We start from the raw sequence: 52,278 nt of genomic DNA on the forward strand, positions 1-52,278 counted from the left end.
AGACCCAAAGCGAAGTCATCGCCCTGCTCGACAACCTGCCGGAACCCCAACAGCGGCAACTCACCGACGCCATGAAGCGCATTCAGGCCCTGCTGCAAGGCACGACGCCCAGCTATCTGCTACGCGACCCACAGCCAGGCGACATGGGCGTGGTGGTGCAACAACAGACCGCATTGTATGCCCGTGAATATGGTTGGAACTGGGAGTTCGAAGCATTGGTGGCGGAGACGGTCGCCAAGTACCTGAGGGCGTTTGATCCAACCTGCGAGCGTTGCTGGATCGCGGAAAAGGACGGCGAAGTGGTGGGCTCGGTGTTCGTCATCCGCCACGGCGAAACCACAGCCCAGCTGCGCATGCTCTACGTGGACGCCAGTGCGCGCGGCATGGGCATCGGCCAACGGCTGGTGGATGAGTGTGTGCGCTTTGCCCGGCAGGTCGGCTACCAACGCATGCAACTGTGGACGGTGGACATCCTCAGCGATGCACGCAAGCTCTATCAGAAGGCCGGGTTCGCGTTGGTCGAGGAAGAAACGATAGACAGCTTCGGCAAATCCTTGGTCAGCCAGACCTGGGCGCTCACGCTTTAAAGCGGCCCCGCGCCGTTGCGGCGCGGGACATAAGACCTTACAGGTCAGTGATTTCCTTGTGACGCGGCACCAGCGTCTTCATCACGCTCCAGGCCACCAGGTAGGCCAGTGCGCAGATCGCGAACATGATCATGTAGCCGGTATGGATGTCGCCGACGGACTTGTAGTAGTCGAACACCCAACCGCCGATCTTGGTCATTACCACGCCACCCAGGCCGCCGGCCATGCCGCCGATACCGACCACCGAGGCCACGGTTTTCTGCGGGAACATGTCCGACACCGTGGTGAAGATATTGCATGACCACGCCTGGTGCGCCGAGGCGCCCACGCCAATCAGCAATACCGGCACCCAGAAGCTGATATAGCCCAATGGCTGCGCCAGCAACACCACCAGCGGGAACAGCGCGATCACCAACATGGCTTTCATACGGCCATCGTAGGGCGCATCGCCGCGTGCCATGAAGTAGCTGGGGAACCAGCCGCCGCCGATACTGCCGACCATGGTCATGCTGTACAGCACCGCCAGCGGCATGACGATATCAGCGCCTTTCATGCCGTACTGCGCCGACAGGTAGGTGGGCAACCAGAACAGGAAGAACCACCACACGCCATCGGTCATGAACTTGCCGAAGGCAAAGGCCCAGGTCTGGCGATAAGTGAGCAGCTTGAACCACGAAACTTTCTTCTCCACAGCGCCGGCCGGTGCCGGGGTGAAGGGTTGCACGGTCTGGTCGCTGCGGATGTAAGCCAGCTCCGCCGCCGACAGGCGCTTCTGTTCATCCGGCTTTTGGTAGAGCGCGATCCACACCGCCACCCACACGAAACCCAACGCGCCAATCACGATGAACGCGGCTTCCCAGCCCCAGAGACCGGCGATCAACGGTACGCAAATCGGCGCCAGGATCGCGCCCACGTTGGCGCCGGAGTTGAAGATGCCAGTGGCCAGCGAGCGTTCTTTCTTGGGGAAGTACTCGGCGGTGGCCTTGATCGCAATCGGGAAGTTGCCCGCCTCGCCAATCGCCAGCACCGCACGGGACAACATGAAGCCCGCAATGGACACCGGGATCACCGCCAGGCCGATCGCCCCGCTGATGGCCGCAATGCCCTCGCCCATCGGCACCGAGAATGCATGCATGATGGCGCCCGTGGACCAGATGCCGATCGCAACCACATACGCCGTCTTGGTGCCGATCTTGTCGACGAAGCGCCCGGCGAACAGCATGGAGATCGCGTAGACAAACTGGAACACCGCCGCAATGTTCGCGTAGTCGGTATTGCTCCAGCCAAATTGCGTGGACAACTGAGGGGCCAAGAGACTGAGCACCTGGCGGTCGAGGTAGTTGACGGTAGTCGCGAAGAACAGCATCGCGCAGATGGTCCAGCGATAGTTGCCTACAGCTTGGCCAACGCGGTGAGCGTTGATGGGCTCGTTCAAGTTCATGGCATCACTTTTTATTTTTGTTAGGTAGGACACATGTAACGTCATATGTCGTCGTACAACTGCGACTTTTATATCGGGCCGCCTGAACGCTGTCAATCTGAAAGATTGCCGTTTATCGAGGTATTGCGCGGGTATGTGAAATGTCAGGCAAAAGCAGTTGTAGGATGACGAACGCGTAGTACCAGGCTGGGTGCCTTGCCCGGCACATCATCGAGCGTACCGAAAGGCTGCATGCCGATCTTTTCCAGCACGCGAATGGATGCCGCGTGATCCGGCCGTACCAACCCGAACACTTCGGGCAAGCCAAGTGTTTCGAAGGCCAGCTTCAATGCGTCACGGCCCAACTCGGTGGCGTAGCCCTGCCCCCAGGCTTGCACCGCAAACCGGTAACCCAGGTTGATGCGTCTTTCGGTCAGGTAGTCCACCGGCGCGATTCCACCAAAGCCGATGATGTGATCCGGCGCTTCGACGCGTGCAATCGCCCACCAGCCGTAGCCTTGGGTAGCCCACTGTTCGAGCCAGTGATCGAGCAGGCGTTGTGCAACCTCCAGGCTGGCCATGGGGCCGGCGGGGTTGAACAGGTTGGTCTGCGGATCGCCGTAGATCGCGAACAATCGCTGCACGTCACCGGGTTGTGGGCGACGGTAGGTCAGGCGCGAGGCGGCAGCGGGCATTCGGTTTTCTCCTGGGCAAACCTGTGAAGTTCAATGCATGTGCAAAAAAACGCAAAAAGTGGTGAATTATTTCATGTCCGCTTGTATCTGAACTGACAGAGCGGTGCCATCGCAACGATGGCACCTCCCCTGTTCTGCTTTAGAGTGTCCCGCATGAAATTACGTAAGAAAAGCGTCAAGCCCATCGGATTGAAAGACATCACCATCGTCGACGACACCAAGGTGCGCAAGGCAATCACCGCCGCTGCCCTGGGTAACGCCATGGAATGGTTCGACTTTGGCGTCTACGGTTTCGTCGCCTATGTGCTCGGCAAGGTGTTCTTCCCCGACGCCTCGCCCAGCGTACAAATGATCGCTGCACTCGGCACGTTCTCGGTGCCGTTCCTGATCCGTCCCCTGGGTGGCCTGTTCTTCGGCGCCCTGGGCGATAAATACGGACGGCAAAAGGTCCTCGCCGCAACCATCGTGATCATGTCCCTGAGCACCTTTGCCATCGGCCTGATCCCCTCCTACGCCTCCATCGGTATCTGGGCGCCGATTTTGCTGTTGCTGTGCAAAATGGCCCAGGGTTTCTCGGTGGGCGGTGAGTACACCGGCGCCTCGATCTTCGTCGCCGAGTATGCCCCGGACCGCAAGCGCGGCTTCCTCGGCAGTTGGCTGGACTTCGGATCCATCGCCGGTTTCGTGCTGGGCGCGGGCGTTGTCGTGCTGATCTCAAGCATATTGGGCGAAGCTGACTTTGAGTCATGGGGCTGGCGCCTGCCGTTCTTCCTTGCCCTGCCCCTGGGTATTATCGGCCTGTACCTGCGTCATGCGCTGGAAGAGACCCCAGCCTTCCAGCAGCACATGGACAAAATGGAGCAAGGCGACCGCGAAGGCCTGACCCACGGCCCCAAAGTCTCGTTCAAGGAAGTGGCGACCAAGCACTGGCGCAGCCTGCTGACCTGCATCGGCATCGTGGCGGCGACCAACGTGACCTACTACATGTTGCTCACCTACATGCCGAGCTACCTGTCGCACAACCTGCACTACAAAGAAAACAGCGGCGTGCTGATCATCATCGCGATCATGGTCGGCATGCTGTTCGTGCAGCCGTTCATTGGTTTCATCAGCGACAAGATCGGCCGCAAGCCCTTCATCATCGCCGGCAGTATCGGCCTGTTGTTCCTGTCCATCCCGGCGTTCATGCTGATCACCAGCGGCAAGATCGGCCTGATCTTCGCGGGCTTGCTGATCCTCGCCGTGATCCTCAACTTCTTCATCGGCGTGATGGCTTCGACGCTGCCCGCAATGTTCCCGACTCACCTGCGCTACAGCGCGTTGGCCAGTGCGTTCAACGTGTCGGTGCTGATCGCTGGCGTGACCCCGACCGCCGTAGCCTGGTTGGTGGAAAGCACCAACGATCTGTTTATGCCTGCTTACTACCTGATGGTGTTTGCCGTGGTCGGCCTGATCACCGGCCTGACCATGAAGGAAACCGCGAACAAGCCGCTGCGTGGCGCAGCGCCGGCCGCTTCGGACATGGAAGAAGCCAAGGAACTGCTGCAGGAGCATCACGACAATATCGAGCAGAAGATCGAAGACATCGATGCCGAAATTGCCGAACTGGAGGCCAAGCGCAAGAACCTGGTCGAGCAACATCCGCGTATCAACTAACACCTGAAAGCGCGTGGCGGCTCGGGCCGCCCCGCAACTGGAGTGTCCCCATGGTTCCAAGCGTCACCGCACCACAGTCCCTGCTCAGCGCCGATGAGCGTGCTGCCATCGCCGAAATAGAAGCCACCACCAGCATCCTGCAACTGGTCACCCGCCTGACGGGGATGCGCTTTGCCGGCATCGCCAAATTCACCGACCTGGAATGGGTAGTCTGCTCGGTGCACGACACCGTGGACATGGGCATCCATGTCGACGATGTGCTCGATCTGGAAACCACCCTGTGCAGCGAATTTTGCATCAACCCGCAAACCCTGTTCATCCCGCAGATCAGCCAGAACGGCCGCTTCGCCGCCCGCCCGGTGGTCAAGCAATTCGCCATTGAGAGCTATGCCGGCGCGCCGATTTTCCTGCCCGACGGCCGCCTGTTTGGCGCTCTGTGCGCGCTCGATTCAAGAGCAATGCTGTTTGAGGACCCCAACCTGCCGGAAACCCTGAACCTGTTTGCGCGGCTGATCGGGTGCATATTCTTTGCTAATTTGACGTCCGATCATTGACCTCGGTCCTGCCACGCAGCGCCGCGATATCACGTTTGGGTGGCACCCCAAACAAGCGGCCGTATTCGCGACTGAACTGAGAGGGGCTTTCATAGCCCACCTTGAACGCCGCGCTGGACACGTCCTGATGCTCGTTCAACATCAAGCGCCGCGCCTCGTTAAGGCGCAGCCACTTCTGATACTGCAACGGGCTCATTGCCGTCAGTTGGCGAAAGTGATGGTGAAACGTCGCTGCGCTCATTTGCGCGCGCGCGGCCAACTCCTCCACGCGCAAGGCCGCGGTGTAATTGAGCTTCAGCCAATCGATGGCCTTGGCAATCCGATACCCCTGCCCGTCGACGGAGCAGATCTGGCGCAATCGGTTCGCCTGGTCGCTTTTCAGTAGCCGGTAATGGATTTCACGCTGAATCAAAGGCGCTAGCACCGGGATGGCTTCAGGCTCATCGAGCAGCGCCACCAGGCGCGCAAACGATGCCAGCATGCCCTCGGTCACCGTGCCGATACCCACGCCCTTCAACACTGCCCGCTCCCGCGTTGGCGGTAGCTCACTCTGGGCGATCAGCTCGGCCAATATGCGCAAGTCCAGCTTGAAAGTGAGCCCCAGGCACGGATGCTCTGGGCTGGCCGCCAGCACTTCGGAGTTGGCGGGAATGTCCAGGGAGGTCACCAGGAAGCATGACGTGTCATACGGGTAGCCCTCGCCACCGACCCACAACTGCTTTTCACCCTGGGCGACCAGCACGATGCACGGTTCCACCATGCACACGACGGGTGTTGCAGGCTGATCACGGTGATAAAAACCCAGGCCCGGAATCGGCATGGGGTAGTCACCGGGCGCGTGCACGCGCGAGCCGATGGCCTGGATCAGCGCATTCAAGGATGTTTGATGAGTGGTCATTACAGGCTCTTTCCTCTCTTCATCGGACTTTACCCCGTCGCGCCCATGGCCGTCCCCGGCAAACTACAAGACTCAGAGGATCAGGCAAGTATTCCAGTCAAACGCACTACAGAACCCTGCTCTCACTCGGGAAAATGCGCGAACCAACCTTCTCGAGGAACCCCCGATGAAAAGCCTCTTGCTCACCCTGGGTTTGCTGGTGACCTCTATGTCGACACTGGGAGCCGATATGTCCAATGGTGCTAACAACTTCTACCAAAGCGAGCAGGTGACCGTCGAAAAAGTCACCTTCAACAATCAATATGGCATGACGGTCGCAGGCAATTTGTTTGTGCCCAAGCACCTTGCCCCCTCTTCAAAAAATGCGGCAATCATCGTCGGCCACCCGATGGGCGCCGTCAAAGAACAGAGCGCGAATCTGTACGCCACCAAAATGGCCGAGCAGGGCTTTGTCACCCTTTCCTTGGACTTGTCGTTCTGGGGCGCAAGCGCTGGCGAGCCGCGCAATGCCGTGTTGCCCGATCTTTACAGTGAAGCGTTCAGCGCCGCCGTGGATTACCTCGGCACCCGCCCGATGGTCGACCGCGAGCGCATCGGCGTGATTGGCATCTGCGGCAGCGGCAGCTTTGCCATCGCAGCGGCAAAGATCGACCCGCGCCTCAAAGCCATCGCTACGGTGAGCATGTACGACATGGGCGCAGCCAACCGTAACGGCCTTAAACACGGCGTGACCTTGGCGCAGCGCCAGCAAGTACTGCTGCAAGCCGCCAACCAGCGTTATGTGGAGTTCCAGGGTGGCAACACCGTCTACATCGGCGGCACGCCTCAGACGCTGACCGGCGATGCAGTGGGCGATGAGTTCTACGACTTCTATCGCACGCCGCGTGGTGCGTTCACCCCGGCGGGTGCCTCGCCGCAAAACACCACGCGGCCGACGCTGACCAGCAACGTTAAGTTCATGAATTTCTACCCGTTCAACGACATCGAGACGCTTTCCCCACGACCACTGCTGCTGATTGCCGGTGCCAATGCCCATTCCCTTGAGTTCAGCGAGGACGCCTACCAGCGTGCTGCCGAGCCCAAGGAACTGGTGATCATCCCGGATGCCGGCCATGTGGACCTGTACGACCGGGTCGGCCTGATCCCGTTCGACAAGCTGGCCAGCTTTTTCAGGAGCAACTTGAAGTGATCTCCGACACCCCGAAAAACTGGGGCGCTGTGCTCGCGATGTCCCTGGCCGCCTTTGCCCTGGTGGCGTCCGAGTTCATGCCCGTAAGCCTGCTCACGCCCCTGGCGGCCGACTTGCAGATTACCGAGGGGCAAGCCGGCCAGGGCATTTCGGTGTCTGGTCTGTTTGCGTTGCTTACCAGCCTGCTGATCGCAGGCGTAGCGGCGCGGGTCGAGCGCAAGCGCCTCTTGCTGGCCTTGACCGTGCTGATGATCGTTTCTGGCACCGTGGTGGCGCTGGCACCGAATTACCCGGTGTTCATGCTTGGCCGTGCGTTAATCGGCGTGGCCATCGGCGGCTTTTGGTCGTTGTCGGCCGCCACGGCTATGCGCCTGGTGCCTGAGCCCCAGGTGCCGCGTGCGCTGGCGATCGTCAATGGTGGCAACGCTTTGGCGACGGTGATCGCCGCGCCATTGGGCAGTTTTGTCGGCGGCTTGATCGGCTGGCGCGGGGCATTCTTTTGCGTCGTCCCCGTCGCGACGTTGGCAGCGGCCTGGTTGATGATCAGCCTGCCTTCAATCAAGGCTCAAGGCGTCGCCAAAAACAGCAGCCTGCTGCACTTGATGAAACGCACGCCGGTGGCCTTGGGCATGCTGGCGGTGAGTGTGTTTTTCATGGGCCAGTTTATGTTGTTCACCTACCTGCGGCCGTTTCTGGAGGCCGTCACCCAGGTAAGTGCGTCCGGGCTGTCGTTGATCTTGCTGGTGCTGGGATTGGCGGGTTTTGCGGGGACGTTTGTGATTGAGCGTTTCCTGAAAAAAAACCTGTTCCTGACGCTGGGCATTATTCCCTTGGTGATGGCCGGGATTGCGCTGGCGCTGGTCATGTTTGGCAGTTCCACAGCGATAACCACGCTATTACTGGGGCTCTGGGGCCTGGTCGCCACCGCCGCCCCCGTGGGTTGGTGGACCTGGCTGTCAAAAACCCTGCCCGACGACGCCGAGACAGGGGGTGGCTTGATGGTGGCGATCATCCAACTGGCGATCGCTTCCGGCGCTATCGTGGGCGGCCTGATGTTCGACCTGAGCGGGTATCAGGCGACATTCGAGTTGAGTGCTGCGGTACTGAGCGTCGCGGCCCTATTGACGTGGTTGGCAACGCGCGCCAGCGGCCACCCTACCCGGCGGTCTAAATGTTTTGCCTGAGCTGCCGATAGCAAGGGACACCCCTGACAAGCAGCGACGCCCTGCGGGAAACTATGCCGAACGCTCTCGCCCCTATCGTCCGCTCGCTTTCCGATCGCACCAGTCTGTCGCTGGCGCGCACCTCACTCTTCAGGTTCATGGCCTTGCTGGCCGTGGTGTTTACCGCCGCGGCCTACTCGTTGGTCTATCTGGCCCATGAACTGGACCGCTCCGAGCAGGCTGAAAGTGCGTTCTATACCCGCAAAGCCGTGCAGTCGCTGGAAAAGTCCCTGCGGGTGACGGTCAAGGACTACGCCTTCTGGAGTGACGCCTACAAGCATTTGCATATGACGGTAGACGCTGATTGGGCCTTTGTCCGTGGCAACATCGGCGCCACGCTGTTCGATGATTTCGGCTTTCAAGGCCTGTTCGTGGTCGACGACGCCAACCGCACGGTGTATGCCGTCGTTGACGGCCAGTTACAGACCGTCGAACTCAACCAGTGGCTCGGTGGGCCCATCACCGAGATTCTTGAGCAGGCTCGCGGGGGCGCAGACAATGAGACACCCGCCACGGCTTTTATCAGCGTGCGTGGCAGCCCTGCACTGGTAGCTGCCGCCGCCATCACCCCCGGTACCGACCCCACGGTGTTGCCCGACGGCCGGACAGCGTCGGTGCTGATCTTTATCGATATCCTCGACAGCGCCAAACTGGCGGTGATCGGCGATGAATTCGGCGTGGACAAACTGCACGTCGCCACCGCCGATGAAATCGGCAAGACCTTGCTCTTCCCCCTCGGCGACAACGGCTCGGCCGGCAGTCTCCACTGGGAGCCGGCTCGTCCCGGCTTGCGCCTGATGGGCGTAGGCCTGCCGCTGCTGGGCCTGGCTGCGTTGCTGGTGTGCGTGATGACCTGGGTCATTTCGCGGCGCACCACCGCCGCCGCACTCGCCCTGGACGCCAGCCATTCATCGCTGCAGAACAGTCAGAACGCCCTGGCCACCAGCGAAGCCCGCTTTCGCGATGTGGTGGAAGCCAGTTCCGATTGGGTATGGGAAATCGACGCCGGCTGGCGCTTTACCTACCTGTCGGAACGCTTTGAAGGCGTGACCGGGCTGGTGCGCAACGCTTGGATCGGCGCCACAATGAACGATTTACTGGAGACCGAAAGCGGCCTGCTCTCCCAGTGGCTCAGCGCCCCCGAACGTCGCCCGGATATCAGCGTGCAGTGTCGTTACGTCGATGCATTGGGGCTGGAACGCAGCACTCGACTGTCCGCACGGCAGATGCCGTGTGGCGGGTTTCGCGGAACGGCCACCGATGTAACGGAAGAAGTCGAGGCCCGTCGACGCATCGAGTTCCTGTCCCAGCATGACGCCCTCACCGGGCTGCCCAATCGCACGCGCCTGCAGGCGTTTCTGGAGGGCAAGTTCAAGGCCTTGTCCTCCTTGGAGCAGCCGTTGGTCATGCTCAGCCTGGACCTCGACCGGTTCAAACCGGTCAACGACTTGCTTGGGCACGCTGCCGGTGATCGGGTGCTCAACGAAGTGTCGGCCCGTCTGGCGGACTGCGTTCGCCATGGGGATCTGGTCGCGCGAATCGGCGGTGATGAATTTGTACTGATCCTGACCGATGCTGGCACTCAAGACGAAGTCGAAGCACTGTGCAAGCGCTTGATCGAATCCATCGAGCGTACGATCAGAATCGACGAGCAGGAGGTGTTTGTCAGCGCCAGCATCGGAATCGCTATCGCCCCCACCGATACCCGTGAAGCCACGGAACTTCTGCGCTACGCCGACATTGCCTTGTACGAAGCAAAGGCTGCGGGGCGCAATACCTGGCGGTTCTACTCCGGCGACATGAACGCGCGGATTATCGAACGTCGCCGCTTGGAGAGCGACCTGCGCTATGCGATCAAACACGGCGAGCTGCGCCTGCATTTCCAGCCGCGCTATCGCATCGCCGACGGGCAAATGGTCGGCGCCGAAGCCCTGGTGCGCTGGCAACATCCCGTGCGTGGGCTGATCGCGCCTGACACCTTCATTCCGATTGCCGAGGAGTCCGGGCTGATCCTGGCGTTGAGCGACTGGGTACTCGAAACCGCCTGCGCGCGTGCCGCCCAATGGCCAGAGCATCTGTTTGTGTCGGTGAACCTGTCACCCACCGAATTCAAGCGCGGCAACCTGGTCGAGCGCGCACGCCAGGCATTGGCGACGTCGGGTATCGACCCGGCACGGGTGGAACTGGAAATCACCGAAAGCGTCATGCTCGATGATACCGACGGTGCACTTGAGGTCATGCATACGCTAAAGCACTTGGGCCTGCGTATCGCCATGGATGACTTCGGCACCGGTTACTCATCCCTGAGCTACCTGCGGGCGTTCCCATTCGATGGTTTGAAGATCGACCGCAGCTTCCTGACCCGCCTGGAAGACAGCGACGATGACAAGGCGATCATCCAGGCGATTGTCGGCCTGGGCCGGGCCCTGGCACTGACGGTGACAGCCGAGGGCATCGAAACCGCCGAGCACTTGGCATTACTCAAGAGCGTGGCCTGTGAGGAGGGCCAAGGCTATTTCCTCAGCCGACCGCTGGACATTGATGCGTTCAACGGTCTGTTGGACCTGCACGCCAACCTCACGCAGGCGCCTACCTGAAGAAATGACTCGGCGTCTTGCCGAACTGTTTCTTGAACATGCTGGTAAAGGCGCTCGGACTTTCGTAACCCAGCTCCAGGGCGATATCGATCACCTTCTCCCCCACCGCAATCCTCTCCAATGCCAGCAGCAGCCGCGCCTGCTGGCGCCACTGGCCGAAGGTCATGCCGGTTTCCTTGCGGAACAGGCGCTGGATGGTTTTCTGGTCCAGGTTCAGGCGCTCGCTCCAGTGGGCGACCGTGGAGGCGTCGCCGGGCTCTTCCTGCAACGCGAGGCAAATGCGCTGCAGGCGCGGGTCGGCAGGCTGCGGCAAGGACAGTGGCAAGGCCGGCAGGATGGCGAGCTCGTCGAGGATCAGGTGCATGATCCGCGCATCCCGCGAGTCCTCGGCATACGGCGGTTTCAGGCTCACCGAGGCCTTGATCAATTCGCTCAGCAGCGGCGAGATACTCACCGTCTTCGGCTCGCCGGGCATGTTCGGGAAGCGATCCGGGCGCACAAACACGCTGCGCATTTTCAGGGTGCCCACGCAACGCAGGGAATGCACCTGCCCGGCGGGCATCCAGATCCCGCGATTGGGCGGCACCGTCCATTGGTTGAGCGCCGAGTACACCACCATCACGCCTTCGATGGCGTAGAGCAGTTGATGCTTCTCGTGGCTGTGGTCGGGGATCACCCAGTTTTCCGGATAATCCGTGGCGGAACTGATGACCGCCCAGGCACCTTCGTTGATTTCCTGGAGGAATTCGTTCAATGGTTTGATGATTTCGCCCTTTTTGCGATGGTTGTCGCCCGAATTACGCGAGACAGGCATTCCTGACGAATCTAGCATAAACGCCGAATCATTTTGTAATGGATGGCGACCTTAAGAAGTTGCCGCCTCTGATTAGCTGCCTTGTATGGAATGCCTGCATGTCGACCCTCACCGCGTCACCCGCCGCTGCAACCACCACACCCCAAGCCAGCCCTTTGGTCATGCGTGTGCTCGGCGCCTGCGCCCTGGCGCATTTGATCAATGACCTGATCCAGGCTGTGCTGCCGTCGATCTACCCAATGCTCAAGGCCAACTACGGCCTGTCGTTTACCCAGGTGGGCCTGATCACCCTGACGTTCCAGCTGACCGCATCCCTGCTGCAGCCGTGGATCGGCTACCACACCGATCGCCACCCGAAACCCTGGCTGCTGCCGGCGGGCATGGTCTGCACCTTGATCGGCATTCTGATGCTGGCGTTTGTCGGCACGTTCCCGGCGATTCTGCTCGCAGCAGGCCTGGTGGGCGTCGGCTCGTCGACCTTCCACCCGGAAACCTCCCGCGTTGCGCGCCTGGCGTCCGGCGGTCGCTACGGCCTGGCGCAGTCGACGTTCCAGGTCGGTGGCAACACCGGCAGTGCTTTCGGCCCGTTGCTGGCGGCCGCGATCATCATTCCTTACGGCCAGGGCAATATCGCCTGGTTCGGGTTGTTTGCGGTGTTCGCCATCTTGGTGCTCTACGGTTTGAGCCGCTGGTACCGCAACCACCTCAACCTGTTCAAGCTCAAGCAAGGCGGCAAAGCGACCCACGGCTTGTCCAAGGGCCGCGTGACCTTCGCCCTGGTGGTGCTGGCCGTGCTGGTGTTCTCCAAATACTGGTACATGACCAGCCTGACCAGCTACTTCACGTTCTACCTGATCGAAAAATTCCAGCTGTCGGTCGCGAGCTCCCAGATGTACCTGTTCCTGTTCCTCGGCGCCGTGGCCGTCGGCACCTTCGCGGGCGGCCCGATCGGCGACAAGATCGGGCGCAAGAAAGTCATCTGGTTCTCCATCCTCGGCGCCGCGCCGTTCACCCTGGCCCTGCCCTACGTCGACCTGTTCTGGACGGCGGTGTTGAGCGTGGTGATCGGGTTCATCATCGCGTCGGCCTTCTCGGCCATCGTGGTGTATGCCCAGGAACTGGTGCCGGGTAACGTGGGCATGATCGCCGGAATCTTCTTCGGCCTGATGTTCGGGTTCAGCGGGATTGGCGCAGCCTTGCTCGGTTTGCTCGCTGATACCCACGGTATCGAGTACGTCTACAAGCTGTGTTCGTTCCTGCCGCTGGTGGGCATTCTGACCGTCTTGTTACCCTCCACCAAAGGCATTTGATCGCGCCTACGCCCACGACTGACGCAGGCAAGGACGCCTGCGTGTAGCCATTCCGTGCTTAAATCCTTGTTTGGCAGCTTCCCGTGCGTTTCTGCCCATCCAAGGACCTCCCGTATGCGCCTGCCTGACTTCATTCTTGCGAACCTCGAGCCGATCCTTCAGGCGTGGGAAGACTTTGCCCGCACCATCCAGACACCTGGGGCCGACCTCGACCGTGAAGGCTTGCGCGATCATGCCGAGCAGATGCTTCGCGCCATCGTGAGTGACCTGCGCACCACCCAGACCGTGCAGGAGCAAACTGACAAGGCGCAAGGGCTGGCGCCGCGGAATGACGAAGAAAGCCCTGCTGAAACCCACGCGGTGACACGCTTGATGGCGGGTTTCTCCATCGACCAGATGGTGTCTGAATACCGCGCGTTGCGCACCAGCGTGCTCAGCCAGTGGCTTGACCAGGTCAAACAGGGAACGGCGCTGGATGTCGACGACATGAACCGCTTCCATGAAGCCATCGACCAGGCACTGGCAGAATCCATCGCCAGTTACTCACGTGCCGTAGAAGCGTCGCGCAATGTGTTCCTGGGCATCCTCGGCCACGACCTGCGCACGCCGTTGGGCGCGATTCTGCTGGGCGCCGACACGCTCCGGCGCTCGCCGACTGTGGACGAGCGCGGCAGCCGTGTGGCCACGCAGATCTATACCAGTGTGCAACGTGCCAGCCAGATCGTCGGCGATCTGCTGGATTTGACACGTTGTCAGATGGGGCCAGGCATTCCGGTCAAGCGTACGGAGGTCGATCTTGCGCCGATCTGTGAACGCATTGTCGAGGAGATCCGAGCCTTTCACCCTGCTTCGAACATCGTCTTCGAAGCAAAAGCCCAGGCGCTTGGCAGCTTTGATGGCCCGCGCATGGAGCAGGTATTTTCCAACATCATCAGTAATGCCGTGCAACACGGCGATGCACAGTTACCCATCACAGTCGAGTTGGCGACTCGCGCAGAGACGGTGGTGTTCACTGTGCGCAACGGTGGCAACCCCATTTCTGCCGATGTCCTGCCGTTTATCTTCAATCCCATGGGGCGCTTTTCCCAACGGTCGGTCATAGAACACGGCCCAACGGAAGGTCTTGGATTGGGCTTGTTCATCGCCTCTGAAATTGTGACCTCCCATCAAGGTTTAATTGAGGTCGAGTCAGATCTGGCGTCGGGAACGGTGTTCCGCGCGACGTTGCCAGTGCATTAAATTGAATGCGTTGATAGCCGTTCGCCAGTAAGCCTCCGAAAACCTCGCGCGAACGCTTACAATCGCGGTTTTCAACGCAACCCTGGCAGACCCGGCAGCACATGACGCTCGACCCTCCTACGATTTTGGCACTCACCGTTGCCCTGGCAGCCGCTGCCGCCCTGTACCTGGCCGTTGAATGGCGCAGCGTGCGCGAACCTTCGCTGCTGTGCTGGAGCGCCGGTTTTGCCACCATCAGCATCGGCTCCACCCTCGCCCTGCTGCGCATCAACGGCTATTTGATGATCGGCATCTGGTTCGCCAACGGCTTGCTGGTGACCGCGCATTTCCTGTTCTTGCTCGGTGTGGCGCGATTCACGCAAACACGCTTGTCGCCCGTGTGGCTGCTGATGCTGGTGGCCTGGTTTTGCATGCTGATGCTGCCGAGCGATCCTTCATGGTCTAAAGCCATGCTGGCGGTACAGTCGCTGTTGGTGGCGTTGCCGACCCTGCGCGCCAGCTTTTTACTGCGGCCCCATGGCAAATCCCTGAGCATCGGCGCCGTGCAACTACGCTATGTGCTGTTGATCCACGGCGCGTTTTATGTGGCCAAGGCGCTGTCGGTGATGATCCCCGGCACCTTGATCGACCTCGCCGCGTTCAAGGGCGAGATCATCCAGATTTCTCTGGTGGAAGGCGCCATGGCGATCATGCTGATCGCGTTGTCGATGACCGGCTCCGAACGCTACCGACGCGAACAACAGATTGCCCGCCTCGCCGCCCGCGACCCACTGACCGCCCTGTACAACCGCCGCGCCCTCGACCTGCGCGCACCGCGCCTGCTGGCCCAGGTCTCGCCGGCGCAACCCGGCGCGTTGCTGCTGATCGACATCGACAACTTCAAGTCGGTCAACGACCTCTACGGCCACACCGCCGGCGACCGTTTGCTGATCGCCTTGAGCGAGATGATTCGCAGCGTGGTGCCCCAGGGAGCATTGGCCGCACGCCTGGGCGGGGATGAGTTCGTGATCCTGCTGAACCCGGCGTCCACCGAGCAAATCGTCGAACTGGGCAGCAGCCTGCGCGACCAGTTTCACCAACTGGCCTCGCAAACCTTCACCACGCCGGCGCCGGTAACCCTGAGCATCGGCGCCAACCTGTTCGACCAGCCGCCACCAAGCCTCACGGCGTTGATCGAGCAAGGCGACACCACGCTGTATGAAACCAAGCGTGCCGGGCGCGATAGCATCCGGTTGGTGGATAGAACGGGAACCGCACCCTATTGTTAAGTGGAAATCACCATCAGCCTGGCAACCACAGTGGCGCCCTGCCCGAGCAGGCAGATTGCGCCCAGCCCATACGCGAGCGTCCGCCAGGGCTGGCACCCCACCAGATACATCACCGTATGCGCAACCCGTGCAAGGGTAAAACAGACACATAACCCTGCCGTCACAGCGCCGCTCGCCCCCAACGCAATACACAGCCCGCCCAACACGAAAAACAGTGGAATATTCTCCAAGTCGTTCGCCCAGGCCTTGGTCGCCCTCACCACTTGCGGCAGTTCCGCTGAATGCGCAGCACGCTTGAAGAACGCTGCATCCTCCAGGTTGGTAAACGCCTGGCGCCGTATCCGAAAGACCCCCTGATAACAGGAAATCGCAAACATCTTCAGGCACAGCACCAGCACACAGAGCGCATAAACCTGCAAAAGATCACTCATCGCGCACCCCATTTACCACCCAATAAAGCAACGGCCCCACCGACACAAAAACTGCCGTCAGCACAAAATACGGCAGCAACGAAACCACCGAGCGCCCGCGCCGTCGTACGTCCTGGTACATCCACACACACGCCAGCACCGCCATCAAATACAGGTCGATCACCACCTGCGCGGTGTCCGGCCGTGACATCAGTTCGAGGCCAAAGGCCCACAGCGACTGCTCGGCTGTCAGCATCGTCGCCAGGGTGTAGAACGAAAATCCCAGCAAACCGGCCAGGGCGATAAAGCGACTGCTCATGGTCTCTTCCTTGAAGTGATGGAAGCCCACGTTAGTGATAAGGTTCGGACCCTCGCAATGACCTCGGAGGTCATGATTCCGCCATGGACAACCTTGTTACTGCCGGCGAACAGCTGCGCCAATTGCGCCGGCACGCCAAGCTGAGCCAACTCGACCTGGCCCTGATAACCGGCATTTCCCAGCGTCACCTCAGTTGCATCGAGACCGGTCGCGCCAAACCAGGCACCGCCACATTGCATAGTCTGTTGACGGCACTGAAGGCTCCGCTGGAGCAGTGCAACCGCGTATTCCTCGCCGCCGGCTATGCGCCGCGCTACACCGCCACCCCACTCGCCTCGCCCGCCATGACGGCGATCCGCGAAGCCGTCAGCCATGTGCTGCACGCCAACAATCCGGCCCCTGCCATCCTTTTGGGCAGCCAGTGGGAAGTGCTGGCGGCGAATGCCAGTACCGGCCTGCTGTTTGAATTAGTGGGCATCCGGGCGGATGCCGCCGAGGGCGTGAACTTGCTGACGACGCTGCTGCAGCCGGGCGGACTGGGCGATCACCTGATCAATGCCGAGGAGATCCGCGCCCTGGCCTGGCAGCGCGCCACCCGTGAAGCGCTGGGCAATCCCGAACTGGCCGCATTACTGGCGAGTTTGCCGACACCGGCCAACACCGAACTGCCCGCGCACATGCCGCCGCTGGTACTGACCCGCGTGCGCTCACGCCAGGGTGAACTGAGTTTTTTGTCCACCTTCACCACGTTTGGCATGCCCCAGGACATCACCCTCACCTCCCTGCGGATCGAACATCTGATTCCCGCTGACGAGGCCACCTGGCAGGTGATGCGCGGCGCCTACGCGGAGTATGCGGCGCTGGTTTTGTGAAATATCTGTACGTAGACTGCCGCCATACCCCCACTTGAAGGCGGCGAAAAAAACGTGATGCAAGTTACCGAAGTCTCCATTGCCCAATTGCGCGCTGCGCTTGAATCCGGCCAGACCACGGCGGTTGAACTGGTCAAGGCCTACCTGGCGCGGATCGAGGCCTATGACGGCCCGCAGACCGTCACCGCCTTGAACGCCGTGGTGGTGCGCAACCCCGACGCCCTGAAAGAAGCCGAGGCGTCCGATGCACGCCGGGCCAAAGGCGAAACCTTGGGGCCATTGGATGGCATTCCTTACACCGCCAAAGACAGCTACCTGGTCAAGGGCCTGACCGCCGCCTCCGGCAGCCCGGCGTTTGCCCATCTGGTCGCCCAGCGTGATGCATTCACCATCGAACGCCTGCGCGGCGGCGGCGCCATCTGCCTGGGCAAGACCAATATGCCGCCGATGGCCAATGGCGGCATGCAGCGTGGTGTGTATGGCCGGGCGGAAAGCCCGTATAACGCCGACTACCTGACGGCGCCGTTTGCCTCCGGTTCGTCCAACGGTGCCGGCACCGCGACGGCGGCGAGTTTTGCCGCGTTTGGCGTGGCCGAAGAAACCTGGTCCAGCGGACGCGGCCCGGCGTCCAACAATGGCCTGTGCGCCTACACCCCGTCCCGTGGGGTGATTTCGGTGCGCGGCAACTGGCCGCTCACACCGACCATGGACGTGGTCGTGCCTTACGCCCGCACCATGGCCGACCTGTTGGAAGTGCTCGATGTGGTGGTGGCCGAAGACCCGGACACCCGTGGCGACCTGTGGCGTTTGCAGCCGTGGGTGCCGATCCCGAGCGTCGCCTCGGTTCGCCCGGCGTCCTACGCTGAACTGGCCGTGAGCTCCGAATCCCTCGCCGGCAAACGCTTTGGCGTGCCGCGCATGTACATCAACGCCGACCCTGACGCCGGCACCAGTGAAAAACCCGGCATCGGCGGTCCTACCGGGCAGAAGATCAACACCCGTGCCAGCGTGATCGACCTGTGGAACGACGCGCGCCAGGCGCTGGTTGCGGCCGGTGCCGAAGTCATCGACGTGGACTTCCCGCTGGTGTCCAACTGCGAAGGCGACCGCCCTGGCGCCCCCACCGTGTTCACCCGTGGGCTGGTCTCCAAGGAGTTCCTCCACGATGAACTGTGGGAACTGTCGGCCTGGGCCTTCGATGATTTCCTGCGCGCCAACAACGACCCTGCCCTCAACCGCCTGGCGGATGTGGACGGGCCGAAGATCTTCCCCCACGACCCCGGCACTCTGCCCAACCGTGAGGACGATTTGGCCGCCGGCATGGACGAATACGTGCGCATGGCCGAACGCGGCATCACGCCGTGGAACGAGATCAGCACGGTCCCCGATGGCCTGCGCGGTTTGGAACAGACCCGCCGCATCGACCTGGAAGACTGGATGGACACGCTCGGTCTCGACGCCGTGTTGTTCCCGACCGTGGCTGACGTAGGCCCGGCGGATGCTGACGTGAATGAAGCGTCGGCTGACATCGCCTGGAGCAACGGCGTGTGGGTCGCCAACGGCAACCTCGCGATTCGCCACCTCGGCGTGCCGACCGTCACCGTGCCGATGGGCGTGATGGCGGATATCGGCATGCCGGTGGGGCTGACGTTTGCCGGGCGGGCGTATGACGATTCGGCGTTGCTGCGGTTTGCTTCGGCCTATGAAGCCACCGGCAGCAAACGCCTGATTCCACCGCGCACACCCCCGCTGGCAGCTGACTAAACACCCTCCCTGTAGGAGCCAGCTTGCCGGCTCCTACAGTTGGATCGCGTGTCACTTCAAGCGCTGTGGGCGACGGCAATCATATCGATCTCCACTGCCGCCGACTTCGGCAGTTGCATCACCCCCACCGACTTTGAATTCATCCAGCGGATAGCCGAGACGTTGCTGGGCGGCCTGGTATTTTTCGTCGGGTGTCATGGGCGTGAATCCTCGTTTCGGCGTTGCCACTCATCCACCACGTCGCCCAGGGTCTTGGGCACCTCGTTGCGGATCCAGGCCATGAACGGCCGGTCGAATTTAAACCCTGGGCCGCAGTGTTCACGCATGAAGCGGCGGACGTTTTGAGTGTTTTTGTAGTGTGGGGTTACCGGAGTGGCGCGGGTGAGTGTGTCGCTGTGCCAGTCAAAATCCATTTTGTCTCTCGGGCAGTGTCAGGTTTCGGCAGTAGCATAGCGATGTGCTACTTGCACAGGAAGCGAGGCATGATGAGATCAGCGTGTTGGGACATCGTATAAGTTTGCGTTTGTTTTATAACGCCTTAAAGCCTAATCTTTTCAAGATATTTCGAAATTTCACTTTCCTTCCCCACCCGAAATACTGCATGGTTGTACGACGACTTGAGCTGTCGTGCCAGCCCCCAACAACAATAAGGAAACACCCATGCAAAACGTCAAAGTGCTGATCGGATTTCTGTGCCTGTTCAGCGGTTATGTCGCAGCCGCGCCTGCCCCTGCCGAAAAGGATGTGGCACAAGCGGTCGACCAACTGACCCAAGCCATGCTGCACCTGGACCTCAAGCAACTTCACGCGTTGACGGCCGACAAACTCACCTACGGCCACTCTAGCGGCAAGGTGCAGAACAAAGACCAATTCATCGCTGACCTGGAAACCCATACCAGCGCCTTCAAGACCCTGGAAATGCAGAACCAGACCATCACCCTGCAAGGCGACACCGCGCTGGTACGCAACCACTTCCATGCCCTGGCCGTGAACAGCGGCGTTGAAGTGCCTACCGACATCGACAACTTCCAGGTCTGGCAGAAGCAGAAAGGCAAATGGCTGCTGATCGGGCGTCAGGCTTACAAGTACTGATGCCCAGCGGTGAGCCGCTGAAACCGGCTCACCACGCCACCACCTTGCGCACTTTGAGCAACGCTTCGCGCAGTGCCGACATTGGCACCGACCCCAAGGCCAACCGCAACGCATGCGGGACGTGTCCCGAGACGGCAAACGGCTCGGCGGTGGACACTGAAATATTGTCGCGCTGCAAGGTCATGGCGACCTGATCGGCCCGGGCGTCTTCCGCCAACGGCAGCCATAGAAAATACGACGAGGGATGGCTGATGGTGGTCAGCCCTTTGAACACCTGAGCGGCCAAAGCCTGGCGTGCCTGGGCGTCCTCGCGCTTTTGCGCCTCAAGCTGTGCCACGGTGCCATCCTCCAGCCATGCCACCGCCATGGCGCTCATCACGCCGGGTACATTCCAGGTGGTGGCCATGAGGGTGCGCTCCAGCGTCTTTACCCATTCCATCGGCGCCGCGACAAACCCCACGCGTAGGCCCGTCGCCACACTTTTTGACAGCCCACCCACATACACCGTGCGTTCCGGCGCCAGCGTCGCCACCGGGGGCGGTGGGTCTTCAGCGAGGAACGCGTAGGCCGCGTCTTCGATGATCATCAGATTGTGCTGACGGGCGATGGACACCAGCCGTTCGCGTTGGGCCAGATCCATCACCCAACCGAGGGGATTGTGCAGGGTCGGCATGCTGTATACGGCGCGCACCGGGCGCTTGCGACACAGGTTTTGCAAGGCTTCCAGGTCCGGGCCTGTCGGCATCACCGGGATCGCGAGAATTTCCAGGTGCAGGGTTTCGGCCAGTACCTTGAAGCCCGAGTAGGTCAACGCATCGACCGCAATCACGTCACCGGGTTTGAGCAACGCCATCATCGTTACCGCCAGGCCATGTTGGGCGCCACTGACCAGCAGCACTTGGTCGGGCTCCACGGTAAGCCCACGGTTCAATAAGTGCCGCGCAAAGGCCGCGCGCTCATGCAGACGGCCGGCATGGGGCTGGTAACGCAACAGCGCTTCAAGGTCGCCGGACAGCGCCAGTTGGCGCAATGCTGTGCGCAACAGGTCTGCCTGGCCCGGCAACGAGGGATAGTTGAAATTGAGGTCGAGCATGCCCGCCGTCACCGTCATCTGACCACTGCCCTGCCCTGGCGGCAACGAGATTTCGCGCACGAAGGTGCCACGCCCGGGTTCGCCGCTGACCAGGCCCATGGCCTCAAGCTCGGTGTACACGCGGCTGGCGGTGACCAGCGCCAGGCCATGCTCGGCGGCCAATTGACGATGGGTCGGCAGGCGCGTGCCAGGCGGCATTTGGCCGCTGCGGATGGCTCCAGCAAAGGTGTCGACCAAGGACTTGTAGCGGGCGCGCGGCATTGGGATGTATCCATGACAATTTTTTGATTGTCTTAATGCTCGCCCCTAGGATGGCCTGAACGCAACCCCTCCTGCTTCGGGCACTCCCTCATGGAACGTACATCCCCTCTCAACACCCTGGACACCAGTACCCAAGGCTGGATCAACGGTTTTATCGGCGTGGTGATTTTCAGCGGTTCATTGCCCGCCACACGATTGGCCGTGATGGAATTCGACCCAGTGTTTCTCACCATGGTCCGTGCCGCGATCGCCGCCGTCCTCGGCGTGTCTTTGCTGTGGCTATTCAAGGAAAAACGCCCCGCGCGCAATCAGTGGGTGTCGCTGGCGATTGTCGCCCTTGGCGTGGTGATTGGCTTCCCCTTGCTCACCGCCCTGGCGTTGCAATACGTGACCTCGGCCCACTCCATCGTATTCATCGGCCTGCTGCCCCTCGCCACCGCCGTGTTTGGCGTGTTGCGCGGTGGCGAGCGACCGCGGCCGGTGTTCTGGCTGTTCTCGGTGCTGGGCAGTGTGTTGGTGATGGGTTATGCCGTCGCCCAAGGCTTGAGCGCCGCACCGGCCGGCGATCTGCTGATGCTGCTGGCAGTGCTGGTGTGCGGCCTGGGTTACGCCGAAGGCGCCAAGCTGTCGCGCAGCCTGGGCGGTTGGCAGGTGATCTGCTGGGCGCTGGTGGTGTCGATGCCGGTGGTGGTGCCATTGAGCCTGATGCTTGCGCCGTCGAGTTTCAGCGGCATCAGCCCGCCCGCCTGGTTGAGCCTGGGTTATGTGTCACTGTTCAGCATGCTGATCGGCTTTGTGTTCTGGTATCGCGGCCTGGCCCAGGGTGGCATTGCCGCCGTCGGCCAGTTGCAATTGCTGCAACCGTTTTTCGGCCTGGCGCTGGCGGCAGGCCTGCTGCATGAGCAGGTCAGCCTGGGCATGGTGCTGGTGACGGTCGCGGTGATCGGCTGCGTGGCCGGCGCAAAGAAGTTCGCTCGTTAACGCTGCGGCGCGACCATCTTGAACTTGATGTTGATGTCGTTGGATACCACGCTGTTGCCGGCCCACTCACCCTCGCCGATCTTGAAGTCGCCACGTTTGAGGACGAACTCACCGTCGAACACGCCAATGCCGCTCTGTTCCTTGAGCACCACGTCCACGTCCACCGGACGCGTGGTGCCCTTGATGGTCAGGTTGCCGCTGATCGTGTAGCGGTTGTCGCCCAAGGCTTTGACGCCGGTGGATTCGTAGACGCCCACCGGAAACGCCGCGGTATCAAACCAGGACGCGCGTTGCAGCTCGCCGTTGGCGTCCGGGCTGCCCGCGTCGATACTGGCCAGCTGGATCTTGAGCAAGGCATGCCCGGCCTCCGGTTTTTGCGTGTCGAAGGTCAAGATGCCTTCAAACTCGCTGAACGTGCCGTACACCCGCTGCCCCAATTGCTTGTAGGTGAAGCTGATCTGGCTGGCGGTGCGGTTGACGTCCTTGTACTCCACCGCCTGGGCGCTGGCGCAATAGGAAAGGATCAAGGCCAGTACGGCGACCGGGGACATAAGACGTTTCATGCAACGCTCCGCAAAGGAAAGGACACAGGTACTGAACTAACACGCGATCCCAGGGATTTATTCCATTCCGGCGTTTGTCCTGCTAAACAGAGTAGTCGCCCCACACTCATAAGGACGCTGCATGCACGCCCCCTCACTCCAGGACATCACCGCGCCGGAAGGCATCTGCTACGGCTGCGGCGGCAGCAACCCCCATGGCCTCCATATCAAGAGCCGCTGGGACGCGGACGGCATCCACCTCGTCGCCGAGCACCTGCCCGAAGCCCACTACAGCGGCTGGCCCGACCTGGTCTACGGCGGCCTGATCGCCATGCTGGTGGACTGCCACTCCAACTGGACCGCCATGGCCTACCACTACCGCGCCGAAGGGCGCGAACCCGGCAGCCTGCCGCGCATCGACTGCGTCACCGGCAACCTGGGGATCAAATTCATCAAGCCGACGCCCATGGGCATCACCCTCACCCTGCGCGCACGGGTCGACGGTGACGTGGGACGCAAGACCCGCGTGATCTGTGAGGTGTACGCCGGTGACGTGCTGACCGCCATCGGCGATTCCATTTTCGTGCGCGTCGACACCGGTCAATTGGCCGCCGTCGCCCATGGTCGCGAGGGCTGATCCTGGGCTACATTGACCGCCACCGCTAATCGAGGATGCACCGATGACTCGTCTGACCGCGAAAGACTTTGCCCCCGAACTGCTGGAACTCTACGACGGCTATGCCCACGGCAAGATCAACCGCCGCGAATTTCTCGACCGTGCTGCGCTGTTCACCTTTGGCGGCCTCACCGCTTCGGCCCTGCTGGCTGCCCTGAGCCCCAACTACGCGCTGGCCGAACAAGTGAAATTCACCGACCCGGACATCGTCGCCGACTACATCACCTACCCCTCGCCCAAAGGCAACGGCACGGTGCGCGGCTATCTGGTGCGCCCAGCCAAAGCCACGGGCAAGCTGCCAGCGGTGGTGGTGGTCCACGAAAACCGCGGCCTCAACCCCTACATCGAAGACGTCGCCCGGCGCCTGGCCAAGGCCGGCTTCATCGCCCTGGCCCCGGATGGCCTGACCTCGGTGGGCGGTTACCCCGGCAACGATGAAAAAGGCGTGGCCCTGCAACAGACCGTCGACCCGACCAAGCTGATGAACGACTTCTTCGCCGCCATCGAATGGCTGATGCACCACGACAGCAGCACGGGCAAGGTCGGGATTACCGGCTTCTGTTATGGCGGCGGCGTGACCAACGCGGCAGCCGTGGCCTACCCGGAACTGGGCGCGGCCGTGTCGTTTTATGGGCGTCAGCCGGAAGCCAAGGACGTGCCCCGGATCAAGGCGCCGATCATGTTGCATTTCGGTGAGCTGGATACGCGGATCAACGAGGGTTGGCCTGCGTATGAACAGGCGCTCAAGGCCGCCGGCACCACGTATGAGGCGTATATCTACAAGGGCGCCAACCACGGCTTCCATAATGATTCGACGCCACGCTATGACGAGGCGGCGGCGAATCTAGCGTGGGAAAGAACGTTGGGTTGGTTCAACAAGTACCTGGTTTAAGCGTTTACGCTTTCACACATCCACCTTTTAAACGCCAGCATCGCTGGCGTTTCAGCGCGCGACTGCAAACGCGTCAGCCAATAGCTGCCCGTGCGGATGCCGACGTTGAAGGGCTGGCGGATCACGTCGCTCTCCAGTTGCCGCGAAAACATCATCGCCGGGGCCAGTGCCACTCCGATGCCTTGCAAGGCGGCTTCCATCATCGCCAACGAAGAATCGAACACGATGCTGCGCGGCACCAGGGTATCGGCGGGTAAACCGGCGGCCTGGAACCACAGGTTCCATTCATCGGTGCGGTAGGAGCGCAGCAAGGTGTGTTTGAGCAAGTCTTCCGGTGCGTGCAGTTGCTCGGCCAATAGCGGCACGCAGAGTACGGTGAGAGGCGCTGCCAGTAGCTCACAGGCGTCGGTGCCGTGCCAGGCACCCGCGCCGAAGCGGATCGCATAATCCAGGCCTTCGGCCGCCACATCGACGCGGTTGTTGTGGGTGGACAGGCGCAGGTCGATAAATGGGTAACGCGCCTGGAACTCGGGCAGCCGTGGCAGCAACCAGCCCACAGCAAAGGTGCCGACCGCGCCCACTGTCAGCACTTCGCGGTAATGCCCGCCTTCGAATTGGCTCAAGCTTTGGGCAATGCGGTCAAACGAATCTCGCACCACCGGCAACAGGGTTTCGCCTTCGCTGGTGAGCATCAGGCCACGGGGCAGGCGCTTGAACAAGGTCACGTTCAATTGCGTTTCCAGGCTTTTGACTTGATGGCTGACCGCCGCCTGGGTCACGCATAACTCAATGGCGGCGCGGGTAAAACTCAAATGCCGGGCCGAGGCTTCAAAGGCACGCAGGGCATTGAGGGGAAGATGGGAGCGCAGCATGCTTGACCCCAATTAATCTAATGGCAGGTGCGAGATATCATCGTTTGCCCAACGCCCGCGAACTGCCTACATTGGCCACGCCCGCGCAGGCTCTTCATTCAATCGATCACTCTCATGGAAGCGATATCATGCCTCAACTCTCCCTGTCCGGAGTGCGTAACTTGGGCACTCTGGCGTTATTTCTCGCCACCGGCCACTGCCTGGCCGCCGACGACCTGCGCGCCGTGGTGGACGCCAGCGTCAAGCCGCTGATGCAACAGCAGTCTATTCCGGGCCTGGTCGTCGGTGTCGTCAAGGACGGCAAGGCGCAATACTTTAACTACGGCGTTGCCAGTAAAGACGCCAAACAGCCCGTCAGTGAGAACACCCTGTTTGAAATCGGCTCGGTCAGCAAGACCTTCACCGCCACCCTCGCCGGCTATGCCGTGGCGAGCGGCAAACTGACCCTCACCGATCCGGCCAGCCAGTACCTGCCAGCGTTGCGCGGCGGCAAGTTCGACCACATCAGCCTACTCAACCTGGGCACCTACACCGCCGGTGGCCTGCCGCTGCAATTTCCCCGCGAGGCGGACAACACCCAGCACATGATCAGCTACTTCCAGCAGTGGAAACCCGACTTCGCCCCGGGTACCCAACGCCTGTATTCCAACCCGAGCCTGGGCCTGTTCGGCTACCTGGCGGCGCAGAGCCTGAAGCAGCCGTTTGATCAACTGATGGAGAAAACCCTGCTTGCGAAACTGGGGCTCAAGCACACCTTCGTCACTGTTCCCAAGAGCCAGATGAACCTGTACGCCCAGGGCTATGGCAAGGACGGACAACCCGTGCGAGTCGGTCCCGGCGCGATGGACAGCGAGGCCTATGGCATCAAGACCAGCGCTTCGGACTTGTTGCATTACGTAGAGGTCAATATGCGTCCGGCAACACTGGACCCAGTGCTGCAACAAGCCATCACCACCACACACACCGGCTACTACACTGTCGAGGGCATGACCCAAGGGCTGGGCTGGGAGATGTACCCTTACCCGATCAAGCTGGACGCCCTGGTGGAGGGCAACTCGACAAAAATGGCGGTGGAACCGCATCCGGTGAACTGGCTGACCCCGCCACAAGCGCCGCAGGCCGACACGCTGGTGAACAAAACCGGCTCGACCAATGGGTTCGGTGCGTATGTGGCGTATGTGCCGAGCAAGGGGATGGGGGTAGTGATCCTGGCCAACAAGAACTACCCGAACGGGGAGCGAGTGAAAGTGGCCCATGCGATCTTGAGTGCGCTGGACCATTAAAAGACCCAACACAAATCAATGTGGGAGCGGGCTTGCCCGCGATGAGGGAGTGTCAGCCGGTAAATTTGGCAACTGACACACCGCCATCGCGGGCAAGCCCGGCTCCCACAGGGTATTGCAGGGTTGTTGAGATCTACATCCCCAACCAGTGCGGCAACGCCAGCGAAATGAATGGCAAGTACGTGACCATGATCAGGAACACCAACAAGATCATCAGCCACGGCAACGCCGCCCGGATGGTCTGCCCCAGGGTCAGCCCGGTCACCGCCGAGGTCACAAACAGGTTCAACCCCACCGGCGGGTGAACCAGGCCAATCTCCATGTTCACCACCATCACGATGCCCAGGTGAATCGGGTCAATGCCCAGCTTCATGGCAATCGGGAAGAAGATTGGCGCCAGGATCAGCACGATGGCTGACGGCTCCATGAAACTGCCGGCAATCAGCAACACCACGTTGACCATGATCAAAAAGCCAATCGGCGTCAGACCTTCAGACAGCACCCACGCAGTGATTTCCTGGGGGATCTGTTCGGTGGTCAGCACATGGGCAAAGAGCATGGCATTAGCGATGATGAACATCAGCATGATCGCCAGTCGCCCGGACTCCAGCAGCACCTTGGGGCAATCGCGCAGCTTCATATCTTTGTAGACGAATAGCGCGACAAACGCCGAGTACACCGCCGCCACCGCCGCGGCTTCGGTCGGGGTGAACATGCCGCTGTAGATGCCGCCGAGGATGATCACCAGCAGCAACAGGCCCCAAAAGGCACGGCGCGCGCAGGTCAGCCACTCGCGCAAGGTCGCCCGTGGCTGGGCCGGCAGCTTCTTGATGCGCGCCACGATGTAGATCGCGATCATCAGCATCAGGCCCAGCAGCAACCCTGGAATCACGCCGGCCATGAACAGCTTGCCGACCGAGGTTTCGGTGGCCGCCGAATACACCACCATCACAATCGACGGCGGAATCAGAATGCCCAAGGTGCCGGCGTTACAGATAATCCCGGCACCAAACTCCTTCGGGTAACCGGAACGCACCATGCCCGCCACGGCAATCGAGCCCACCGCCGCCACCGTTGCCGGAGACGAACCGGACAGCGCGGCAAACAACATGCACGCCAGCACCGCCGCAATCGCCAGGCCACCACGGATGTGGCCGACACAAGCGTTGGCAAAGTCGATCAGGCGTTGCGCCACGCCGCCGGTGGTCATGAACGCACCGGAGAGCAGGAAGAACGGAATCGCCAGGAAGGTATAGGCGTCGGAGGTCTCGAACAGCTTGATCGCCAGGGAGCTCACCGAGTCCTGGCTGAACATCAGGATTGACACGGCGCCGGACAGGCCCAGGGAAATCGCGATGGGCACGCCGAGGAACATGAACACGAACAACAACAGGAATAGACAGAGCACGGCCATCAGTGACGCTCCTCATGGCTGCCGGCCAACTTGCTGGCCTCACCAGCCTCATCGGCCAGCCCCAACCCGACCTGACGGTGGGTAAAGATGCGGTAGATAATTTCCAGGTAGCGGATGAACACCATGGCAAAACCGATGGGCACGATGATCACGATATCGCCCACATCGATGCCGTACTGATCGAGGTCCTCGGCGCCGATATGCGCGCCCATCACGGCGCTCACCCACTTGTAGCTGGCGACCATGAACAGCCCGGCGTAGGCCAGGCAGCACAGGCAGGCGAGCATGCCGAGCACGCGTTGCACCGGGCGCCTGGTCAACTTCACCAGTGCGTCCACGCCAAGGTGGCCGGCAGTGCGCACGCCATAGGAAATACCGAAGAAGATCAGCCAGCCGAACATGGCCTTGGTCAGCGCCACGCTCCAGGTCATGTCCTGGGCCCAGGTCATGGTGTGGTCACCCAGGGCATTGAAGAAGTTGCTGCTGAAGGCCCACTTGTCGGCCAGGGCAAAAAACAGCGTGTAGATGTTGTTGAGCATGACGTAGACAAATGTCACCAGGGTCATGGCGGCCAGCAGGAAGGCGATAAAACCTTCCTCCAGGTGCTCCCAGACGCGCCTTAGCGTTTGCATGGCAAAACCTCGCGAAACTAGACGGGGGTATTCACAACAAGTCACTGACGAAACCGGATCAATGTGGGAGCTGGCTTGCCTGCGATGCGGGCGACTCGGTCTTTCAGGAACACCGAGGCGGTGCCATCGCGGGCAAGCCCGCTCCCACAGGAGTCGGGTTTGTTTCAGCAATCGATCACTGGTTGGACGCGTCGGCGGCCTTGATCAGGTCAGCCCCGATCTCACCCTCGAACTTCTGCCACACCGGGCGCATGGCTTCGCGCCACAACTGGCGTTGCTCTGGGGTCAGTTCGATGATTTCGCTGGTCTTGGAATCGACGATCTTCTGCTTGGCTGACTGGTTCAGCGCTTCGGCCTGCTTGTTCACCTCGACGGTAACCTCGACCATGATCTGCTCCAGCGTGCTGCGGATGTCCGGTGGCAGGCCGTTCCAGAACTTGGCGTTGGTGATCACCATGTAGTCGATCAGGCCATGGTTGGACTCGGTGAAGTATTTCTGCACCTCGTTGACCTTCTGGCTTTCATAGTTCGACCAAGTGTTCTCGGTGCCATTCACGGTGCCGGTCTGCAGGCCCTGATACACCTCGGCAAAACTCATCTTGCGCGGGTTGGCGCGGATCGCCTTGAACTGCTCTTCCAACACGCTTGAAGCCTGGACACGGAATTTCAGGCCACGGGCGTCCTTGGGCTCATGCAGCGCCTTGTTCGACGAGAGTTGCTTGAGACCGTTGTGCCAATAGGCCAGGCCGAGGATGTTCTTGTCCTGCATGGAGGTCAGCAGTTCCTTGCCCTGGGCGGCCTGGAAACGGTCGACGGCGGCCAGGTCGTTGAACAGGAACGGCAGGTCGTAGATCTGCACTTGCTTGGTGTACTGCTCGAACTTGGCCAGGGACGGCGCCAGCATCTGTACATCGCCCAGCAGCAGCGCTTCCATTTCCTTGCCGTCGCCGAACAGCGACGAGTTCGGATACACCTCGACCTTGACCTTACCGGGCAGGCGTTCTTCGGCGAGTTTCTTGAACAGCAGCGCGCCCTGGCCCTTGGGGGTGTTTTCGGCGACCACGTGGGCGAATTTGATGACAATCGGGTCTGCCGCCTGGGCCAGGCCCGCGGCAAACAAGGTGGCGGCGCACAGCAGCGCCCGGGAAAGCTTGAGCATGGGAAATCACCTTCTTATTGTTGTGTTGTAGGGCAAGGTGCCTGATGTCACGCGTGTAGTGAATTTCGATTTTTTGATACCTGCGTTCGGTCTGGACGAACGCTAGATCTGAGCCGCCAACAGTCGTTGCGCGCGCAGCAACACCGGCGCATCCACCATCTGCCCATCGATCTGATAGGCCCCTGCCCCATTGGCGCCGGCATCCACCACGCGCTGGGCCCAGGCCAGGTCTTCGGCGCTTGGCGCCAGCGCCTGGTGAATCACGGCCACCTGCTTGGGGTGGATACACAGCGCCCCGGCAAACCCCATCTCATAGGCATGCCGGATCGAGCGGCGCAGGCCTTCAGGGTCATCGATGGCCGGGTGCACGCCATCCAGCGGTGCGACCAGACCGGCGGCACGGGAATGCACGATCAGCGCCAGACGCGCCTGGTCCAGGGCGAACTGGGCGGCCGCAGAATTGCTGCTCAGGTTCAAGTCCAGCGCCAGGTCCAACCCGCCGAATGACAGGCGCTCCACCTGCGGTGCATGGGCGATTTCGGCCACCGCCAACAAACCCCGCGCACTCTCGATGATCGGCCAGATGAGTTTGCCGGTGGCCGCCACCACGGCGACCTGGGCTGCGCTTTCGACCTTCGGCAACAGGACGCCCGCCACATTCGGATGCGCCTTGCAGAACGCCACATCCTCAAAATGCTCGGCATGTTCCGGCGCGTTGATCCGCACCCACACCTGGGCGGCGGGGTTGGCCGCCAAAAACGCCCCAAGGTTATCCCGTGCCTGGCGCTTGAGCGGCTCTTCCACCGCATCCTCGAAATCCACGATCACCGCGTCGGCACCGCTGGCCAAGGCTTTGGAAAATCGCTCCGGTCGGCTACCGGGTACAAACAACGCCGAACGAACCAAGGGCTTAGGCATTTGTTGAATTCCTTATTGTTAGATAACACCGCGCGTGCGCAGGCCGTCGATGGCGTCTGCGGCGTAACCGAGCCTTTCAAGAATGCCTTGGCTGTGCTGCCCCAAACCTGGAACAGCGTCCATGCGCGGGGTGAACGCGCCATTGCGTGCCGGCGGCAGCAGCGACGGTAACGGACCGGCCGGGCTGTCGACTTCGCGCCAACTGTCCCGCGCCTTGAGCTGCGGATGGTCCCACACGCCTTGCATATCGTTGACCCGGGCGCTGGCGATCTGCGCGTCTTCCAGGCGCAGGATCACCGCCTCCGCATCCAACTGCGCGAAGCTGTCGATGATGATCTGGCGCAGCACGTCGCGATTGGCCGAGCGCTTGAAGTTGGCGGAGAAACGCTCGTCGGTCGCCAATGCCGGCGTGAGCAACACCTTGTCGCAGAACGCCGCCCATTCGCGCTCGTTTTGCAGGCCGAGCATCACGGTGCCGCCGTCGCCGGTGGGAAACGGTCCATAGGGATAGATCGTCGAATGCGCTGCCCCGGCACGCGGTGGCTGCGGTGCACCGTCGAACGCGTAGTACATCGGGTAGCCCATCCATTCCACCAGGCTTTCCAGCATGCTCACGTCGATGCGGCTGCCCTTTCCCGTCTTGCCGCGCAGCAGCAGCGCCGAGAGGATGCCGCTGTAGGCGTACATGCCCGCCGAGATATCGGCGATGGAGCAACCGGCCTTGGCCATCTGGTCTTCACCGGGGCCACCGGTCACCGACAGAAAGCCACCTTCGCTCTGGATCAACAGGTCGTAGGCCTTTTTCTTTTCATACGGTCCACCTTCGCCGTAGCCAGAAATATCGCAGACGATCAGGCGCGGGAAGCGCTCATGCAATGCCTCGAACGACAGGCCCATGCGCGCAGCGGCGCCGGGCGCCAGGTTCTGCACCAGTACATCGGCGTCAGCCAGCAGGGCGTCGAGAATATCGCCGGCCTCGTTCTGCTTGAGGTCCAGGGTCAGGCTTTCCTTGGAGCGGTTGGTCCACACGAAGTGTGAAGCCAGGCCGCGCACGCGCTCGTCGTAGCCACGGGCAAAATCGCCGGCACCGGGGCGCTCGACCTTGATCACGCGAGCGCCCAGGTCGGCCAGTTGACGGGTGCAGAACGGCGCGGCAATCGCGTGTTCCAGGCTGACAACGGTGATGCCGTCCAGCGGTCTTGGGTTAGTCATGACAGTTCCTCAAAGCCAGTCGGCCATGGATGCGGCGTTGCGCAGGTCCCAGACCTTGTCGATCAGGGCATTGGCCTGGGCCGGTGTGCGGGCGTTGCTGAATTGGCTGAGGCGCTGGAATTTATCGGCCAGCTCCGCACGGCTCAGGGTGTTACCCGGATCGCCCTTGGGCTCGTCGATGGCACCGTGCAGCGTGCGGCCATCCAGCGTGGTGACGGTAACGCGACCGAGCCAGCGCTGCGGGTAAGCGCGGTCGACTTCGGCGTCGAGGGTCATGCTGACCTTGTCGCGCAAAGCCGAGACGGCGGGATCAGTCAACGCCAGCTCATGGAACTCGGTGAGCCCGGCCTTGCCATGCACGGCGATCAGGCCCAACACGGTGCCCATGGAGAACTTGGCCTGGTGCACACTGGTCGGTACTTTCACGCGGCCCAGTACATCGATGGCGCCCTGGTGCACCCGGGTTTTCACGTGGGCGATCTGTTCGGCCTGCAGGCCTTCGCGCTGCATCAAATCCAACAGCGCATCGGCGGCCGGATGGGTATGGCGGCATGAGGCGTGGAACTTGAACGAGGTTTCCAGCAACGCCCAGCGACTGCCGAGATCGGCAGACAATCTGGCCGGCTCGGCATCACTGGACATACCGGCAGCCAAACCTTGATCGCCTTCAAGAATATTGCGCGCGCCGGTCAGCCCATCCGCCGTCAGGTAAGCGGCGAGCAAACCGTCCGCTGCGGCTTTCGCCGTGTGCAGTTGCTTGGAATCGGCGGCATCACGCAGGAACTCCCACAAGCCGGCCGCCTGGGTGCCCGCGCTGCCGAGCAGGTTGATGAATTGCTCTTCGTTGAAATCCAGCAACTTGCCTACGGCTACCGCCGCCGCCAACGTGCCGACGGTGGCCGTGGTGTGGAAGATGCGGTAGTGGGAACGGCCCATGAATTCGCCGATGCGGATACCCGCTTCATAACCGGCCACCGAGGCCAGCAGCAAATCGCGACCGGATTTGCCGAGGTCCTGGGCGGCCGCCAGCGCGGCCGGAAACACCACGGTCGCCGGGTGCAGGACGGAGCTGTTGTGCAGGTCGTCCTGCTCTACCAGATGGGATGAAGCCGCGTTGACCAGCGCGGCGAAATACGCGCTGGTGCTGCCGCCATTGACGATCACCTGCGCCGGGCCGCTGCTCGGGCCCATTTTCTGCGCGTAACGCTCGAACAACGGAATCGGGTGCGCGCCCTGGCTCGCCAGTGCCGAGGCCAACCAGTCCAGGTACAAATCTTCGGTGCGCGCCAGGACGTCTTCCGGCAGTTGCGCGTAATCCAGTTCGGCCAGGAACCGACACAACGCTTGGGTATGGCTCATGGTCAGGCCCTCAGAAGCTGCGTGGCAGTTCGAGCAAATGCTCGGCCACGTAGGACAGGATCAAGTTGGTGGAGATCGGCGCCACCTGGTACAGGCGCGTCTCGCGGAATTTGCGCTCCACGTCGTATTCGCAGGCAAACCCGAAACCGCCATGGGTTTGCAGGCAGGCGTTGGCCGCCTCCCAGGACGCCTTGGCCGCCAGGTACTTGGCCATGTTGGCACTGGCCCCGGCATTGGCGCCGCTGTCGTATTCCTCACAGGCGCGCCAACGCATCAAGTCGGCCGCCTCGATCTCGATATGCGCTTCGGCAATCGGGAACTGCACGCCCTGGTTCTGCCCGATGGGCCGGCCAAACACCACGCGATCACGGGCATAGGCGCTGGCCTTTTCGATAAACCAGCGGCCATCACCGATGCATTCGGCGGCGATCAGCGTGCGCTCGGCGTTGAGGCCGTCGAGGATGTACTTAAAGCCCTTGCCCTCTTCACCAATGAGGCTGTCCAGCGGCAACTCCAGGTTGTCGAAGAACAGCTCGTTGGTTTCGTGGTTGACCATATTGGCGATGGGCTGCACGGTCAGACCGTTGCCGATGGCTTCGCGCAGATCCACCAGAAAAATCGACATGCCCTCGGACTTTTTCTTCACCTCGGCCAATGGCGTGGTGCGCGCCAGCAGGATCATCAGGTCGGAATGCTGGACCCGCGAGATCCACACCTTCTGGCCGTTGATCACATACTTGTCGCCACGCTTGATCGCCGTGGTCTTGATCTTGGTGGTGTCGGTTCCGGTGGTGGGCTCGGTCACGCCCATGGATTGCAGGCGCAATTCGCCGCTGGCGAGCTTGGGCAGGTAGAAGCGTTTCTGTGCGTCGCTGCCGTGCCGCAGCAAGGTGAACATGTTGTACATCTGGCCGTGCACGGTGCCGGAGTTGCCGCCGCAGCGGTTCACTTCTTCAAGGATCACTGAGGCTTCAGCCAGGCCTAGTCCGGAGCCGCCGTATTCTTCGGGGATCATCGCCGACAGCCAGCCAGCGTCGGTCAGCGCCTTGACGAAGGCTTCGGGGAAACCCTTTTCCTCGTCAATCCTGCGCCAGTAAGGGGCATCGAATTCAGCGCACAAGGCGCGCACGCCTTCGCGGATGGCATTGAGTTCTTCATTGTCATTCGGGTTCATTAACGGCTCTCCGCCTGTTGTTCTTGGATTATTCGAAATGCACGCTGGCTTGCTGCGCCAGGCCATCGACGTTGCCGGCCCATAGCTGGGCCACGCCGGTTTCGGTCACGCGGCCACCCACTTCAAACGGCTGCGGCGCAATCAACGGGCGCACGCCGCGATAGGCAAAACGGCGCAAGGTTGCGCCAGGATTGGCGCGACAGAACGCGCGCAGGCTCAGGGTGGCGATGAGCGGCCCATGCACCACCAGGCCTGAGTAACCTTCGGTGCCGGTGACATAGGGGTAGTCGTAGTGAATGCGGTGACCGTTAAAGGTCACTGCGCTGTAGCGAAACAACAGGGTGGGCGTGGGATCGACGGTTTCAGACCATTCGCCCTGCTCCAGCACGTCACCGCTGCCGGATTTGGGCGGCGTGGGTTCGCGGTAGACGATGTCCTGTTCCTCGCGGATCGCCAGGCGGCCGTCCTGGGAATAGTCGTGGCGCACGGTGACAAACAGCAGCGAACCGGTGCGACCGGTTTTTTCTTCGACCTGGGTGATGGTCGACACGCGCGTCGCCGCCTCACCGGCCCGCAGTGCCTGCAGGAACTCGATGCGCCCACCGGCCCACATGCGATTACGGTTGTCGGCCGGCGGCAGGAACCCGCCACGGGCCGGGTGGCCGTCGCTGCCCAACGCAGTTTCCGGCAACGGGTCCTGGAAGAAACACCACTGCCACAACGGCGGGATGTCCGCGCCGTCCTCAGGCGCTTCTTCACCGAACGTAGCGGCAATACGCTTGAGCAGGTTATGGCTGAGGTGGTCGTGGGCGGTTTCGCTTCGGCCGATCCAATCGGTGGCGCTCATCGGGTGCAGGTCCTCGGGCAGTGAGTGTCTGCCCCGGATCATGCAAGCCTGCAGCCGTTCTGAGAATTTGCATTTCAATAAACCGGCGTTCGGTTATGCTGAACGCCGCCATCCTGTACCGGGAGCCTTGCATGCACTTCGATCTGGCCGACCTGCGCCTGTTTATCCATATCGCCGAATCCCCCAGCCTGACCCAGGGCGCCAAGCGTGCGTTCCTCTCGCCGGCTGCCGCCAGCGCAAGGATCAAAGCCCTGGAAGGCCAGCTCGACACCCGCCTGCTCTACCGCGACAGCCGTGGCGTCGAAATCACCCCGGCGGGCGAACGCTTGCTGCACCATGCGCGGCTGATCATGCGCCAGGTGGACTACCTCAAGAGCGAATTCACCCAATACGGCGTGGATTCCGCCGGGCATATCCGCATCTTTGCCAACACCACGGCCGTCACCGAATTTTTACCCGAAGTGCTGGCAGGTTTTCTGTCACAACGCCCCGGCGTGACCGTCGACCTGCAGGAACGCCTGTCCCGCGACATCGTGCGCGGCGTGCTGGACGGCACCAGCGACATGGGTATCATCGCCGGCCCCGTGGAAGCGGCAGGCTTGCAGGTGCTGCATTTCAGCACCGATGAGCTGGTGTTGATGGTGCCGGTCGGCCATCCACTGGCGGACCAACCCTCAGTCACGCTGGAACAGACCCTCGCCTACCAGCATATCGGCCTGCATGAAGGCAGTACTTTGTTGAGCTTCCTGCGCGAACACGTCGAGCGGCTGGGCAAACATTTGTCGCTGCGTATCCAGGTGTCGAGTTTCGAGGCGATCTGCCGGATGGTCGAGGCCGGTGTGGGGATCGGCATCATTCCGGAGTCGGCCGCCGTGCGACACAGCCGCACCATGCAATTGGTCGCCGTAAAACTGGATGAGCCCTGGGCGATCCGCGAGCGCAGCATCCTGGTGCGTGAGCTGGAGGCGTTGCCCGGCACCATTCGAGCGCTGATTGCCACGTTGATGCCGCAAAGCGCCTAAGCTGAACAGTCACCTTGCCAAAGGAGTCAGCCCATGCAGCTTGAAGGATCCTGCCATTGCGGCGCCGTCACGTTCAGCCTTGCCAGTGCCCATCCCTACCCTTATCAGCGTTGCTATTGCTCGATCTGCCGCAAGACCCAGGGCGGTGGCGGCTATGCGATCAACCTGGCCGGCGACACCCAGAGCCTGAAGGTGCGCGGGCGCAAATTCATTTCGGTCTACCACGCCAAGCTCAAGCCCGAAGGCGCCAGCCGCGCCCATGCGAGTACGGCCGAGCGGCATTTCTGCTCGCAATGCGGCAGCGCGTTGTGGTTGTTCAGCCCGGAATGGCCGGAGCTGATCCATCCGTTTGCCTCGGCCGTCGATACGCCATTGCCGGTGCCACCGGAGCATACGCACTTGATGCTGGGGTCCAAGGCGCCCTGGGTAGAGGTCACGCTACGCAAGGGCGACCTGCAGTTCGATGAGTACCCCGAAGAGTCGATCGCTCAATGGCATGAGCGTCACGGCGTGGCCCGTTAACAGTCTTTGACAGTTTCTCGACAAAGCTGTCAAAGACCCTCGGGCGCCGCAGCCCTAGCATTCGAGTATCCAAACCACCTGTCGGGTGCTCGTCATGCTTCGCACATTGCGCGGTCTTCCGTTGCTCGGTTGCCTGTTGGGCAGTATTGGCTGCCAGGGGCAGTCACCGGCCCCGCCGCCGATTCCCAAGGGCGACTACAGCGCGATCATCCGCTACCTGCAAACCCGGATTCCCCGCGACATGGCCCAGGCCAATGTGCCCGGCTTGTCGATTGCACTGGTCAACGGCCAGGAGCTGATCTGGACTCGCGGGTTCGGCATGGCCGACAAAGCCAAGGGCCTGCCAGTGACGCCGAACACCGCCTTCCGGGCCGGTGCGATCTCCAAACTGCTCACCGCCAGCGCGGCCCTGCAACTGGTTGAACAGCAGCGACTGGCGCTGGATGCACCGATCCAGCAGACCCTGCGCGAGTTCTATGTGCGCTCGCGCTTCCATACCGACCAGCAGGCCGCCGACCGCGACATCACCTTGCGTCGCCTGCTCAGCCATCAGTCCGGCTTGCCCAGTGAACACCTGCGTGACCTGCGCAACAACTACGCCATGGGGCAGATGCCAATGCGCCTGTCCGGCGTCTGGTTGAGCACACCGCCCGGTACGCAAGTGGCCTATTCCAACCTGGGTTATGCGCTGGTGGGCGCTGCCATCGAGCGCAGCAGCGGCAAGGAGTTTGAAGCCCAGTTGCAACACAGCCTGCTCAAACCGCTGGAGATGGACCACGCGAGTTTTGTCGGGACGGCTGCGCAAATCGGCTATCGCGCCCAGGGCTATCAGGAAGGCGTTGCCAGCACCGATGCGCAACTGCGCGACATCGCCGCCGGCGGTTTGTGGGCCAGCCCCAGGGACCTCAGCCATTACGTGCAGATGCTGTTTGCCGAAGGCCTCTACAAGGGCAACCGGGTAATGACCAGCCGCTCCATCGATGAAATGTTCACCCAGCAAAATACCGGCAACGCCCTGGACTTCGATTGCCAGATCGGCCTGGCGTGGTTTCTGGCACCCTGCGGTGACGAGCCGATCGGCCCTGGGGTGCGCACCTACCAGCACAGTGGTGGTGGCGATGATTTCGCCGCACAGCTGACCCTGCTGCCGGACCATCAACTGGCCGTGATCATCATGGCCAACGACAGCAATGCCGAAGACCTGGTTGCCACACTGGCAACCGACACCCTGCGCCTGATGCTCCAGGCGCAAACCGGCGAGCAAGTCTGCAGCGAAGACTGCCAGGCACCCCGCCACGGACTCAAGCTACGCCAGGTGCCGGCCGCCATCGACCGCAAGCGCCTGGCCGGGTTCTACGCCACCGCCTGGGGCGTGTTCCGGATCAAAGATGATGACCAGCGGCTGCGTGGCGAACTGGCCGGTTTCAACTTCGAACTGTTGCGCGACGATCACGGCTGGCTGCGCGCCCAGAAGAAAGTCTTCGGTTTCTGGCTCAAGGACCTCGGTGAGCTGGGCCAGGTACAACTCGACGTCATCACCGTGCAAGGCCGGCAGATGCTCACCGCGCGCAGCCACGGCCAGCGCATCGCCATTGGCGAACGCATCGACCCGCCGCCGCTACCTTCGGCTTGGGCCAACACCGTCGGCACCTACCAAGTCCTCAACACCTTTGAGCCCGATGCGCCATTGAGCGGCATCAGCGTGCGCCTCGAAGAAGGCTTTCTGGTGATTCGCGGCCAACTGCACGACGAACCGCTGACCGACTACATCCTGCTGCCCGTGGACAACGCCCACGCCGTACTGGCCGGTAACGGCTATGGCCTGGGCGACACCGTGAGCCGACAGATCAATGGCCTGAGCGCTTCGGGCTACTCCTTCAAACGTACCCATCCACCCTTGAGTTTCTGACTGACATGAAAACCCTGATGAGCCCCAAAAATTTCTGCCTGTCCATTACCTCCCTGTGTTTGCTTGCGGGCGCCAACAGCGCACTGGCGGAGGACTGGACCTACAGCCTCAAGGCCGGTGTGGCCAATCTTCCGCGCTACAGCGGCAGCGATGAACGCATGACCGCCCCAGTGTTCGGCGGTGCCATCGTCAGCCCTTGGGGGATTTTCCTCGACACCGACAAGGGCCTCGGCTGGGGCTACGAAGGCAATGCCTTGAGTTTCAGTGCCTACGTCGGTGCCAGCGCTTCGCGCAAGGACAAAAGCGAGTCCATGCACCTCGGCTCCAAGCGCCTCAAGGGCATGGGCGAGATCAAGTCACGCCCGCAGCTGGGTGTGAGTGCCAGCTACAACCTGGGCGGCGTGATCATGGGCGCCACGCTGGAACATGCCCTCAAGGAAGATGATCACAAGGACAGCGGCAAGGCATTCACCCACTTGGAATTGAGTCTGGGCACCAACCTGTATGACGGCCGTTTCGGTTCCGTCGATGCCAGCCTCAGCAGCCATTTCGGTGACCGTGACTACTTGCAGACCTGGTACGGCGTGACCACCGGCCAAGCCGCCCGCAGCCGCTTCAAAGCCTACAAGGCGGGTGCGGGCAATATCAGTAATGGCATGAACCTGGTGTGGAGCCTGCCGATCAGCGAGCACACCCAGTTCTCGACCTTGCTGGATGTGCAGTACTTGGCGGACGAAGCCGGCAAGAGCCCGATTGTAGAGCGGCGGTTGCAGACGTCGTTGATGGGTGTGCTGGAATACAGCTTTTGATGGGGAAGTCGGCATCAACGCTCAATCCATGATGGCAGAAATATCAACTAACTGTTCAGAGGGGAACCTGAGGCCTGGCACTCGCGACGAATTGTCAGTGCTGCGAGTGGGAAAACACGCAGTCGCTATAATCACCCTTCTGGAGTTAACTGATGGTTCAATCTACTCAATCCGCTACCATTCCGAGCGCCACGCACCAGCCCCCCACGCCGGATGCACAGCAACCCTCTTCCCATCAGCCAGCCCCACAAACAGCTGACTTGATGGAACTCATAAAAAGTACGCCACGGTACAAAGCCGACGCAGAATTGGCGGGAACTTACGCCGCCGCGCTAACCAGTTCGGCCCAAGAATTTCCCTTACCGATTACTGGAAGCGAGTCCATTGACCCTGTTCCTGTCGACTCTACGTTCGGGCAATGGCGAAACCACCTCGACACCCTAGTGGCGGGTGAGGATTTCAAGCAGTGGGCCCAAGACAATCGCGTTGATCTGTCCAGACCCCTTCGCATTTTCCCTCCGAGCGACTCCAGGCCCGGTTGGATACACGCCTACGCCAAGCCCTCGGTATCCGATGAAGCGGGTGCAGGCGCGCGCGCCGGCATCCTCGCGTTGGGGGCACACTTCAGCGACGGCCAATCGTTGCCTGCCTCGTGGACATTGATCATGCAGGCGGCCAAAACGTTAGCGGCGGGCAACATCTCAGTCTATGTCCCTTCGCCCGGTCGGACCAGCCTCATTACGCATGCTCAGCGCCCCGCTGAACTCAAAGACATTGCGGCCTTCTATGGCGAGGAGGTGCCCCATAGCCATGAAGCGCTCACAGAACGAGCGAATCAAGTCAAACAAGCAGAAACCTTTCCTCTACCCGATACGGCGCTCTCACCAACGCAATTTGAAATGCGCTCGGAGATCGCGTTGGAACAGCAGAAGAGGGAGTGGGGCGATATTTGTAACAACACCCTCCTGTGCAAACTGTTGTTCACGGCGATCACGCCCCCCCCCACCCCAGCCAACGCGACCGACATCCCCCCCTCTTTCATTGATTCGCCACGCACACCAGAACAGGCTGCGCAACGCGAAAAAACCTTGATTGCGCAAATGCTCGAAAGTGACGCGTTCAAGTTAAAGGTGGACCCCACTTCCTGGTACTTTCACGATGAGGAGTTGGCACCGGAGGCCAGCGTCAGCCTCAAACGGTTCATCACCGACAAGGGGTGGAGCGTTCCGCAGACAAAAGACGACATCAGCAACTTGATCAATTCCATCCAACGGGGGCCCTTGCCTTCCATCCCCCATGGCAATCTCACCGGAGCCTTAAGCTGGGCGGCGGCACTGACGCTGGATGAAAAAAAACAGCTCTACAGCCACATACGCTTTAACAACCTCAAGCTACCGGACCTGGGGCCTACGCACGCCGCGAACAATGAAGGAGGGGCTTTTACCTACCTGACGAAAAATCGACATTGGACAGACGCCGAGCTGAACTCACCACGAGAAATCGTAAATGACATTCTTCGCTCGCCAAAAGCCCGGACGCTGGAAGCTACCCTGCAACAGAAAATGGGCGTCGCTGGCGATACCGACGGCTCTGACATGACCCTCGCGGCGATCCTGTTGGGGCTGGATGCGCCCACGGCCTACGATGTGTCGAAAAGAAATGAATTTGCCGGTTTCGACCTGGCGGCCCCACGCTTCTATGGGCAGCCGCTGAGTCAAATCAAGCAAGGGTTGACCACCCATTTGGCCGAGAGTGGCCGTTGCACTGCCAGGATGGCCCCCGTGGCGGCGTATATGCTGCTTTCAAGTGCGGCGCCGGAACTGCTGGTCAAGGACATCCCCGCCGACGTGACTTACGGTTCACCGACGTGGGCCACCCTGAAAGCTACAGTGGCCTTCATAGAAGCAAAGAGCCCTGGCAGCAGCTCACTCATGAGCTTTGCTGAAATAGTCAAATACGCGGCAATCGATCCGGTTTCCACAGAAGACCAAGCGCTATTAAATGCGACCAAGTTAAACATGGTCATCGATTGGGCGTTAGTGCATGGCGCCCTCTCGCCATCGCCCACAGGGCGCTATTCCACCGAGCAGTTGGACACAGCGCAGAAAACGTTCTCCGAGGTCATGAGCGCGCTGCAAACAGTCTCCGGGGATATCACCGCGAAGGCTCCACTGCTCAAAAACATGGCACAGGAAGAACTGGGGAAGCGCTATAAAAATGTGCCCTTTGAACTGGCCGTTCTCACAACGCCCCAGGCACGGACGAATAACGCCACCAACAACGATATATTACATACCAACACGGGCCCTTATTCTCTATTGGACCTTTATATCTCCGGCCGAGCGCCAGGCCCGCAGGAGGAGAACACATGGTATTCATTGAGAGAACAGGCGCTTGCGGGAAGAACGGCCGGATTACTTCACCACCTCCCGGATATCAAGTCCGTACACCGCCTTGCTGTCGCCGACTATCAGCGACGCAGGGAAAGCGGGCTAGTCAGCCTCAGCAAGCATCTCATTGCGCAGCAACCGATTGGCGATAGAAAGCACCTGGAATATGGAAAACTCGAGATTTTCATTGAAGGCACCGTCATAAGACATCGAGTTGCCGGCAGGGGCCCCACGCTCAATCTTGACGAATCAACGCCGAGTCAAGATCCGGGCAAGCGTGCGTTGATCATCAAGTCAACGCATGAGGGCAAGGTAAAATTCTATGAGTTTTGCCCACAACAAAACTATCTGAAAGCCCGCGATGATCTGGGCAGCGAATTCGTTCCAGGCCCTCAAGGGCCATGGATCAACGAGACCTCACCTCATCCGGCTGGAGAAAAATCCTCCAATACAGCCATCACACCATTCAGTGTCCCGCAGGCCGACAGCAATAAGTTACAAGCCATCACGCCGCCAGCAGACGCCAGTGCCCCGGCATCGTATAACAGTGCACGCAGTCAGTTTCTTGGCGAATTGCTCTCCAAGCATACCCTCGGTGCTGTCGGTGTTGAACAATTGGTGAAGGCTAGCGGCTACACAACGCGATTTGACGAAGAAGATGAAGAGTTCGAGACGAACAGAGAGACGCTGTTGGCCTCGATGGTTGTCGTGAACCCCATCAGAAATGTGATCAACGGCAATTGGCTCGCGTTGGCGTCCGACATCATATTCGATGGTGTCATGTACGTGACCACAGCGGGTCTTGGCAAGGTTGCTGGCACAGCAGCCAGGCCACTGAGTAGCACGTTGAAACAAAGCGGCAAGTCTTTCGGGCGGCGCCTGTTTAAACAAGCACCGGTTCATCCTTCCAACCGGTTCAACGCTAACTTCAATAAGTTGTCGCCAATAAAAACCGGACAATATGATGACCTCTCCAACCTCGCCCGAAAAACTGATATCGCGCAAGGCACCTACAAAAGAGGCCTTACAGAGTTCTCCACACCGGCAAGATTCGATGGAACAATCCGCAAGTGGCATCCGGTAGATCCAAAGACCCACAAAGCATATGGAAAGCCCTTGGAGAGCTTCAAGCCACAGGAGTCGGCACTGCCCGGTACAAGCAGATCTGCCATGACACCTCAGCAGCGCGCACTGGACATAGGGCTGGGCCGCGACAATGTTATTCAGATGGGGGGACCAATGAGGAATATGAACCTGATTGGCGATGAAATTCATACCTTCGTGGATACCTATAAAGGCACGAACCGCCTCAATATCGTCGCACACGGTGCGGAACGAAATTTGGTTCAGCGGATCACAGGTGACGGTACGAAAGTACTTGTGGGCGAGCAGCTTTATGATGCGCCTGGGTTAGCGACGCTGCTGAGAGGAAGGGGTGTGGACTTTACCACTGTCGATAACGTACGCCTTCTGGTTTGCCACTCTGCTGAAGGCAGAAGCAGAGCATTTGGGCGTCTCTTTCAAAGAGAAATAAACAAACCGGTCAAGGCTTTTGAAGGGCCCGTCACAATGACGTACGGCTCGACATCTGTGAGCAACGTACGAGACCAGGTAAGACTCGATCTTTTGCAAAACCATCCAACATTGACTCCGGCAGCTCTTGAACAACTAACCGATGTAGTTACGAGACGTAGATACAATGGAATAACCACTCCAGTAATCGAAAAAATCCATGGTCAAATGATCCGAGTCAATATCGCTCCGCGCGGCAAACCCGCCATATATAAAGATGTGAGAAACTCCTATCTGCCGCGCCAATTCACTCGATAACCCTATGACTCAGCGTACGCCCACGTCATCCTGAAGGAGGCACCGCCCCACTCCGAATCCAGTACCTGCACCTGGCCGCCGTGCCATTGCGACACCCGCTGCACCAACGCGAGGCCCAGGCCGAAGCCGCCGGTGCGGCGGTCGCGGCTGGCGTCCAGGCGCATGAAGGGCTGGAAGATCTTCGAGCGGCCTTCTTCCGGTACCCCGGGGCCGTCGTCACACACCCGCACTTCATAGCCGCTGCCGAACTTGACCAGCGACACTTCCACACGGCGTTCGGCGTAACGGATGGCGTTGCGCAACAGGTTGATTACCGCGCGCGCCATAAAGCGCGGCTCGATCTGGATAAAGTCCACCTCGCACGTGCGCAACGACAGTTGAATGCCCGCTGCTTCAGCCTCCAGCGCAACGCTGCCGATCACGCTGTCGAGCCAGCTGTGGGCCTCGATGTTTTCGCGGGTGACTTGGGTGGCACCACGCTCCAGGCTGGCGTAGGTGAGCAGTTCGGAAACCATTTCTTCCAACTCGCCAAGGTCGGCATACATGTCGGCGATCAATTCGCCGCGCAGGCGTGGATCTGTCTGTTGTTTGAGCTGGTCGAGTTCGAACGACAGCCGCGCAATTGGCGTGCGCAGTTCGTGGGACACGGCGTTGGTGAGTTCGCGCTGGTTGGCGATCAGGCTTTCGATGCGCTCGGCCATCTGGTTGAAGTGCCCCGCCAGCTCACGCACGGTGGAACGGCGCGGCAGCAGAATGCGCGAGCTGAGATCGTTGTCACCGAAACGTTGCGCCGCCAGGCGGATATGCTCCAGGTCGCGCCAGTGCGGACGCACCCAGAAATACAGCACGATCGCCAGGCTCAGCCCCAGCAGGCTGTAGGCCCACAAGTACAGCCATTTCGGCTCTTCGGGCAGCTTGATATTGAGCAATTGCGGGCCGCCGTCGATATTGGCGATGAACTCCATGAAATCTCCGCGCACCACCAATTGGCCGGCTGCTAGCAACTGTTGCTCACGGTGGTTCAGCGCCAGTTCATCGCGCTGCACCAGCTTGAGGTGCAGCCCATAATGGGGTTGCAGCTCACTCAGGCGCGCCTGGCGGGCATCACCGAGCAAGGGCCGCAACTGCTCGACCAAACCATAGGCCGGGCCGCGCATGGCCTCACGGTTATAGGTTTCATTGGCCTCGGGAAGAAGTTCGTCGAACGTGTAGTTGACCAGCCAGATCGCCCCCGCCAGGCCCAGCGCCAGGATGATGTACAGGCGGATATAGAGCCGCAGCATCTACGCCTCCCACGCGAACGGGTTGAACAGGTAGCCCTTGCCCCAAATGGTCTTGATGCACACCGGTTCGCGCGGGTTGTCGTTGAGCTTGCTGCGCAGTTTGCTGATGTAGACGTCGACACTGCGGTTGAGCCCGTCGAACGCAATGCCGCGCATGCGGTTGAGGATGTCATCGCGCGACAGGATCGTCCCCGAGTTACTGGCCAGCAGCCACAGCAGTTCGAACTCCATGGTGGTGAGGTCAATCTTGTCATCGCCGAGGCTGACCACCCGGCAACTGCGATCGATGGCCAGCCGCCCGAAGGCCAGCGCCCCACGCACCGTCGGCTCCGGCGCCTGGCGTCGTTGCAGCGCACGCAGGCGCGCCAGCAACACGGGGGGCTTGATCGGCTTGATCACGTAATCGTCGGCACCGGACTCCAGCCCGAGGATATGGTCCAGGTCATCTTCCTTGGCCGTGAGAATCACGATCGGCGTGTCGGACACCGTGCGAATCCCGCGACACACATGCAGGCCGCTCTGGCCGGGGAGCATCAGGTCGAGTACGACGATCTTCGGCTTGAACGCCAGGAACGCCGCCAAAGCCTCGTCGCCCCGGTGCTCCACGCGTACCTCAAAGCCATGCTGCGCGAGAAAGTGCGCGATCAGCCCTGCCAGTTTTTCGTCGTCCTCAACGAGCAAGACCTTGCCCAGCCCCAGGTTTTCCATAAGTTCTCAGTATGCAGACACGGATTGAAGAGCGGGCATTATAGGTGGCAAGCTGGGCAACTAAAGCAGCTGGCCAGCATTGGCCGACGAAGCTTCATGCTTTTAAGAGTTTTTAACAAATAACCTGCAATCTTTAACGCCATCCACAGGGAGTTGTATGCGCAAGGATTACCTGGCGTTCTTTGTTTCGTTGTTCTTGTCGCGACTGGCGGACCAGATTCTGCTGTTTATCGTGCCACTGATCGTATTCCAGACTACCCAGAGCGTGGCTTGGGCCGGACTGGCCTTTTTCGTCGAGTCGCTGCCGCGTTATCTCGCGTTCCCGGTGTGTGGCGCATTGTGCGACAAGTTCGCACCGGTGCGCATCCTGCATATCAGCCAGGTTTGCCGGGCGCTGGCTTGCGCGGTGGCCGTGATTTTGTACGGGGTATTCGACGGTATCCTCTGGATCGTCCTGCTCTCGGCGCTCTGCGGTGTGCTGACCACCCAGGGCATCATGGCGCGAGAAGTGCTGATGCCTCATGTCTTCCCCCACTACAGCTATACCAAGACACTTTCCTATTCACAGATTGCCGACCAGAGCGGGCTGGTGCTCGGGCCATTGGTGGCGGCGCTGATGCTGGAAGTGTGGGCCTGGCACTGGGTCGTACTCGGGGTGGCCGGGCTGTTCTTATTGGCTGACCTGGCGATGCGGGCGTGGCAACGCTCCAGCACCACACGCCTGGAAACCTTCGAGCAGCATCGGGATATCTGGCTGCGGCCACTGAAGATTGCCTTCGGGCATATCCGCCGACTGCCGGAATTGAAGCGGGTCATCACCCTGGCCGTGGGTGTGAACCTGATCATCGGCGTCACGCTGGCCACGTCTGCGGCGATGGTGACCGGCCAATTTGCGCAGGATAAGGACACCTATGCCCTGCTGCAGGCAGCCGGCGCCCTGGTGACCATCGGAATTCTGTTTTATCTAGCGCGGGCCGGGCTGCCGCTGAAGGTGCTGGGCGGGTTGTCGTATTCAATGATTGCAGTCGGTGCGGTGATCATGGCAGTCAGCCCTGACGTGTGGCTCTACGCCGTGGGCTTCCTGCTGGTCACCGGCTTCGACAAGATGTTCAACGTCTACCTGCGCAGCACCCGTCAGCGGGTGATTCCCGTGCAGGACTTCGGCAAGACCGTGGGCGTGATCACCTTGCTCAACAACCTGCCGCAACCCTTGGCGGGCCTGGCGATTGCAGTGTTGGCAGCACCGCTGGGCACGCAGACGGTGATCCTGCTGCTCGCCGGAATCACCGCGCTGATCGGCGTGGCCGTGGCCTCAGGCTGGCACGCCACTGTGAAAGCGGAACTCGATGTCGGGTGATTCGATCAGTTCCTGCTCGGCGGCCCTCACCCGCTCTATCACCTGGGCGACGTCCTTGGCGTCGCCGTATTGGTAGGCCAGCTTCAGGTAACCCTGGAAGTGCCGCGCTTCGCTTTTCAGCAAACCGAAGTAAAACTTGCCGAGTTCTTCGTCCAAATGTGGCACCAGTGCTTCGAAACGCTCACAACTGCGCGCTTCGATAAACGCGCCCACTACCAGGGTATCCACCAGTTTTACCGGCTCATGGGTGCGTACCACTTTGCGCAAACCCGAGGCGTAGCGACCGGCATTCAATTGGCGCAACTCGACTTTGCGCTTTTTCATCAGGCGCATGACTTGTTCGTGGTGCACCAGCTCTTCGCGGGCCAGGCGCGACATCATGTTGATCAGGTCCACATGACTGTAGTACTTGGCGATCAGGCTCAGGGCGGTGCTGGCGGCTTTGAATTCGCAGTTCTTGTGGTCGATCAGCAGGGTGTCCTGATCGGCCAGCGCGGCCTGGACCCAGGCGTCAGGGGTGCGGCAACCGAGGAATTCGTGGATTTCTGGCAGGTTCATCGGGCTCACGGGCAAAAGGATCACAAAAGGCCGGCGATTATACCGACCCCGCCGCAGACCACCAGCCACCGGCCTTGATGTGCATCAACATGACGTGCGCCAGCCAGCAACTATAGTTGTTCCAGGCCCACCCTTTTGGAGATCCCGACCATGCAAGCCATCCGCAGCATCCTGGTGGTCATCGAGCCCGAGCATTCGGAAAGCCTGGCCCTCAAGCGTGCCAAGCTGATTGCCGGGGTCACCGGCGCGCACCTGCATTTGCTGGTCTGCGACAAAAAGCATGAGCACTCGGCGCTGCTCAGCCTGCTCAAGTCGGGCTTGCAGGAAGACGGCTACAGCGTCAGCACCGAGCAGGCGTGGAATGCCAGCTTGCATGAAACCATTATCGACGTGCAGCAGGCCGAAGGCTGTGGGCTGGTGATCAAGCAGCACTTCCCGGACAGCCCATTGAAAAAGGCACTGCTGACGCCTGCGGATTGGAAGTTGCTGCGTTATTGCCCGACGGCGGTGTTGCTGGTCAAGACCGCTACGCCGTGGACCGGCGGCGTGATCCTGGCGGCGATCGATGTCGGCAATACCGATGGTGAACATCGCTCACTGCATAATTCGATCATCGACCATGGCTTTGATATCGCCCACCTGGCCAAGGCGCAATTGCATGTAATCAGCGCCCACCCCTCGCCGATGCTGTCGGCGGCGGACCCGACGTTTCAGCTCAAGGAGACCATCGAGGCACGTTATCGCGAGCAATGCAGGGCGTTTCAGGCGGAGTTCGATGTGGATGACAAACACCTGCATATCGAGGAAGGACCGGCGGACGTGTTGATACCGGATCTCGCCCACAAGCTGCAGGCGGCGGTGACTATCATCGGTACCGTGGGGCGTACGGGCATTTCCGGCGCATTGATTGGCAACACCGCAGAGGTTGTGCTGGATACGCTGGAAAGCGACGTGTTGGTGCTCAAGCCCGAAGAAGTGATGGACCGCCTGGTGGAACAGGCCACCAACGCCTGACAACTAGGCGCCAAACGCATCCTTGAGAAACCCCGGCGCGATATAGCGCTGGTAGTGGGCTTCGGAAAGGATAAAGAACTCCCGATCAATGGCATCGCGCAGGTCCGGCAAGGGCCAGTCGCGAAACTCGGGCAACAGCACCATGCCGTAGGCCTCCAGGTTATTGATCACCCGTGCCCCACGAGCGATCAACTGGTAGGCCCAGCAGTACTCGGACTGATGCGGCACGAAGCGGATCTTGCGCTGTTCCAGTTGGCCGCGCAGGGTCTTGGGGTCAAAAACCTCGAGTTTGCCGGCCATTACCTGCACCAACAGCTGCTCCAAGCGCAGCCAGACCGCACGTTTTTCCTCTTCGTTATAGCCATTCCATTGGATCACTTCGTGGTGGAAACGCTTGCAGCCACGGCACACGAGATCGCCGTAGACCGTGGAACACAGGCCGACGCAGGGGGTCTTGATGGTTTGGTTGGACATGGGCAGCGACACGCAAATCAGCGAAACAATGCGCCATGTTAGCCCTTTGTCTAACCTTCATCACCCTGCAAACTTGGCGAGGCAACTTACCTTTAGAAATTTTTTGCCGTAGAATCATCCGGCCTTGTAAGGCGCCAATAATCCGCTGGAAGCTGTTTTCAAAGCGTCACGAGCACAGTCGTTCCTTCAGAACGGTGTTGGCGATGGTCAATGACTCGGTAGGTCAATGCCCTCGCCAACCCTCATCAGCTCCGTTCTGCAGGCGTAAAACTTTGAAAGCAGCTTCTGTGAGGAATGCCGGCAGCGCTGGCTTTGCGGCCCAAAAAGCCCCCGAGCGCATGCGTGCCGTTCATTTCTGGATGAGCGTCCCGTGGGACCACTGATGAGGGTAATAACTGTGCTTGAAGCCTACCGCAAACATATCGAAGAGCGTGCAGCCCTGGGTATTGTTCCCCAGCCGCTTAACGCCGAACAAACCGCAGGCCTGGTCGAGCTGCTGAAAAATCCTCCGGCTGGCGAAGAAGATTTCCTCGTTGACCTGATCACCAACCGCATTCCACCAGGCGTTGACGAAGCTGCCTACGTCAAGGCCGGTTTCCTGTCTGCCCTGGCCAAGGGCGAAGCCACTTCCCCCCTGATCAGCAAGCAACGCGCCGTTGAACTGCTTGGCACCATGCAAGGCGGCTACAACATCGTGACCCTGGTCGAGCTGCTGGACGACGCCACACTGGCACCGGTCGCCGCCGCCCAACTTAAGCACACCCTGCTGATGTTCGATGCGTTCCACGACGTGGCTGAAAAAGCCCGTAACGGCAACGAGCACGCCAAAGCCGTGATCCAGTCCTGGGCTGACGGCGAGTGGTTCAGCAACCGCCCTACCCTGGCCGACAAGATCAGCCTGCGCGTCTTCAAGGTTACCGGCGAAACCAACACCGACGACCTGTCCCCTGCTCCCGATGCCTGGTCCCGTCCTGACATCCCGCTGCACGCCCTGGCCATGCTGAAAATGGCCCGTGAAGGCATCGTGCCGGACGAGCAAGGCAAAACCGGCCCGATGAAGCAGATCGAAGAAATGCGCGGCCAAGGCTTCCCGATCGCCTACGTCGGTGACGTGGTCGGTACTGGTTCCTCGCGTAAATCCGCGACCAACTCTGTGCTGTGGTTCTTCGGCGACGACGTTCCGTACGTGCCGAACAAGCGCGCCGGTGGCTTCTGCTTCGGCAGCAAGATCGCTCCGATCTTCTACAACACCATGGAAGATGCGGGCGCACTGCCAATCGAGTTTGACGTTACCAACATGAACATGGGCGACGTGATCGACCTGTACCCGCATGCTGGCAAGGTCTGCAAACACGGCACCGACGAAGTCATCACCACCTTCGAAATGAAGACCCCGGTGCTGTTGGACGAAGTCCGCGCCGGCGGCCGTATCCCGCTGATCATCGGCCGTGGCTTGACCGACAAGGCTCGTGCCGAACTGGGCCTGGGCCCAACCGACCTGTTCAAGCTGCCAGAAGCGCCTGTCGACACCGGCAAAGGCTTCACCCTGGCACAGAAAATGGTCGGCAAGGCCTGCGGTCTGCCAGAAGGCAAAGGCGTTCGTCCTGGCACCTACTGCGAACCGAAGATGACCACCGTCGGTTCCCAGGACACCACCGGTCCGATGACCCGTGATGAACTGAAAGACTTGGCGTGCCTGGGCTTCTCGACCGATCTGGTCATGCAGTCGTTCTGCCACACCGCGGCCTATCCAAAGCCGATCGACGTGACCACCCACCACACCCTGCCTGACTTCATCATGACTCGCGGCGGTGTATCGCTGCGTCCAGGCGACGGCATCATCCACAGCTGGCTGAACCGCATGCTGCTGCCGGACACCGTCGGCACCGGTGGTGACTCCCACACCCGTTTCCCGATGGGCATCTCGTTCCCGGCCGGTTCCGGTCTGGTCGCGTTCGCCGCAGCCACTGGCGTTATGCCGCTGGACATGCCGGAATCGATCCTGGTGCGCTTCAAAGGCAAGATGAAACCTGGCATCACCCTGCGTGACCTGGTTCATGCCATTCCTTACTACGCGATCCAATCGGGTCTGCTGACTGTAGAGAAGAAAGGCAAGAAAAACGCCTTCTCCGGCCGCATCCTGGAAATCGAAGGCCTGAACGACCTGACGCTGGAACAGGCTTTCGAGCTGTCCGACGCCTCGGCTGAACGTTCGGCTGCCGGTTGCACCATCAAGCTGTCGAAAGAGTCGATCACCGAGTACCTGAACTCCAACATCACCCTGCTGCGCTGGATGATCGGTGAAGGTTACGGCGACCCACGCACCCTGGAACGTCGCGCCCAAGCGATGGAAGCCTGGGTTGCCAACCCGGAGCTGATGGAAGCCGATGCCGACGCGGAATACGCCGAAGTCATCGAGATCGACCTGGCCGACATCAACGAGCCGATCCTCTGCGCACCAAACGACCCGGACGATGCCCGTCTGCTGTCGAGCGTTGCCGGTGAGAAGATCGACGAAGTGTTCATCGGTTCGTGCATGACCAACATCGGTCACTTCCGCGCGGCCGGCAAGCTGCTGGAGCAGGTCAAGGGCCAGCTGCCAACTCGTCTGTGGCTGTCGCCGCCGACCAAGATGGACGCTCACCAACTGACCGAAGAAGGCTACTACGGCATCTACGGCAAGGCTGGCGCACGCATGGAAATGCCGGGCTGCTCGCTGTGCATGGGTAACCAGGCACGTGTAGAGCCGAATTCGACCGTTGTGTCGACGTCGACCCGTAACTTCCCGAACCGCCTGGGTGACGGCGCTAACGTCTACCTGGCTTCGGCTGAGCTGGCGGCAGTGGCTTCTACCCTGGGTCGCCTGCCGACTGTCGAAGAGTACATGGGCTACGCGGCGAAACTGGACACCATGGCCAGTGACGTTTACCGCTACCTGAACTTCGACCAGATTGCTGAGTTCCGCAAGATCGCAGCTAGCGCCAACATTCCGGTGATTCAAGCCTAAGGTGTTGATGTGAAGAGACGCCGCGTATCGTGAGATACGCGGCGTTTTTTTATGTCTGGGATATGGGTGAGACCGGGTACATATCCGTTATTTGGGTAACGGCTGCTTATGGTTCCGCTCTTACAGCGGGTCACTTTTGGAAGAGCGCCAAAAGTAACCAAAAACGCTTCGCC

The 52,278-nt window shown here is 60.8% G+C and carries 47 protein-coding genes (1 of these 47 cut by a window edge); 24 read left to right on the plus strand and 23 right to left on the minus strand.

Annotation, left to right across the window (positions count from 1 at the left end; all coding sequences use genetic code 11):
• On the plus strand, nucleotides 1-587 hold the 3' portion of the coding sequence (locus WH299_RS14325; protein WP_339550591.1) for a bifunctional helix-turn-helix transcriptional regulator/GNAT family N-acetyltransferase. Its footprint begins 334 nt before the window's first position; 587 of the gene's 921 nt are visible here — the last part of the coding sequence; its start codon lies beyond the left edge, outside the window; its stop codon occupies nucleotides 585-587.
• A gap of 37 nt (nucleotides 588-624) precedes the next feature.
• Here WH299_RS14325 and WH299_RS14330 read toward each other — a convergent pair whose 3' ends face one another.
• Nucleotides 625-2,028, minus strand: a complete 1,404-nt coding sequence (locus WH299_RS14330; protein WP_122727358.1) for an MFS transporter — start codon at nucleotides 2,026-2,028, stop codon at nucleotides 625-627.
• A gap of 143 nt (nucleotides 2,029-2,171) precedes the next feature.
• Nucleotides 2,172-2,702, minus strand: a complete 531-nt coding sequence (locus tag WH299_RS14335; protein ID WP_122727360.1) for a GNAT family N-acetyltransferase — start codon at nucleotides 2,700-2,702, stop codon at nucleotides 2,172-2,174.
• Nucleotides 2,703-2,855: 153 nt separating this feature from the next.
• Between WH299_RS14335 and proP the strand changes: the two genes are divergently transcribed.
• A complete protein-coding gene (proP, locus tag WH299_RS14340) occupies nucleotides 2,856-4,358 on the plus strand; it encodes a glycine betaine/L-proline transporter ProP (RefSeq protein ID WP_038849597.1) in 1,503 nt (500 codons plus the stop codon).
• Between the two features lie 50 nt (nucleotides 4,359-4,408).
• Nucleotides 4,409-4,912 (plus strand): GAF domain-containing protein, encoded by a 504-nt coding sequence (locus WH299_RS14345; RefSeq protein ID WP_123477727.1) that lies wholly within the window; start codon nucleotides 4,409-4,411, stop codon nucleotides 4,910-4,912.
• Here WH299_RS14345 and WH299_RS14350 read toward each other — a convergent pair.
• Nucleotides 4,890-5,810 carry an AraC family transcriptional regulator gene (locus WH299_RS14350; protein ID WP_339550592.1) on the minus strand — a complete coding sequence of 307 codons (921 nt, stop codon included), beginning with the start codon at nucleotides 5,808-5,810 and terminating at the stop codon, nucleotides 4,890-4,892. The genes WH299_RS14345 and WH299_RS14350 overlap by 23 nt on opposite strands.
• A gap of 166 nt (nucleotides 5,811-5,976) precedes the next feature.
• Between WH299_RS14350 and WH299_RS14355 the strand changes: the two genes are divergently transcribed.
• Genes WH299_RS14355 through WH299_RS14365 form a run of 3 tightly spaced genes read left to right on the plus strand, consistent with a single transcriptional unit; the run spans nucleotide 5,977 to nucleotide 10,819 of the window.
• Complete coding sequence (locus tag WH299_RS14355) at nucleotides 5,977-6,999, plus strand: alpha/beta hydrolase (protein ID WP_339550593.1); 1,023 nt, start codon at nucleotides 5,977-5,979, stop codon at nucleotides 6,997-6,999.
• A 38-nt stretch (nucleotides 7,000-7,037) separates the two neighbouring features.
• Nucleotides 7,038-8,183 carry an MFS transporter gene (locus WH299_RS14360; RefSeq protein ID WP_339550616.1) on the plus strand — a complete coding sequence of 382 codons (1,146 nt, stop codon included), beginning with the start codon at nucleotides 7,038-7,040 and terminating at the stop codon, nucleotides 8,181-8,183.
• Nucleotides 8,184-8,236: 53 nt separating this feature from the next.
• Nucleotides 8,237-10,819, plus strand: coding sequence for a bifunctional diguanylate cyclase/phosphodiesterase (locus tag WH299_RS14365; RefSeq protein ID WP_339550594.1), 2,583 nt, complete (start codon nucleotides 8,237-8,239; stop codon nucleotides 10,817-10,819).
• Here WH299_RS14365 and WH299_RS14370 read toward each other — a convergent pair.
• Complete coding sequence (locus tag WH299_RS14370; protein ID WP_028616353.1) at nucleotides 10,812-11,633, minus strand: AraC family transcriptional regulator; 822 nt, start codon at nucleotides 11,631-11,633, stop codon at nucleotides 10,812-10,814. The genes WH299_RS14365 and WH299_RS14370 overlap by 8 nt on opposite strands.
• A 98-nt stretch (nucleotides 11,634-11,731) precedes the next feature.
• Between WH299_RS14370 and WH299_RS14375 the strand changes: the two genes are divergently transcribed.
• The 3 genes from WH299_RS14375 (at nucleotide 11,732) to WH299_RS14385 (ending at nucleotide 15,450) form a co-directional block, all read left to right on the plus strand.
• On the plus strand, nucleotides 11,732-12,943 hold the full coding sequence (locus tag WH299_RS14375; RefSeq protein WP_028616354.1) for an MFS transporter: 1,212 nt from the start codon (nucleotides 11,732-11,734) through the stop codon (nucleotides 12,941-12,943).
• Nucleotides 12,944-13,057: 114 nt separating this feature from the next.
• Nucleotides 13,058-14,182, plus strand: coding sequence for a sensor histidine kinase (locus tag WH299_RS14380; protein WP_339550595.1), 1,125 nt, complete (start codon nucleotides 13,058-13,060; stop codon nucleotides 14,180-14,182).
• 101 nt (nucleotides 14,183-14,283) lie between these two features.
• Nucleotides 14,284-15,450, plus strand: coding sequence for a GGDEF domain-containing protein (locus WH299_RS14385; RefSeq protein ID WP_339550597.1), 1,167 nt, complete (start codon nucleotides 14,284-14,286; stop codon nucleotides 15,448-15,450).
• On the opposite strand, the gene WH299_RS14390 is transcribed toward WH299_RS14385, so the two are convergent.
• Nucleotides 15,447-15,881, minus strand: coding sequence for an MAPEG family protein (locus tag WH299_RS14390; RefSeq protein ID WP_122727374.1), 435 nt, complete (start codon nucleotides 15,879-15,881; stop codon nucleotides 15,447-15,449). The genes WH299_RS14385 and WH299_RS14390 overlap by 4 nt on opposite strands.
• Nucleotides 15,874-16,179: a DUF2834 domain-containing protein gene (locus WH299_RS14395; protein ID WP_339550598.1), complete on the minus strand. Its 306-nt coding sequence runs from the start codon at nucleotides 16,177-16,179 to the stop codon at nucleotides 15,874-15,876. Before WH299_RS14395 ends, WH299_RS14390 begins: the two co-directional genes overlap by 8 nt.
• Nucleotides 16,180-16,262: 83 nt before the next feature.
• On the opposite strand from WH299_RS14395, the gene WH299_RS14400 reads away from it, so the two are divergent.
• Together WH299_RS14400 and WH299_RS14405 are read left to right on the plus strand one after the other, a co-directional pair.
• Nucleotides 16,263-17,051, plus strand: a complete 789-nt coding sequence (locus tag WH299_RS14400; protein ID WP_339550599.1) for a helix-turn-helix domain-containing protein — start codon at nucleotides 16,263-16,265, stop codon at nucleotides 17,049-17,051.
• Between the two features lie 54 nt (nucleotides 17,052-17,105).
• On the plus strand, nucleotides 17,106-18,815 hold the full coding sequence (locus tag WH299_RS14405; protein ID WP_122727380.1) for an amidase: 1,710 nt from the start codon (nucleotides 17,106-17,108) through the stop codon (nucleotides 18,813-18,815).
• 51 nt (nucleotides 18,816-18,866) lie between these two features.
• Here the strand turns inward: WH299_RS14405 and WH299_RS14410 are convergent, their stop codons facing one another.
• Together WH299_RS14410 and WH299_RS14415 are read right to left on the minus strand one after the other, a co-directional pair.
• Nucleotides 18,867-19,013 carry a hypothetical protein gene (locus WH299_RS14410; RefSeq protein WP_158628962.1) on the minus strand — a complete coding sequence of 49 codons (147 nt, stop codon included), beginning with the start codon at nucleotides 19,011-19,013 and terminating at the stop codon, nucleotides 18,867-18,869.
• Entirely contained in the window at nucleotides 19,010-19,228 is a 219-nt protein-coding gene (locus tag WH299_RS14415) for a DUF6434 domain-containing protein (protein WP_078048701.1), read from the minus strand. The genes WH299_RS14410 and WH299_RS14415 overlap by 4 nt, the downstream gene beginning before the upstream one ends.
• Nucleotides 19,229-19,475: 247 nt before the next feature.
• Between WH299_RS14415 and WH299_RS14420 the strand changes: the two genes are divergently transcribed.
• Nucleotides 19,476-19,907 (plus strand): nuclear transport factor 2 family protein, encoded by a 432-nt coding sequence (locus WH299_RS14420; protein ID WP_034104888.1) that lies wholly within the window; start codon nucleotides 19,476-19,478, stop codon nucleotides 19,905-19,907.
• 28 nt (nucleotides 19,908-19,935) lie between these two features.
• On the opposite strand, the gene WH299_RS14425 is transcribed toward WH299_RS14420, so the two are convergent.
• Nucleotides 19,936-21,261 (minus strand): aminotransferase-like domain-containing protein, encoded by a 1,326-nt coding sequence (locus WH299_RS14425; protein ID WP_126571513.1) that lies wholly within the window; start codon nucleotides 21,259-21,261, stop codon nucleotides 19,936-19,938.
• 90 nt (nucleotides 21,262-21,351) lie between these two features.
• Between WH299_RS14425 and WH299_RS14430 the strand changes: the two genes are divergently transcribed.
• Nucleotides 21,352-22,242, plus strand: coding sequence for a DMT family transporter (locus WH299_RS14430; RefSeq protein WP_339550601.1), 891 nt, complete (start codon nucleotides 21,352-21,354; stop codon nucleotides 22,240-22,242).
• On the opposite strand, the gene WH299_RS14435 is transcribed toward WH299_RS14430, so the two are convergent.
• Entirely contained in the window at nucleotides 22,239-22,793 is a 555-nt protein-coding gene (locus tag WH299_RS14435; protein ID WP_122727386.1) for a YceI family protein, read from the minus strand. The two genes, WH299_RS14430 and WH299_RS14435, sit on opposite strands and share 4 nt — an antisense overlap.
• A gap of 133 nt (nucleotides 22,794-22,926) precedes the next feature.
• Between WH299_RS14435 and WH299_RS14440 the strand changes: the two genes are divergently transcribed.
• On the plus strand, nucleotides 22,927-23,421 hold the full coding sequence (locus WH299_RS14440; RefSeq protein ID WP_122814581.1) for a PaaI family thioesterase: 495 nt from the start codon (nucleotides 22,927-22,929) through the stop codon (nucleotides 23,419-23,421).
• A gap of 43 nt (nucleotides 23,422-23,464) precedes the next feature.
• A complete protein-coding gene (gene yghX / locus WH299_RS14445) occupies nucleotides 23,465-24,352 on the plus strand; it encodes a YghX family hydrolase (protein ID WP_178952293.1) in 888 nt (295 codons plus the stop codon).
• On the opposite strand, the gene WH299_RS14450 is transcribed toward yghX, so the two are convergent.
• Complete coding sequence (locus WH299_RS14450) at nucleotides 24,349-25,224, minus strand: LysR family transcriptional regulator (protein ID WP_339550603.1); 876 nt, start codon at nucleotides 25,222-25,224, stop codon at nucleotides 24,349-24,351. The two genes, yghX and WH299_RS14450, sit on opposite strands and share 4 nt — an antisense overlap.
• A gap of 128 nt (nucleotides 25,225-25,352) precedes the next feature.
• Here WH299_RS14450 and ampC point away from each other — a divergent pair, with 128 nt between their 5' ends.
• Nucleotides 25,353-26,507: a class C beta-lactamase gene (ampC, locus tag WH299_RS14455; RefSeq protein ID WP_339550604.1), complete on the plus strand. Its 1,155-nt coding sequence runs from the start codon at nucleotides 25,353-25,355 to the stop codon at nucleotides 26,505-26,507.
• 133 nt (nucleotides 26,508-26,640) lie between these two features.
• Here the strand turns inward: ampC and dctM are convergent, their stop codons facing one another.
• The 8 genes from dctM to WH299_RS14495 all read right to left on the minus strand — a co-directional run bounded on the left by dctM (nucleotide 26,641) and on the right by WH299_RS14495 (nucleotide 35,222).
• On the minus strand, nucleotides 26,641-27,921 hold the full coding sequence (gene dctM, locus WH299_RS14460; protein ID WP_068932811.1) for a C4-dicarboxylate TRAP transporter large permease protein DctM: 1,281 nt from the start codon (nucleotides 27,919-27,921) through the stop codon (nucleotides 26,641-26,643).
• Nucleotides 27,921-28,553 carry a TRAP transporter small permease gene (locus WH299_RS14465; RefSeq protein ID WP_028616371.1) on the minus strand — a complete coding sequence of 211 codons (633 nt, stop codon included), beginning with the start codon at nucleotides 28,551-28,553 and terminating at the stop codon, nucleotides 27,921-27,923. The genes dctM and WH299_RS14465 overlap by 1 nt, the downstream gene beginning before the upstream one ends.
• Nucleotides 28,554-28,728: 175 nt before the next feature.
• A complete protein-coding gene (locus tag WH299_RS14470) occupies nucleotides 28,729-29,712 on the minus strand; it encodes a TRAP transporter substrate-binding protein (protein ID WP_028616372.1) in 984 nt (327 codons plus the stop codon).
• A gap of 102 nt (nucleotides 29,713-29,814) precedes the next feature.
• Complete coding sequence (locus tag WH299_RS14475) at nucleotides 29,815-30,630, minus strand: HpcH/HpaI aldolase/citrate lyase family protein (RefSeq protein WP_339550605.1); 816 nt, start codon at nucleotides 30,628-30,630, stop codon at nucleotides 29,815-29,817.
• Between the two features lie 18 nt (nucleotides 30,631-30,648).
• On the minus strand, nucleotides 30,649-31,842 hold the full coding sequence (locus WH299_RS14480) for a CaiB/BaiF CoA transferase family protein (protein ID WP_339550606.1): 1,194 nt from the start codon (nucleotides 31,840-31,842) through the stop codon (nucleotides 30,649-30,651).
• 9 nt (nucleotides 31,843-31,851) lie between these two features.
• Nucleotides 31,852-33,201 (minus strand): MmgE/PrpD family protein, encoded by a 1,350-nt coding sequence (locus tag WH299_RS14485; protein WP_339550607.1) that lies wholly within the window; start codon nucleotides 33,199-33,201, stop codon nucleotides 31,852-31,854.
• A 10-nt stretch (nucleotides 33,202-33,211) separates the two neighbouring features.
• Nucleotides 33,212-34,375, minus strand: a complete 1,164-nt coding sequence (locus WH299_RS14490) for an acyl-CoA dehydrogenase family protein (RefSeq protein ID WP_126571521.1) — start codon at nucleotides 34,373-34,375, stop codon at nucleotides 33,212-33,214.
• A 28-nt stretch (nucleotides 34,376-34,403) separates the two neighbouring features.
• Nucleotides 34,404-35,222, minus strand: a complete 819-nt coding sequence (locus WH299_RS14495; protein ID WP_339550608.1) for an FAS1-like dehydratase domain-containing protein — start codon at nucleotides 35,220-35,222, stop codon at nucleotides 34,404-34,406.
• 131 nt (nucleotides 35,223-35,353) lie between these two features.
• Between WH299_RS14495 and WH299_RS14500 the strand changes: the two genes are divergently transcribed.
• The 5 genes from WH299_RS14500 to WH299_RS14520 all read left to right on the plus strand — a co-directional run bounded on the left by WH299_RS14500 (nucleotide 35,354) and on the right by WH299_RS14520 (nucleotide 43,704).
• Nucleotides 35,354-36,244 (plus strand): LysR family transcriptional regulator, encoded by an 891-nt coding sequence (locus WH299_RS14500; RefSeq protein WP_028616378.1) that lies wholly within the window; start codon nucleotides 35,354-35,356, stop codon nucleotides 36,242-36,244.
• Between the two features lie 33 nt (nucleotides 36,245-36,277).
• Entirely contained in the window at nucleotides 36,278-36,766 is a 489-nt protein-coding gene (locus WH299_RS14505; RefSeq protein ID WP_028616379.1) for a GFA family protein, read from the plus strand.
• Between the two features lie 94 nt (nucleotides 36,767-36,860).
• Nucleotides 36,861-38,675, plus strand: coding sequence for a serine hydrolase domain-containing protein (locus WH299_RS14510; RefSeq protein WP_339550609.1), 1,815 nt, complete (start codon nucleotides 36,861-36,863; stop codon nucleotides 38,673-38,675).
• 17 nt (nucleotides 38,676-38,692) lie between these two features.
• Nucleotides 38,693-39,484 (plus strand): MipA/OmpV family protein, encoded by a 792-nt coding sequence (locus WH299_RS14515; RefSeq protein ID WP_339550610.1) that lies wholly within the window; start codon nucleotides 38,693-38,695, stop codon nucleotides 39,482-39,484.
• Nucleotides 39,485-39,636: 152 nt separating this feature from the next.
• On the plus strand, nucleotides 39,637-43,704 hold the full coding sequence (locus tag WH299_RS14520) for a hypothetical protein (RefSeq protein WP_339550612.1): 4,068 nt from the start codon (nucleotides 39,637-39,639) through the stop codon (nucleotides 43,702-43,704).
• A gap of 2 nt (nucleotides 43,705-43,706) precedes the next feature.
• Here WH299_RS14520 and WH299_RS14525 read toward each other — a convergent pair whose 3' ends face one another.
• The gene (locus tag WH299_RS14525) at nucleotides 43,707-44,987 is read right to left on the minus strand and encodes an ATP-binding protein (RefSeq protein WP_339550613.1); all 1,281 of its coding nucleotides are present in this window, start codon (nucleotides 44,985-44,987) and stop codon (nucleotides 43,707-43,709) included.
• Nucleotides 44,988-45,695, minus strand: coding sequence for a winged helix-turn-helix domain-containing protein (locus WH299_RS14530; RefSeq protein WP_122727416.1), 708 nt, complete (start codon nucleotides 45,693-45,695; stop codon nucleotides 44,988-44,990).
• A gap of 157 nt (nucleotides 45,696-45,852) precedes the next feature.
• Between WH299_RS14530 and WH299_RS14535 the strand changes: the two genes are divergently transcribed.
• A complete protein-coding gene (locus WH299_RS14535) occupies nucleotides 45,853-47,052 on the plus strand; it encodes an MFS transporter (protein WP_122727418.1) in 1,200 nt (399 codons plus the stop codon).
• Here WH299_RS14535 and WH299_RS14540 read toward each other — a convergent pair.
• Nucleotides 47,008-47,610, minus strand: a complete 603-nt coding sequence (locus WH299_RS14540; protein ID WP_016979482.1) for a tRNA-(ms[2]io[6]A)-hydroxylase — start codon at nucleotides 47,608-47,610, stop codon at nucleotides 47,008-47,010. The two genes, WH299_RS14535 and WH299_RS14540, sit on opposite strands and share 45 nt — an antisense overlap.
• Before the next feature lie 150 nt (nucleotides 47,611-47,760).
• On the opposite strand from WH299_RS14540, the gene WH299_RS14545 reads away from it, so the two are divergent.
• Nucleotides 47,761-48,624 carry a universal stress protein gene (locus WH299_RS14545; protein WP_339550614.1) on the plus strand — a complete coding sequence of 288 codons (864 nt, stop codon included), beginning with the start codon at nucleotides 47,761-47,763 and terminating at the stop codon, nucleotides 48,622-48,624.
• Between the two features lie 3 nt (nucleotides 48,625-48,627).
• Here the strand turns inward: WH299_RS14545 and WH299_RS14550 are convergent, their stop codons facing one another.
• The gene (locus WH299_RS14550; protein WP_122727423.1) at nucleotides 48,628-49,098 is read right to left on the minus strand and encodes a DUF1289 domain-containing protein; all 471 of its coding nucleotides are present in this window, start codon (nucleotides 49,096-49,098) and stop codon (nucleotides 48,628-48,630) included.
• 397 nt (nucleotides 49,099-49,495) lie between these two features.
• On the opposite strand from WH299_RS14550, the gene acnB reads away from it, so the two are divergent.
• Nucleotides 49,496-52,105 (plus strand): bifunctional aconitate hydratase 2/2-methylisocitrate dehydratase, encoded by a 2,610-nt coding sequence (gene acnB, locus WH299_RS14555; protein ID WP_122727425.1) that lies wholly within the window; start codon nucleotides 49,496-49,498, stop codon nucleotides 52,103-52,105.
• Nucleotides 52,106-52,278: the final 173 nt, after the last annotated feature.

The organism is Pseudomonas sp. MYb541 (genome assembly GCF_037479595.1).
Classification (GTDB): domain Bacteria; phylum Pseudomonadota; class Gammaproteobacteria; order Pseudomonadales; family Pseudomonadaceae; genus Aquipseudomonas; species Aquipseudomonas canadensis.

Excerpts from the sequence above, each read along its gene's own strand:
- WH299_RS14330 (WP_122727358.1), bottom strand. The coding sequence starts at position 2,028 with ATGAACTTGAACGAGCCCATCAACGCTCACCGCGTTGGCCAAGCTGTA.
- WH299_RS14335 (WP_122727360.1), bottom strand. The coding sequence starts at position 2,702 with ATGCCCGCTGCCGCCTCGCGCCTGACCTACCGTCGCCCACAACCCGGT.
- proP (WP_038849597.1), top strand. The coding sequence starts at position 2,856 with ATGAAATTACGTAAGAAAAGCGTCAAGCCCATCGGATTGAAAGACATC.
- WH299_RS14345 (WP_123477727.1), top strand. The coding sequence starts at position 4,409 with ATGGTTCCAAGCGTCACCGCACCACAGTCCCTGCTCAGCGCCGATGAG.
- WH299_RS14350 (WP_339550592.1), bottom strand. The coding sequence starts at position 5,810 with ATGACCACTCATCAAACATCCTTGAATGCGCTGATCCAGGCCATCGGC.
- WH299_RS14355 (WP_339550593.1), top strand. The coding sequence starts at position 5,977 with ATGAAAAGCCTCTTGCTCACCCTGGGTTTGCTGGTGACCTCTATGTCG.
- WH299_RS14360 (WP_339550616.1), top strand. The coding sequence starts at position 7,038 with ATGTCCCTGGCCGCCTTTGCCCTGGTGGCGTCCGAGTTCATGCCCGTA.
- WH299_RS14365 (WP_339550594.1), top strand. The coding sequence starts at position 8,237 with ATGCCGAACGCTCTCGCCCCTATCGTCCGCTCGCTTTCCGATCGCACC.
- WH299_RS14370 (WP_028616353.1), bottom strand. The coding sequence starts at position 11,633 with ATGCCTGTCTCGCGTAATTCGGGCGACAACCATCGCAAAAAGGGCGAA.
- WH299_RS14375 (WP_028616354.1), top strand. The coding sequence starts at position 11,732 with ATGTCGACCCTCACCGCGTCACCCGCCGCTGCAACCACCACACCCCAA.
- WH299_RS14380 (WP_339550595.1), top strand. The coding sequence starts at position 13,058 with ATGCGCCTGCCTGACTTCATTCTTGCGAACCTCGAGCCGATCCTTCAG.
- WH299_RS14385 (WP_339550597.1), top strand. The coding sequence starts at position 14,284 with ATGACGCTCGACCCTCCTACGATTTTGGCACTCACCGTTGCCCTGGCA.
- WH299_RS14390 (WP_122727374.1), bottom strand. The coding sequence starts at position 15,881 with ATGAGTGATCTTTTGCAGGTTTATGCGCTCTGTGTGCTGGTGCTGTGC.
- WH299_RS14395 (WP_339550598.1), bottom strand. The coding sequence starts at position 16,179 with ATGAGCAGTCGCTTTATCGCCCTGGCCGGTTTGCTGGGATTTTCGTTC.
- WH299_RS14400 (WP_339550599.1), top strand. The coding sequence starts at position 16,263 with ATGGACAACCTTGTTACTGCCGGCGAACAGCTGCGCCAATTGCGCCGG.
- WH299_RS14410 (WP_158628962.1), bottom strand. The coding sequence starts at position 19,013 with ATGACACCCGACGAAAAATACCAGGCCGCCCAGCAACGTCTCGGCTAT.
- WH299_RS14415 (WP_078048701.1), bottom strand. The coding sequence starts at position 19,228 with ATGGATTTTGACTGGCACAGCGACACACTCACCCGCGCCACTCCGGTA.
- WH299_RS14420 (WP_034104888.1), top strand. The coding sequence starts at position 19,476 with ATGCAAAACGTCAAAGTGCTGATCGGATTTCTGTGCCTGTTCAGCGGT.
- WH299_RS14425 (WP_126571513.1), bottom strand. The coding sequence starts at position 21,261 with ATGCCGCGCGCCCGCTACAAGTCCTTGGTCGACACCTTTGCTGGAGCC.
- WH299_RS14430 (WP_339550601.1), top strand. The coding sequence starts at position 21,352 with ATGGAACGTACATCCCCTCTCAACACCCTGGACACCAGTACCCAAGGC.
- WH299_RS14435 (WP_122727386.1), bottom strand. The coding sequence starts at position 22,793 with ATGTCCCCGGTCGCCGTACTGGCCTTGATCCTTTCCTATTGCGCCAGC.
- WH299_RS14440 (WP_122814581.1), top strand. The coding sequence starts at position 22,927 with ATGCACGCCCCCTCACTCCAGGACATCACCGCGCCGGAAGGCATCTGC.
- yghX (WP_178952293.1), top strand. The coding sequence starts at position 23,465 with ATGACTCGTCTGACCGCGAAAGACTTTGCCCCCGAACTGCTGGAACTC.
- WH299_RS14450 (WP_339550603.1), bottom strand. The coding sequence starts at position 25,224 with ATGCTGCGCTCCCATCTTCCCCTCAATGCCCTGCGTGCCTTTGAAGCC.
- ampC (WP_339550604.1), top strand. The coding sequence starts at position 25,353 with ATGCCTCAACTCTCCCTGTCCGGAGTGCGTAACTTGGGCACTCTGGCG.
- dctM (WP_068932811.1), bottom strand. The coding sequence starts at position 27,921 with ATGGCCGTGCTCTGTCTATTCCTGTTGTTGTTCGTGTTCATGTTCCTC.
- WH299_RS14465 (WP_028616371.1), bottom strand. The coding sequence starts at position 28,553 with ATGCAAACGCTAAGGCGCGTCTGGGAGCACCTGGAGGAAGGTTTTATC.
- WH299_RS14470 (WP_028616372.1), bottom strand. The coding sequence starts at position 29,712 with ATGCTCAAGCTTTCCCGGGCGCTGCTGTGCGCCGCCACCTTGTTTGCC.
- WH299_RS14475 (WP_339550605.1), bottom strand. The coding sequence starts at position 30,630 with ATGCCTAAGCCCTTGGTTCGTTCGGCGTTGTTTGTACCCGGTAGCCGA.
- WH299_RS14480 (WP_339550606.1), bottom strand. The coding sequence starts at position 31,842 with ATGACTAACCCAAGACCGCTGGACGGCATCACCGTTGTCAGCCTGGAA.
- WH299_RS14485 (WP_339550607.1), bottom strand. The coding sequence starts at position 33,201 with ATGAGCCATACCCAAGCGTTGTGTCGGTTCCTGGCCGAACTGGATTAC.
- WH299_RS14490 (WP_126571521.1), bottom strand. The coding sequence starts at position 34,375 with ATGAACCCGAATGACAATGAAGAACTCAATGCCATCCGCGAAGGCGTG.
- WH299_RS14495 (WP_339550608.1), bottom strand. The coding sequence starts at position 35,222 with ATGAGCGCCACCGATTGGATCGGCCGAAGCGAAACCGCCCACGACCAC.
- WH299_RS14500 (WP_028616378.1), top strand. The coding sequence starts at position 35,354 with ATGCACTTCGATCTGGCCGACCTGCGCCTGTTTATCCATATCGCCGAA.
- WH299_RS14505 (WP_028616379.1), top strand. The coding sequence starts at position 36,278 with ATGCAGCTTGAAGGATCCTGCCATTGCGGCGCCGTCACGTTCAGCCTT.
- WH299_RS14510 (WP_339550609.1), top strand. The coding sequence starts at position 36,861 with ATGCTTCGCACATTGCGCGGTCTTCCGTTGCTCGGTTGCCTGTTGGGC.
- WH299_RS14515 (WP_339550610.1), top strand. The coding sequence starts at position 38,693 with ATGAGCCCCAAAAATTTCTGCCTGTCCATTACCTCCCTGTGTTTGCTT.
- WH299_RS14520 (WP_339550612.1), top strand. The coding sequence starts at position 39,637 with ATGGTTCAATCTACTCAATCCGCTACCATTCCGAGCGCCACGCACCAG.
- WH299_RS14525 (WP_339550613.1), bottom strand. The coding sequence starts at position 44,987 with ATGCTGCGGCTCTATATCCGCCTGTACATCATCCTGGCGCTGGGCCTG.
- WH299_RS14530 (WP_122727416.1), bottom strand. The coding sequence starts at position 45,695 with ATGGAAAACCTGGGGCTGGGCAAGGTCTTGCTCGTTGAGGACGACGAA.
- WH299_RS14535 (WP_122727418.1), top strand. The coding sequence starts at position 45,853 with ATGCGCAAGGATTACCTGGCGTTCTTTGTTTCGTTGTTCTTGTCGCGA.
- WH299_RS14540 (WP_016979482.1), bottom strand. The coding sequence starts at position 47,610 with ATGAACCTGCCAGAAATCCACGAATTCCTCGGTTGCCGCACCCCTGAC.
- WH299_RS14545 (WP_339550614.1), top strand. The coding sequence starts at position 47,761 with ATGCAAGCCATCCGCAGCATCCTGGTGGTCATCGAGCCCGAGCATTCG.
- WH299_RS14550 (WP_122727423.1), bottom strand. The coding sequence starts at position 49,098 with ATGTCCAACCAAACCATCAAGACCCCCTGCGTCGGCCTGTGTTCCACG.